At 34.3% G+C, this 57,671-nt stretch carries 48 protein-coding genes and 2 pseudogenes (2 of these 50 running past the window's edge); 24 read left to right on the forward strand and 26 right to left on the reverse strand.

The genetic code is table 11. The annotated features are described in order from the left end of the window. From NBT05_RS06410 to NBT05_RS06420, 3 genes are all read right to left on the reverse strand, one after another. Window positions 1-1,996: the beginning of an RHS repeat-associated core domain-containing protein gene (locus tag NBT05_RS06410; RefSeq protein WP_265772668.1), read on the reverse strand. Its footprint begins 4,469 nt before the window's first position; the window shows 1,996 of its 6,465 coding nt (coding positions 1-1,996); it begins with the start codon at window positions 1,994-1,996; its stop codon lies beyond the left edge, outside the window. Between the two features lie 29 nt (window positions 1,997-2,025). Further along, window positions 2,026-2,481, reverse strand: coding sequence for a T9SS type A sorting domain-containing protein (locus NBT05_RS06415; RefSeq protein ID WP_265772669.1), 456 nt, complete (start codon window positions 2,479-2,481; stop codon window positions 2,026-2,028). A gap of 278 nt (window positions 2,482-2,759) precedes the next feature. Further along, window positions 2,760-2,993 carry a hypothetical protein gene (locus NBT05_RS06420; RefSeq protein WP_265772670.1) on the reverse strand — a complete coding sequence of 78 codons (234 nt, stop codon included), beginning with the start codon at window positions 2,991-2,993 and terminating at the stop codon, window positions 2,760-2,762. Window positions 2,994-3,286: 293 nt separating this feature from the next. On the opposite strand from NBT05_RS06420, the gene NBT05_RS06425 reads away from it, so the two are divergent. The 15 genes and pseudogenes from NBT05_RS06425 (at window position 3,287) to NBT05_RS06495 (ending at window position 17,915) form a co-directional block, all read left to right on the forward strand. Continuing rightward, the gene (locus NBT05_RS06425; RefSeq protein WP_265772671.1) at window positions 3,287-5,053 is read left to right on the forward strand and encodes a helix-turn-helix domain-containing protein; all 1,767 of its coding nucleotides are present in this window, start codon (window positions 3,287-3,289) and stop codon (window positions 5,051-5,053) included. Between the two features lie 110 nt (window positions 5,054-5,163). Then, the gene (locus NBT05_RS06430; protein WP_265772672.1) at window positions 5,164-5,319 is read left to right on the forward strand and encodes a hypothetical protein; all 156 of its coding nucleotides are present in this window, start codon (window positions 5,164-5,166) and stop codon (window positions 5,317-5,319) included. A gap of 50 nt (window positions 5,320-5,369) precedes the next feature. Beyond that, window positions 5,370-7,478, forward strand: coding sequence for a prolyl oligopeptidase family serine peptidase (locus tag NBT05_RS06435; RefSeq protein WP_265772673.1), 2,109 nt, complete (start codon window positions 5,370-5,372; stop codon window positions 7,476-7,478). A gap of 292 nt (window positions 7,479-7,770) precedes the next feature. Next, a complete protein-coding gene (locus tag NBT05_RS06440; protein WP_265772674.1) occupies window positions 7,771-9,900 on the forward strand; it encodes a prolyl oligopeptidase family serine peptidase in 2,130 nt (709 codons plus the stop codon). Window positions 9,901-10,027: 127 nt separating this feature from the next. Continuing rightward, window positions 10,028-11,008, forward strand: a complete 981-nt coding sequence (locus NBT05_RS06445) for an IS30 family transposase (RefSeq protein ID WP_265772675.1) — start codon at window positions 10,028-10,030, stop codon at window positions 11,006-11,008. 55 nt (window positions 11,009-11,063) lie between these two features. Continuing rightward, window positions 11,064-11,582, forward strand: coding sequence for a DinB family protein (locus NBT05_RS06450; RefSeq protein ID WP_265772676.1), 519 nt, complete (start codon window positions 11,064-11,066; stop codon window positions 11,580-11,582). A 21-nt stretch (window positions 11,583-11,603) separates the two neighbouring features. Next, window positions 11,604-12,140 (forward strand): hypothetical protein, encoded by a 537-nt coding sequence (locus NBT05_RS06455; RefSeq protein ID WP_265772677.1) that lies wholly within the window; start codon window positions 11,604-11,606, stop codon window positions 12,138-12,140. 277 nt (window positions 12,141-12,417) lie between these two features. Beyond that, window positions 12,418-13,098: pseudogene (locus NBT05_RS06460) on the forward strand (recombinase family protein). A 287-nt stretch (window positions 13,099-13,385) separates the two neighbouring features. Next, window positions 13,386-14,384, forward strand: a complete 999-nt coding sequence (locus NBT05_RS06465) for a toll/interleukin-1 receptor domain-containing protein (protein ID WP_265772678.1) — start codon at window positions 13,386-13,388, stop codon at window positions 14,382-14,384. After that, complete coding sequence (locus NBT05_RS06470) at window positions 14,366-14,962, forward strand: hypothetical protein (RefSeq protein ID WP_265772679.1); 597 nt, start codon at window positions 14,366-14,368, stop codon at window positions 14,960-14,962. Before NBT05_RS06465 ends, NBT05_RS06470 begins: the two co-directional genes overlap by 19 nt. Before the next feature lie 4 nt (window positions 14,963-14,966). After that, on the forward strand, window positions 14,967-15,653 hold the full coding sequence (locus tag NBT05_RS06475) for a TIR domain-containing protein (RefSeq protein ID WP_265772680.1): 687 nt from the start codon (window positions 14,967-14,969) through the stop codon (window positions 15,651-15,653). 63 nt (window positions 15,654-15,716) lie between these two features. Beyond that, the gene (locus tag NBT05_RS06480; RefSeq protein WP_265772681.1) at window positions 15,717-16,238 is read left to right on the forward strand and encodes a toll/interleukin-1 receptor domain-containing protein; all 522 of its coding nucleotides are present in this window, start codon (window positions 15,717-15,719) and stop codon (window positions 16,236-16,238) included. Beyond that, a complete protein-coding gene (locus tag NBT05_RS06485) occupies window positions 16,239-16,493 on the forward strand; it encodes a hypothetical protein (protein WP_265772682.1) in 255 nt (84 codons plus the stop codon). A gap of 4 nt (window positions 16,494-16,497) precedes the next feature. Further along, complete coding sequence (locus tag NBT05_RS06490; RefSeq protein WP_265772683.1) at window positions 16,498-16,902, forward strand: hypothetical protein; 405 nt, start codon at window positions 16,498-16,500, stop codon at window positions 16,900-16,902. Window positions 16,903-16,916: 14 nt separating this feature from the next. After that, on the forward strand, window positions 16,917-17,915 hold the full coding sequence (locus NBT05_RS06495; RefSeq protein ID WP_265772684.1) for a DnaB-like helicase C-terminal domain-containing protein: 999 nt from the start codon (window positions 16,917-16,919) through the stop codon (window positions 17,913-17,915). Between the two features lie 142 nt (window positions 17,916-18,057). Here the strand turns inward: NBT05_RS06495 and NBT05_RS06500 are convergent. From NBT05_RS06500 to NBT05_RS06575, 16 genes and pseudogenes are all read right to left on the reverse strand, one after another. Further along, a pseudogene (locus NBT05_RS06500) lies at window positions 18,058-19,257 on the reverse strand (IS256 family transposase); the annotation flags it as partial. 214 nt (window positions 19,258-19,471) lie between these two features. Beyond that, on the reverse strand, window positions 19,472-19,741 hold the full coding sequence (locus NBT05_RS06505; RefSeq protein ID WP_265772685.1) for a hypothetical protein: 270 nt from the start codon (window positions 19,739-19,741) through the stop codon (window positions 19,472-19,474). Further along, the gene (locus NBT05_RS06510) at window positions 19,738-20,037 is read right to left on the reverse strand and encodes a hypothetical protein (protein WP_265772686.1); all 300 of its coding nucleotides are present in this window, start codon (window positions 20,035-20,037) and stop codon (window positions 19,738-19,740) included. The genes NBT05_RS06505 and NBT05_RS06510 overlap by 4 nt, the downstream gene beginning before the upstream one ends. Before the next feature lie 230 nt (window positions 20,038-20,267). After that, window positions 20,268-21,482 (reverse strand): site-specific integrase, encoded by a 1,215-nt coding sequence (locus tag NBT05_RS06515; RefSeq protein ID WP_265772249.1) that lies wholly within the window; start codon window positions 21,480-21,482, stop codon window positions 20,268-20,270. Between the two features lie 168 nt (window positions 21,483-21,650). Then, window positions 21,651-25,949, reverse strand: coding sequence for a hypothetical protein (locus NBT05_RS06520; RefSeq protein WP_265772687.1), 4,299 nt, complete (start codon window positions 25,947-25,949; stop codon window positions 21,651-21,653). 398 nt (window positions 25,950-26,347) lie between these two features. Beyond that, a complete protein-coding gene (locus NBT05_RS06525) occupies window positions 26,348-27,406 on the reverse strand; it encodes a hypothetical protein (protein ID WP_265772688.1) in 1,059 nt (352 codons plus the stop codon). A gap of 111 nt (window positions 27,407-27,517) precedes the next feature. Beyond that, the gene (locus NBT05_RS06530; RefSeq protein WP_265772689.1) at window positions 27,518-28,339 is read right to left on the reverse strand and encodes a hypothetical protein; all 822 of its coding nucleotides are present in this window, start codon (window positions 28,337-28,339) and stop codon (window positions 27,518-27,520) included. A gap of 30 nt (window positions 28,340-28,369) precedes the next feature. After that, on the reverse strand, window positions 28,370-28,765 hold the full coding sequence (locus NBT05_RS06535) for a hypothetical protein (protein WP_265772690.1): 396 nt from the start codon (window positions 28,763-28,765) through the stop codon (window positions 28,370-28,372). 177 nt (window positions 28,766-28,942) lie between these two features. Continuing rightward, window positions 28,943-32,209 carry a TonB-dependent receptor gene (locus NBT05_RS06540; protein WP_265772691.1) on the reverse strand — a complete coding sequence of 1,089 codons (3,267 nt, stop codon included), beginning with the start codon at window positions 32,207-32,209 and terminating at the stop codon, window positions 28,943-28,945. Between the two features lie 170 nt (window positions 32,210-32,379). Next, a complete protein-coding gene (pgi, locus tag NBT05_RS06545; RefSeq protein WP_265772692.1) occupies window positions 32,380-34,017 on the reverse strand; it encodes a glucose-6-phosphate isomerase in 1,638 nt (545 codons plus the stop codon). 5 nt (window positions 34,018-34,022) lie between these two features. Next, window positions 34,023-35,276, reverse strand: a complete 1,254-nt coding sequence (locus NBT05_RS06550; protein WP_265772693.1) for a peptidoglycan DD-metalloendopeptidase family protein — start codon at window positions 35,274-35,276, stop codon at window positions 34,023-34,025. Between the two features lie 4 nt (window positions 35,277-35,280). Continuing rightward, on the reverse strand, window positions 35,281-36,246 hold the full coding sequence (locus tag NBT05_RS06555) for a tryptophan 2,3-dioxygenase family protein (protein WP_265772694.1): 966 nt from the start codon (window positions 36,244-36,246) through the stop codon (window positions 35,281-35,283). Next, window positions 36,247-37,026 carry a DUF3108 domain-containing protein gene (locus NBT05_RS06560; protein WP_322874200.1) on the reverse strand — a complete coding sequence of 260 codons (780 nt, stop codon included), beginning with the start codon at window positions 37,024-37,026 and terminating at the stop codon, window positions 36,247-36,249. A gap of 408 nt (window positions 37,027-37,434) precedes the next feature. Continuing rightward, the gene (hppD, locus tag NBT05_RS06565) at window positions 37,435-38,568 is read right to left on the reverse strand and encodes a 4-hydroxyphenylpyruvate dioxygenase (protein WP_265772695.1); all 1,134 of its coding nucleotides are present in this window, start codon (window positions 38,566-38,568) and stop codon (window positions 37,435-37,437) included. A 291-nt stretch (window positions 38,569-38,859) separates the two neighbouring features. Beyond that, a complete protein-coding gene (locus NBT05_RS06570) occupies window positions 38,860-40,017 on the reverse strand; it encodes a homogentisate 1,2-dioxygenase (RefSeq protein WP_265772696.1) in 1,158 nt (385 codons plus the stop codon). Window positions 40,018-40,307: 290 nt separating this feature from the next. Beyond that, complete coding sequence (locus NBT05_RS06575; protein WP_265770084.1) at window positions 40,308-41,075, reverse strand: IS5 family transposase; 768 nt, start codon at window positions 41,073-41,075, stop codon at window positions 40,308-40,310. 82 nt (window positions 41,076-41,157) lie between these two features. Between NBT05_RS06575 and NBT05_RS06580 the strand changes: the two genes are divergently transcribed. Continuing rightward, window positions 41,158-41,367, forward strand: coding sequence for a type II toxin-antitoxin system Phd/YefM family antitoxin (locus NBT05_RS06580; RefSeq protein WP_265772697.1), 210 nt, complete (start codon window positions 41,158-41,160; stop codon window positions 41,365-41,367). Window positions 41,368-41,369: 2 nt separating this feature from the next. Then, window positions 41,370-41,624, forward strand: a complete 255-nt coding sequence (locus NBT05_RS06585) for a Txe/YoeB family addiction module toxin (protein WP_265772698.1) — start codon at window positions 41,370-41,372, stop codon at window positions 41,622-41,624. A gap of 81 nt (window positions 41,625-41,705) precedes the next feature. Here NBT05_RS06585 and NBT05_RS06590 read toward each other — a convergent pair whose 3' ends face one another. The 3 genes from NBT05_RS06590 to uvrC all read right to left on the reverse strand — a co-directional run bounded on the left by NBT05_RS06590 (window position 41,706) and on the right by uvrC (window position 47,711). Continuing rightward, window positions 41,706-43,226, reverse strand: coding sequence for a carboxypeptidase-like regulatory domain-containing protein (locus tag NBT05_RS06590; RefSeq protein ID WP_265772699.1), 1,521 nt, complete (start codon window positions 43,224-43,226; stop codon window positions 41,706-41,708). Window positions 43,227-43,637: 411 nt separating this feature from the next. Continuing rightward, the gene (locus tag NBT05_RS06595; RefSeq protein WP_265772700.1) at window positions 43,638-45,905 is read right to left on the reverse strand and encodes a patatin-like phospholipase family protein; all 2,268 of its coding nucleotides are present in this window, start codon (window positions 45,903-45,905) and stop codon (window positions 43,638-43,640) included. Window positions 45,906-45,911: 6 nt separating this feature from the next. Next, a complete protein-coding gene (gene uvrC, locus NBT05_RS06600) occupies window positions 45,912-47,711 on the reverse strand; it encodes an excinuclease ABC subunit UvrC (RefSeq protein WP_265772701.1) in 1,800 nt (599 codons plus the stop codon). Between the two features lie 159 nt (window positions 47,712-47,870). Here uvrC and NBT05_RS06605 point away from each other — a divergent pair, with 159 nt between their 5' ends. From NBT05_RS06605 to NBT05_RS06625, 5 genes are all read left to right on the forward strand, one after another. Then, on the forward strand, window positions 47,871-48,305 hold the full coding sequence (locus tag NBT05_RS06605; protein WP_265772702.1) for an ATP-dependent zinc protease: 435 nt from the start codon (window positions 47,871-47,873) through the stop codon (window positions 48,303-48,305). Next, a complete protein-coding gene (rimK, locus tag NBT05_RS06610) occupies window positions 48,302-49,174 on the forward strand; it encodes a 30S ribosomal protein S6--L-glutamate ligase (protein WP_265772703.1) in 873 nt (290 codons plus the stop codon). The genes NBT05_RS06605 and rimK overlap by 4 nt, the downstream gene beginning before the upstream one ends. Window position 49,175: 1 nt before the next feature. Continuing rightward, the gene (locus NBT05_RS06615; RefSeq protein WP_265772704.1) at window positions 49,176-50,162 is read left to right on the forward strand and encodes a succinylglutamate desuccinylase/aspartoacylase family protein; all 987 of its coding nucleotides are present in this window, start codon (window positions 49,176-49,178) and stop codon (window positions 50,160-50,162) included. After that, entirely contained in the window at window positions 50,152-50,721 is a 570-nt protein-coding gene (locus NBT05_RS06620) for a 5-formyltetrahydrofolate cyclo-ligase (protein ID WP_265772705.1), read from the forward strand. Before NBT05_RS06615 ends, NBT05_RS06620 begins: the two co-directional genes overlap by 11 nt. A gap of 63 nt (window positions 50,722-50,784) precedes the next feature. Beyond that, complete coding sequence (locus tag NBT05_RS06625; protein WP_265772706.1) at window positions 50,785-51,189, forward strand: response regulator; 405 nt, start codon at window positions 50,785-50,787, stop codon at window positions 51,187-51,189. Window positions 51,190-51,203: 14 nt separating this feature from the next. Here the strand turns inward: NBT05_RS06625 and NBT05_RS06630 are convergent, their stop codons facing one another. The 3 genes from NBT05_RS06630 to ileS form a co-directional block, all read right to left on the reverse strand. Continuing rightward, the gene (locus NBT05_RS06630) at window positions 51,204-51,806 is read right to left on the reverse strand and encodes a lipoprotein signal peptidase (protein WP_265772707.1); all 603 of its coding nucleotides are present in this window, start codon (window positions 51,804-51,806) and stop codon (window positions 51,204-51,206) included. A 235-nt stretch (window positions 51,807-52,041) separates the two neighbouring features. Then, window positions 52,042-52,425, reverse strand: a complete 384-nt coding sequence (locus NBT05_RS06635; protein WP_265772708.1) for a TraR/DksA family transcriptional regulator — start codon at window positions 52,423-52,425, stop codon at window positions 52,042-52,044. Window positions 52,426-52,428: 3 nt separating this feature from the next. After that, the gene (ileS, locus tag NBT05_RS06640) at window positions 52,429-55,923 is read right to left on the reverse strand and encodes an isoleucine--tRNA ligase (RefSeq protein WP_265772709.1); all 3,495 of its coding nucleotides are present in this window, start codon (window positions 55,921-55,923) and stop codon (window positions 52,429-52,431) included. Between the two features lie 145 nt (window positions 55,924-56,068). Between ileS and NBT05_RS06645 the strand changes: the two genes are divergently transcribed. Both NBT05_RS06645 and NBT05_RS06650 read left to right on the forward strand, forming a co-directional pair. Further along, window positions 56,069-56,602, forward strand: coding sequence for an ORF6N domain-containing protein (locus tag NBT05_RS06645; protein WP_265772710.1), 534 nt, complete (start codon window positions 56,069-56,071; stop codon window positions 56,600-56,602). Beyond that, window positions 56,599-57,381, forward strand: a complete 783-nt coding sequence (locus NBT05_RS06650) for a nitrilase family protein (RefSeq protein WP_265772711.1) — start codon at window positions 56,599-56,601, stop codon at window positions 57,379-57,381. Before NBT05_RS06645 ends, NBT05_RS06650 begins: the two co-directional genes overlap by 4 nt. Here NBT05_RS06650 and NBT05_RS06655 read toward each other — a convergent pair. After that, window positions 57,373-57,671: the final stretch of an Ig-like domain-containing protein gene (locus tag NBT05_RS06655; protein WP_265772712.1), read on the reverse strand. It continues 1,330 nt past the right edge of the window; the window shows 299 of its 1,629 coding nt (coding positions 1,331-1,629); its start codon lies beyond the right edge, outside the window; the stop codon is at window positions 57,373-57,375. The two genes, NBT05_RS06650 and NBT05_RS06655, sit on opposite strands and share 9 nt — an antisense overlap.

Genomic DNA, 57,671 nt, shown 5'->3' on the forward strand with positions numbered 1-57,671 from the left:
TGTCTTCATCTTCTCGTGGGGCAATAAAATCAGTCTTACCGTCACCATTGTAATCCCCTACCAGAATGGGAAGAGCAGGGTTTACATCAAATACACCTTCAAATTCTAAAAGGGTGACCAAACGTCCTTCACGGATAGTATACACATATTGATTGTCTTTTGTGATATGTAAAAGATCTGTAATCCCATCCCCGTTAAATTCTATAGGGATAAGTCGATCCGTAGGCTTTAAGGGATTGGGTAAAGATCCTACGCTCTTAGTAAAACCGCTAGTTTTACGGCGATCCAGGTCAATAAGGGTTACTCTGGATTGATTGTAGGTAAAATTTTCACACTGGCAACATTGTCCTGCCGGAATACTACTATTCACTGTATTTCCTTCGGTATCTTGTAGAATGCAATCGTTCCTACCAATAATGTCCACATATCTACAAGAAGTTGAGGTATAGTTCTTACTTATTGCTACCACATCAGTAAGCCCGTCACCGTTAAAGTCACCGGAAATAAAATTTTGCGGTACTGCTAATAAACGATTGGTATCAAAATCACAAAAGGTATCAACCCTATATTTAGGGGTTGTCCAGGTCTTTTCATATTGTGAACTTATGGATCCGGTGGTACTATTACCGTATACTTTAAAAGTATAGTTTTGGTTACTGGCTTTCTGTATAATAGCCAATCCGTGGCCTGCCATTAACTTATTTTGATAGTTGAGCCAGGTTACCGGCAATATTTCTTCAAATTTACCGGTGTTAACTGTATACGGGATAGAAAAATTACGGTTTTTAAATAACCAGAATTTATCCTTTTCCTGTTTTGGGTAAGCTAAAAAATCTAGTTTTCCATTTCCGGTAAGATCCATAGTAAGTACCTCAGCATTACGTTGTTCCAGGTTACGAACCCCCAATGTAGTGGTCACTGTTGTTCTTTGTACATCACTGACCGGATCAGGACCATAAGTAAATTTGACCGGTGAAAAAGATTCTGATCCATCTGCATTAATCTCGTAAACACTTGTCAAATATTCGTACCCTAGTTGGTTGGAGCGATGTAACAGGTCATAAGTCCGGTAAGATTTTCCACTTGCCAGGACTTCGATCTTTGTAAGTAAACTTTTTTTCGAAATTGGGAAACTTGACCCATACCCGTATATTTTCCGTTTTCTTTCCTGGTAAATAAATTTAACTTCGTTTATTGAGGCTGCCCTATTATTACTACCGTATTTAATACTGGTAAGTGCCAGTGAACTTTCTGAGTGGGCTCCTGTAGTACCCGTCTTGCTTTTATATTCGTAACTGATACGAATACCCCGTTCATTCTCCCAATAGCTAATACCATATTCAAAAACACCTCTGGAATCCAGAGAACTCCCAAAATTTGCATGGGAGCCATCCGGATAAAATACTTCAAAATAACTAGGGTGGTATACGACTTTAATATTAGAATGAGCTTCGGTAGTATATACTGCTCCGTCTACTTTATGAGTTCCGGATACCAGAATAAGCCGTTGTCCATTTAAAGCAAACCTGTCTAACGAGTTAAAGTTTACCGGGTCTAAAACCCCATCGTGGTACATGGTAGAAGGTATACGGGTAATTGCAGATAAGCCCCCAATATTCCAGCCCCATCCGGCACTACCATTACCGGACTGACTGTTATATGATAAGGCAATCTTGGGGGCTACCCCAGTAATACCCTCCGGTACCATGATAGGGATATTATAATCTACAGCACCCGAAAGGGAAATGGAAATCTGGTCATTAGTACGGTCTGAACCTTTGCCATTATAGGAAATCGGACTAGATTTAATTAAGCTTTGTACGGCTAAGGTATTGTTAGTAAGATTTACTTCTTCGGTTTCTTTAACTCTTGAAGTATGCCTTTGATACGTAAATCCATCAGTTGGGCTAAGATTGGTATAATCTTCTTGTGCTAGAAGTGTTTGCCATATGGTGAGTAGCATGACAAGCACGCTAAGGAATTTTGTAGTTTTCATATTTGTAAGGTGTAGATTATAGTGAAGATTTACATTTTAATTATTTTTTTCTTTATAATAGTTTGAGCCTGGTCTTGCAGATAGAATTTAATAAAGTACAGTCCTGTGGGTTTTGTAGATAAGTCTATAGAGATCGAACCAACCTGTGTAATTGTAATAGGGGTATCTACAGTTCCTAGTACGCTCACTAATTGAACTTTAGTTACCAAATTTGAAATTTGCGAAGTCCAATTTATATGAAGGGTATGGGCAACAGGGTTAGGGTATAGCGTTATTTGATCTTCTAGAGAACCATCAGTTAACAGAGCATCTTGATTTATATCCTGAACAATTAAGGAATCTGTTGGTTTTTTAAGAAAGCCAGTTACTTTTTTCCAAGATGCAACATTACCTGCTGCATCATGAGTGAACCCTATGAGTATGCTTTGAGCTTTGGCATGTAATAATGGTAGTAAGAGTAAAATGAATAGAATTTTTGGTTTCATACGAAGTTTTTTAAATTTTAAAAATTGGTGTAGAGCGACCCGTTGGGCTAAAAACCTGGTTTTTGCCCTAGATCATTTTTATTATAAAGTAGTGGTACGTATTGTTAATTTATAGGCAGGTTATTTATAAGGTTGTACATTATTTACGGTTTGTTTTTAAGAAGTTATATTTATTAGAGTCGTTTAAAGTATGATTGAAAAACAGTTATATTCTATCTATTACAATACTGTAATTTTTCTATACATAAGTAGGTGTCCATGGACTTGATAGGGGGTAATCAACTCCTAAAGTTTTTTTGACAGTAATACTGATATCTTCGTTTTTGAAGGATCAGTTTAGCTTCTTTAATTGATTTCTGTTGCTGGTATAACTCTTCCATCCATTGATAGATTAACCCTTCGTAAGCATCTTTCTCTTTTAGCTTGTTTAAAAAGCTAACGGCATCCAGGTGTATATGGGATAACAGGGCTTTGTAATATTTAATCCGGGTATAAGAACAGGTGGCTAACATATGATAGAGTATTTGTTATAAATTGTATTTTAAGCAGTTAGTGCAAAGAGTATTTAGAAATTCTATTATATATTTACAAAATTACACTATGCAAAAAATTATCTAAATATCTATTTTATCTACAATCCGTTTTTTGATTGAGACAAAGATGAAGGGGAATGTGTAGTTTTGCAAGAAGAAGGAAAGACGATTTATAAATCGTACAAGACAATTTATAAAAGAAACATTTATAGATCACATTTACTTCAAATAATTTATTATTTATTTAATTCGGATTATTCATTTAAACTTTTATGTATTTTATAAGATTTATGTTTGGTTTGTTCGTATTACTTTTAACAACAAGTAATTTTTATAATGTAAAACTAGAGATTACCGACTTTACAAATTTGAGAAGGAATAAAGCAAAATTGGAAAGTATACATCTAAGAACCAATGATACGCTGAAAAAATACTCATTTGATGAACTAAGTGATAAGTATAGCTCATGCGAAGACTCCTTATGTAAGAGTATATATGCGAATTACTATCTTATTAAAGCAAAAAAGGTTAAGAAATCAAATTATATTGCTGAAGGTTATATTCTACAGTCTTATGTAAATAAAAAAGACAGGTTGTTAGCTATTAAGTATACTGATAGTGCAATTGATATCACAAAAGATTTAAAAAACAATTTATATCCCGCAAAAGCTTACCTTCAAAAAGGTAGTTACTACTATTTTATAAATAGATTTGATGAAGCACTTGATAATTATCTTTTAGCAAATAAAAGAATTCATGAATCAGGTAATAATCTATACCTAGAAATAAGAATTAGGAACAGCCTAGGAAATTTGAAGAATATTATAAATCAAAGTGAAGAAGGGATTAAATACTTTGAACAAAATATTAGAGTAATTGATTCTCTAGATTCAAATAAAAAAATTGAATATTTTTTTTATTATAAAAATGCTCTTGCAGGTATTGCTGATGCTTACAATAGACTTAGAAAATTGAATCAAGGTTTACCCTTCATAAAAGAAGGATTGAATTTAGCTCATAAAGATAAATCCGAGTCATTTATAGTTTTATTCCGAATGTCATATGGTATTAATAGATATTTTGCTAAAGAGTACAAAACTGCTAAAGATACGCTGGAAAAAGTAGTGAATTACTACTATAAAAATTCCTATGACCTAAATAAAGCCGTAGCTGACTTATATTATGCTAAAACCCTAATCAATTTAAAACAAAAGGATTCTGCTATTACTATACTTAAGGATATTGATTCTTTCATAACTGATAAAACCTACTTTATAGAAATCAGAGATACTTATCAAATACTTTTGGAAGATAGTAAAAAGAAAGAAAATTTTCATGAACAACTTTACTATCTTAATAAGTTGATTAGGTATGATAGTATATCAAGCGGTAGACAATTTGAAGTAAGCAATAAGTTTAATAAGCAAATTGAGCAAAGTAAACTTAAAGAACAGCGAATAGCTCTTCTTAAAGAAGTAGATCAAAAGAAAGAAACGTCGAACTTATTATTGCTATTTCTATCTGTATTGTTGTTTATAACACCCGTATTGATTTACCATTATTACAAAAAACAGAAACGTTATAAAATAAAGTTTGAAGAAGTTCTTAAACGTAACCAACAAGTATCTTCATCTAAAAAGAAAGTGAAAAGTATCGGTGATAATAATATACCAGAGAAGTTGATTAAAGAGATTGAGGATAAATTAAATGATTTTGTAAAAAATAAAAAATTCACTGATTCGAATATAACATTATCTAGTCTTGCAAAGGAGTTTAATACAAATTCAGCCTATCTTTCTAAAATTGTTAATATCTCAGAAGGGAAAAATTTTTCTAATTTTTTAAGTACTTTAAGAATAGAATATATAATGCTTAGATTGCTAAAAGACAAAAAATACCGTGCTTATAATCTAATTCATATTGCAAAGGAAGCAGGTTTTAACAATGAAAGGTCTTTTTCTCGAGCATTTACTAAAATTAATTCAATTTCTCCATCATATTATATAAAACGATTAAATAGTTTAGAATCAATTGATTGATTTTTAATAAAAAGGACAATTTATAAATTATCTTGTATTACTTAATCTTTCTTTAAGATAAAATTTTCAAACAAACTATATTTACTATTCTAAAATTTAAAACTCATTTTATGGAAACAAGTAAAAACAAAACTGAACTTTTAAAATTAAAAAAAATTAAAGTTGCAAAATTAGACGCTTCTCAAAAAGCATCATTAAATGGAGGAAACTGTAGCAATGGATTGGAAGATGTTTCTAGAGCAGGAGATTGTCCATATAATTCCTAATTTAATTGTAATATAGTATGTTCTGTTCTTTTAAGAATCTCTTTCTTTTAATGTTATTATCTTTTGGCTTAACGGGATATAGTCAAAGAGAATTGGTTACATGTAATTCAGATAGTACGGATGCCTATATATCCTTTGAGGATTTAAAAGATGATTCAAATATTGAATGGTTAAAAGAGCAGAACACCTTATCCAATAATTATTTCGAAAAGTTAAAAGTATTTACAGATCATTTAAAGGAAAAGAAGAAAAACAATAATGATAGATATATAACAAACATATCACGAGAAACAATTACTAGGGAAGGACATATTTTTTATCTGAAAAGCACAAAGGAAAATCAAAAGGTATTATATTATATAGAAAATAAAGGAGAAAAACATATAAAACTAGTTGATCTCAATGACCTTCCATTTAAAAACAAAATAAGTGAAGGTTCATACCTTACTTACTATAAACCTTCATGGAATGGAAAATACGTAGCCATCGCAATAGCTTTCAAAGGGAAAGAAACTACAACTTTATTTGTAGTTGACGTAAAAAATAAAAAATTTATAAATACTCCAATTGATTATGTACTTACCGGAGTTGGTGGTATTCACTGGGCACCCGATAATTCCGGAATATTTTATAGCAAAATAAATCCTACAAGCATAGGCACATCAGAAAATAACTTAGATACTAAAATTTTTAATTACAATATAAGGGAAAAGAAAGAAACCGAATTCTTTTCCAGGACTAATAATCCAGTTGTAAAAATGCAACCGGAAAATTTTCCTATTGTTACCGTTGGTCATCCACAAGATACCTATCTGGTTGGACAGGTAGATAATTCCACCCCTAATTTTGATGCTTATCTATTACCAGTACATGAATTTATAAAAAAGGATAAAAATGCGTGGATTCCTTTTTTTACAAAAGAAGAACAGATTAAAAAATACTATCAAAAAGGAGATAGTCTGCTTTATTTAACATCTAATGAAACTCCGAACTTCGAAATCCGTGGGGTAAGTTTAAAAAGTCCAAACTTTAAAGAGCCAACAATAATCATTAAAGAAAATAGTAAAGAGGTTATTCAAGATTTTGCCCTTACCAAAGAAGGATTATTTTATGTAGCAAAAATTAACGGAGTTATTTCAAAATTATACCGAAAATATAAAGGTAAGATTACTGAAATAAAACTACCCAAATCAGCTGGAACTATACGTATCAATGGCTTAGGACACGACCAATCTTATTTATCAGTACGTTTATACGGATGGACTTCTAAAAAGGAAAGTTACATCTTTGATTTTAAAAACAATAATTTGATCAAGGAGAAGTCAATCGATGAACAAAAACCAGTATCAACCCCTAGTTTTTTAGAAGACTTGATTATTGAAGAAATAGAAATACCATCATATGATGGTGCCATGGTGCCTTTATCCTTAGTTTATCATAAAGATTTAAAGAAGGACGGTACTGCCCCTGTAGTATTGGAAGCCTATGGAGCTTATGGAGTTACATGGGTACCTTCTTACTTTTATCATTTATTAATGCCAGTTTTGGAAGGTGGTGTTTATGCACTAGCTCACGTAAGAGGTGGTGGATCCAAAGGTAGAAAGTGGTATGAACAAGGATTCAAAAAAACAAAATCAAATACCTGGAAAGATGTTATTGCCTGTAGTGAATATCTTATTAAAGAAAAATATACGTCAAAACAAAAGATTGCTTTATGGGGGGGTAGCGCCGGAGGAATTGCAACTGGAATGGCTATGGTAGAAAGGCCAGAGCTTTATGGAGCTGCTATTTTTGATTTTGCGGTATTAAATCCATCGAGATTTGAATTTGGAATTAACGGGCCTGATTTTGCTAAAGAATTTGGATCCGTTAAGAATCCGGAAGAAAAAAAATATTTATGTGCTATGGATCCTTTTAACAATCTTAAGAAAGGAACTACATACCCACCTACCCTAATACATGTAGGTATGAATGATAACAGAGTATCACCATGGCAATCTATAAAATTCGCAGCTAAGCTGAAAGACTATAATTCAGCAGATAATCCTGTACTACTGCATACAGATTTTGAATCCGGTCATGGGTATAACGAAGCTCAAAGTAAAAGAGATCAACGCTATCTTAATGCTATTGTATTTGCTTTAGAGAATACCAAATAGAAAATATATGATCCTTTATAAAATTTACTAAATTTGAGAAGTTAGTTTAAAATTTTTTATTTAACTATAGTCATGCTTATTGAGAAAACTATTGGAATGCTTATAACTATAACCGCCTTATGACCATTCCTACATTAACCAGTTCCCAAATGTCACGATTAAATGCAGGAAGAGGAAACGGAGACGATTTGGATTAGGGGGTAAGTACATAGCTACCAAAGTTTTTCTTTAATTTCCACCTACAGAACTATCCTTTATGTTTTCTAAAATACCAATAATTCTAATTTTTTATATGAACTTGGTTATATTGCCTGGTTCTAATATTAAAGCTCAAAATGATAGCATACAGGTTTATCATGGAAAAAAGATTATTGATAAATACAGTTACCTTCAAAATTTAAAGGATAGTTCTGTTATAAAATGGTTTGAACAACAAAATAAGGAAGCTTCTACGTTTTTAGATTTAATAGATAACCGAGAACGTTTAGATAGTTTGCAAAGATATTTCCTAAACCAGGATTCGGAACTTATTACAAATATCAAATCAACCTTTACCGATGATTTTTATTATCTAAAGCAAGAAAAGAATGGAGATCATATCAAATTATTTAGAAAAGATGCTAAAAGTAATATAGAAGAGTTAATTTTTGATCTTCAGGAATATAATGGTGTTCATAATTCAAACTATACCATTACCTATTACAAGCCCAGTTGGAACTCAGAAAAAGTAGTTATTGGTATGGCAGAAAAAGGAAAAGAAATTTCAAAACTACGTTTTCTTGATACAAAAACTAAAGAATTTTTTCCTGACGAAATAGAGAATACACTACCCACTTTTGGTGGGGTATACTGGTTACCAAAAAACAACGGTGTTACATTTTTACAATTAGGTAGTGAGAAAGAAAAGATAAAAGATTATTTACAAAATACGCAAGTAGTCGTTCACAAACTGGGTAAAGGTACCCTACCCTTATTTTCTAAAGAGAACAATCCAAATGTAAATTTTAAAACAGAAGATATTCCCGTAGTTTTTAGGGATCGCCCTTTGGATAAATACCTTGTAGCTGCGGTAGCAGGTGCAACAAAATATTATGAATATTACTATACAATTGTAAAAGACAATTATATAAAAGATAAAGCCTGGCATCCCCTTTTTAGAAAAGAGGATAAAGTCTTGTCTTATTTGCAACAAAATGATTCAATAATCTACCTAACTTCAAAAGATGCTTCAAACTTTAAGTTGTGTAAAACTTCACTTTCTCCTGCTCCTGATGTTAAATCCCCAAAAATCTTAGTTAAGGAATTTAAAGATAAAGTGATTACTAAATTTGCAATTGTAAAAGATAATATCTTCTTTACTACTTTAAAGAACGGTGTAGATGCAAAACTTTATAAGTTGAGAAGTAATGGTGAAATTGAACAGATGGAATTACCACTTAATGCGGGCAATATTACTTTAGAAACAAAAGGATTAGATGACAGCTTTTTTGCTATAAAGCTTACAGGTTGGACTTTTCAAGAGAGACGGTTTATTTATAATTTTGAAAATAACTTTTTCAAGGAATCAAATATAAAAGATATTAAAAATTTTAAAATTTCTAATACTATTAAAGTCGAAGAAATTGAGGTTAAGGCGCAGGATGGAGAATTAATACCTCTCTCCTTAATCTATAGAAATGATCTGAAAAAAGATGGTCAGAATTCAACTTTTCTAACAGGTTATGGGTCTTACGGGTATTCGATAAAACCGAGTTTTTCTAAAAAAATCATGACCTGGGTGCATGAAGGTGGGGTTTATGCAATTGCTCACGTGAGAGGTGGTGGTGAAAAGGGGGACTATTGGTACAAAGGTGGATTAAAAGCTACAAAAGCTAACACCTGGAAAGATTTTATTGCTACCGCAGAATACCTGATAAAGGAAAAATACACCTCAAAAAGTAAACTGGCTATCAGTGGAGGAAGCGCCGGTGGCATCACCGTAGGTAGAGCAATGACTGAAAAACCAGATTTATTTGCAGGTGTTATTGCCCATGTTCCATTTATGAATACCATACTCATGGAAACTGATATTAACGGGGCAAACAGTACAAAAGAGTTTGGTACTATAAAAAGTAAAGAAGAATTTAACTATTTGTATGAAATGGATTCTTTTCATCATGTTGAAAAAGGTACAAGTTATCCTGCAACCTTGGTGACCACAGGTTTTAATGATATAAGAGTACCTTCCTGGGATCCTGCTAAGTTTTACGCTAAATTGAAAGACTATAATTCTTCTAATAACCCTCTTCTCTTTAGTGTTGACTTTGATTCAGGACATGATGGTGGTAATTCTATTTCCAAAAGTATAAAGAATACAACGGATGCCCTTGCTTTTGCTTTTTGGAGTACTGAGCATCCTACTTACACTTTAAAGAATACTTAGATTCAACACATAAATGCAACAGCTTAGCTGTTGATAAAAGCCCCCACCATAGTTTTAGCCCTAGGGCTAAAACTATGGTGGGGGCGGCGAAAAATCTCATACCTTTGGGTTGGAAAACTTAAAGAATATGGAACATTTAACGCTGGAGGAAAGGTACAAAATATCAGCACTTTTAGAACTTAAAACCCCTAAAAAGGAAATAGCAGAACAGTTGGGTCGGGATCGCTCTACTATATATAGGGAAGTAAGACGCAATGCTGACAACCGAAGTGGGAAGTACAATGCTGAGCTAGCCCAAAGAAAAGCCCAAAAACGCCATAAGGATAAAGCAAAGCACAAGGTTTTTACCCCTTCTATGGAGAAGTTGGTTTGTGATGGGCTTCAAGACCACCTTAGCCCGGAACAGATCAAAGGAAGGGCTATGCTAGAGGGGACCCCTTGTGTATCGCATGAACGTATTTACCAGTTTATATGGCAGGATAAGAAAGCAGGCGGGAGAACATACCTTTGTTTGCGTAATAAGGGAAGGAAGTACCAGAAAAGAGGCGGTAAGCAAGCAGGTAGGGGGTGCATCCCTAATAGAAGGGACATAACAGAACGCCCCCGGGTAGTAGACAAAAAAGAAAGGATAGGTGACCTTGAGATTGACCTGGTGATAGGTAAAGACCATAGAGGTGCCCTTGTCACTATAAACGATAGGGCTACAGGGATGCTAAGGATGGGACATATAGAAAACAAATCAGCCCGGGAAGTCCAGGTGAAAACGGAAGAACTACTGGAAGATTGGAAGCCCTTTATTAAAACTATTACCAGTGACAACGGGAAGGAGTTTGCAAACCATCAGGAAATAGCAGAGGAGCTTGACATTGATTTCTACTTTGCAAAACCCTACCATAGCTGGCAAAGGGGTGCCAATGAAAACCTCAACGGGCTGATAAGGCAGTATTTCCCAAAAGGTAGTAGCTTTGCAGAGATAACTAAGGAAGCGGTAGAGAAAGTAGAAAACATTTTAAACAATAGGCCTAGGAAAAGGTTCGGGTATAAAACACCCAATGAGGTATACGCAACTTTTATCAACAAAACCCAAACTGTTGCATTTATAACTTGAATGTAGGATAACAAATAAAACAGATTGTATAGTATATTAAAGATAGTATTCTACTTTGAAAAAACTTTATGATAAGAAATATTCAAATAAAATTTTTGAAGTTTTGTTTATGTTAGAAGATGTTGGTCAACGAATGATGAATTCTGTAAAAGATCTAAGCATCCGAGAGCTTGATTATGCACCTAACCCTTCCATAAACAGCATTGGCGTTGTACTTGTCCATATTTCTTCATTAGAATATTATTATCAACTCTATACATTTTCAAATAAAGGTTTTCACCCTAAAAAGCATAAATTATGGACTATAGCTTTAGAGATGGACAAAACTGCGAGACAAGAATTCAAGGAAGAATCGATTGAGTTCTATTTAGAGATATATAATAATGTTAGGTCAAATACCCTAAACCTTTTTAGCGAAGTGGATGACGAATGGTTAGAAAACTTTTCTATAAATTCGCATAAAAATAACTATTTCGAATGGTTACATGTAATGGAGCACCAGTCTCAACATCTTGGTCAGATTTACCTGCTAAAAAGATTGTATAACTATCAATGTAAAACAGATAGCATTTAAAATAGTGACCTAAATACAGTTATGAACTACAGCACAAAAAATTTTAGAGTTCTTATAATCATAATTACTTCGCTATTATTTATCACCTGTTCTTCAAACGATGACGAAGAAGATTGTATGAAAATCATAACGTTTCCCGGATATCAGGTAGGCGGAACCATCCAACCTGAACGAAAATTAGAAGTACCTTGCGATTTTGAAGAGCCGGAAGAAAATGATATTATTACCATCCCATCTATCGAAAACTTTTCTTATAACGTAATTCAATTTGAGTTTACACAAGATACCGTTACCAAAACCGATAGGTTACAATTTCAAATTGAATTAAATAATAATAATAATTTTAAAGCAATCGGTTTTCCTTACTTAACCTTGCTATATGACGATGGTATAGAAGTTTCTACTAGTTATGCAAATGATGCTATCAATGCTTGTTTAGAGATTGAAGCTAATGGAAGTTGTTTGCATACTTATGATAAAACCTTTGATGGTAGTTCTAACCAAATAGTTTTAGACACTTTCCAACTTAAGAAAGTTGAATACTTATTGACTGAATAACGAGAAGAACTATTATTGAATCCATTTTAATACATTCATAGTTTGCTTTGAGTTAGTTAAGCTATTCGATTTGTTTGTGGTTTGAAGATACATAGTGGTGGGTTAGGTAGTGTTTTTGTACGGGAAAGAGTTAAAGAGAGAGCATTTACTATATACTTGTCTCATTATTTTGGTCATCAAACTGAACTATTGAATAAAAACCGGAGAATAAAACCTATCAAGTTCAATAAATCGGTTCATTTTATAAGTTTACGAATTAACACTTAAATGAACCGATATGTTATTTGGATATGCACGTATTAGTACACCATCTCAGAAATTTGATTTACAAATCGATGCTTTGTTGAAAGCAGGTGTAAAAGAAAAAAATATATACAAAGATGTTTCCTCTGGAGCAAAAGCAAATCGAAAAAAATTAGATTTGCTATTAAGTAAATTGCGTGAAGAGGATGTAGTTATTGTTTGAAAGATGGATCGAATCGCAAGAAGTGTAACCCATATGCTAAAACTTGTTGATGAATTTGAAAAAATGGAAGTCGGCTTTAGAAGTTTACAGGAACCATTTATTGACACGACTTCCGCACATGGAAAATTTGTTCTGACCATTTTTAGTGCAGTTGCCGAAATGGAACGTAATATAATCGTGGAAAGAACATTGGCTGGACAGGAAAGCGCAAGGCGAAGAGGTGCTAAGATTGGTAGAAGAAAAGGTTTAAGTAAGATCGCTGAATCAAAGGCTATTCTAGCAGAAAATTATTACCGAGATGAAAAAAATCAACTTTCCATTTCAGAAATTATGAAACTAGTTGACATAAATTCAAAAGCTACTTTATACAAATATCTAACACATCGAGGACGTAGAAACTGTGTCGTTCGCAAAGCTACTTTTTGGGATAAGAATCAAGATGTAAATAAAGCATATTGCAAAAAACATAAAAATCAAAGAGGGAAAAAGTAGACTTAAAGATTTATTTTTATAATTTAGAACCAGTGTAATATTATTAACCATCAGGTGTCTGAAGTTTTTCGGGTATGGGGTTGTTAGTTAAGTCGACAAAAGCAAATCAACTTATGAAATATAAATATCAGCTCATAACCTTAGGATCAAAAGTTCCGGAAACGCAAATAATAATTGACCAGATAAGAGCAGAGTTAAAGAATCTTAAATTGCCTAAAGAGTTTAATTAAGTTATTCCGGCATCTTCTATTAAAGATGAATATAAAGGTAACCAACCTGCATTTGCCTTGTACTTCGGAGATAACAATGGCGATTTTAAGGATTTAGATGTTACTCAGAAGCTTCTGAAAGATGGTACAATGATACTTCCAATATTCTATGACAGATTTGAAAATGATATTCCGTCCGTTTTAGAAAATCAAAATGCCATTAAATTTTCAGAAGATGAATTAAATAGAATTACTAATGTTGTTCTAGAAGCTTTTGAATTGTTACGAAGTACAAGAAAAGTGTTTATTAGTTACAGAAGAGCTGAATCTACCGCTGTGGCTATTCAATTATATGAGGCTTTAGAAGCTTATAATTTTGATGTATTTCTCGATACGCATTCAATTCAAAAGGGAGAACCTTTTCAAGATGAATTGTGGCATCGTATGACAGATTGCGATGTTATTATATTACTGAATACTCCTGGTTTTTTAGAAAGTCATTGGTGTAAAGAAGAATTTGCAGAAGCAAGTGCAAAGCAAATAGGAATTGTCCAGTTGGTGTGGCCAAATCATCAAATAAAGAATATTGACAAATCTTCTTATATCAGTTATCCAATTCAATTAACAGAAGATGACTTTATCAATAAAGAGTCAGATAGTACTGGTCGATTTATTGAAACGATGGTAGAACGTGTGCTTACTGAAGTGGAATCTGTTCGAGCAAGAAATTTAGCAGCTAGACAGGATAATTTAATTACTGAATTTAGAAATATAGCAGAAAAGAATAAACGAAAGGTAACTGTTCAGCCTGAAAAGATTTTAACAGAGGATTTACCGAATGGAGAACATATAATCTACATCCCTACTATTGGTATACCTCAATCAACAAGCTGTCAATCAGCTGAAATAAAAAAAGAGTTGATGGGGTACGATGAGGTTTCTATACGATTGATATATGATGATTTGCGAATACGTGATAAATGGTTGAAACATTTAGAATGGTTAAATGACAATTTCAGAAAGGATATAAAAACATTAAAAAAACAAGATTTTGAATTATGGCTACAGAAGGCGTAAAGAATATATTTCTATCTGCTAGTATTCCCCTGCCTAATAGAGATGCAAAGTATGTAGAAACAGCAGACATTATTGCAATTCGTGATGCAGTTATTGCTTTGACAACAGTAGTATTACCATACCATAGAATAATATGGGGTGGTCATCCCTCAATAACACCATTAATTTATTACGTAATGGAAAAATTGGATATGAATATCCAAGAACACGTAAAGCTTTACCAATCTTTATGGTTTAAAGATATTTTCCCTCCGGATAATAATAAGTTTGAAAATATCGTATTCACGAAAAAAGAAGATAGTATTCCTGCTAGTATAAAACTACTCAGGGAACAAATGTTCTTAGAGAATGAATTTTCAGCAGCAGTCTTTATTGGCGGAATGGATGGTATTGAAGATGAATATAGAATGTTTAAAGAATATCATCCAGAAGCAGTATTGCTTCCTATAGCTAGCACAGGTGCGGCAACTAAATTAGTATATGACAATTTATTCCCTCATAACCTAAAAAATACAAGACTCGAAAAGGATTATGGGTATATGTCTTTGTTTCAAAAATTTCTAATGGATAAAATTTAAAAGTATGGCAAGAAAAGTATTCGTTTCATATAAATATTCGGATTCATTAGTACAAGATTTAGGCATATATCAAGAGTCTTTTTTCGGCAAAATAAAAATAGCTACTACTGCAAGACATTATGTAGATGAAATTTCAGAGCATTTGACAGGTGATGACCATATTTATAAAGGTGAGAATGATGATGAAAGTATGGAGAACTTGGCAGACTCTTCTATCAGTTCAAAATTAGGAGACAAGATTTTTGATAGCAGTGTTACTATTGTTTTGATTTCTAAAGGAATGAAGGAACCGTTTAAATCGGAAAAAGACCAATGGATACCATGGGAAGTTTCATACTCTTTAAAAAAGCAGACAAGATTAGGTAAGTCAAGTAGTACAAATGGTGTTATAGCCGTTGTACTTCCAGATGAAAATGGAAGTTACGAATATTATCTAACTCATAATAACGGGTGCAACTGTAGGACACTAAATACACGTTTTCTATTTCAAATAATTAGTGACAATATGTTTAATGTAAAAGTGCCTACAAGAAGTGATTGCAATGGTAGTTGGGTTTATTATGGCGATAGCTCCTATATTGAATCTGTAAAATGGTTTGATTTTATGGCAAATCCTACAAAATATATTGACAAAGCTATAGAGTTACGAGATAAGAAGGATGATTATAACATTGTAAAAACTATTAAATAGTATATGAGCTTTATAACCGAATCAGAACTTATAAACCAAAGAAGGTCATTAAATTCCTACTATATGACCTTAAATGAAAGCCTAAAAAGTTTTAAAGAAGAAAGTAATCGTTTTAAAACTAAAATTTTCCTTTCTCACAAACACGATGAAAGAGAGTATCTAGAAGGGGCTATTTCATTTTTAAAATCTTATAGTGTAGACGTTTATGTTGATTGGTTAGATGACGGGATGCCTAAAACAACATCAGGAAGGACCGCGGATAGAATAAAACAAAAAATTAAGGATAATCATAAATTTATCCTTTTAGCAACAGAGGGGGCAATAAGCTCTAAATGGTGTAATTGGGAGTTAGGTTTAGGAGATGCAGCGAAGTATATTGACCACATTGCAATTTTACCAATAAAAAGAGAATATTCAGATTTTTCGGGTAGTGAGTACTTAGAAATATACCCTTACATTTTTAACGTTGATTATTATCAATATTACAAAGGGCATTATAGGGCGAAAGGTACATACGTTGTATTTCCATCAATTAATGGTAATGATAAAGTTGTGTCAATAACTGAGTGGTTAAAGTCTAAATAAATGATGACAAAGATAGATTTAATTAAAGAGTTCGAAATCGAAGTAAGCAAAATCAAAGAAGAATGTTTGAAAAGATTAAAATCAGAAACGGTTATAAAAGTAATTGATAAATTTCAAAAAGAGGTAGCCGAAAGTTTTACACAGAAAATTAATTATTCAATCTTCAATAACATTGAACATAGAGAAAACTTGTTAAAAGAGCTTAATGATATTATGATTAAACATGCTACAGATTTTAAATTAAAAGTTCAATAAAGAGATGGAAAATCCTAGAGCAAATTCTTTTAACACAGGAATCGCAAGTGAATATCTTGTATTGTCCAAACTATATAGGTTGGAGTTAGAAGCATATGTTTCTCAAGGTAATAAAAAAAGCATTGATATTAGAGTAATTACAAGTGACGGTGAATCGATTTCAATTGATGTAAAATCTGTAAGAGGATATAGTTCTCTTGTTGTCAATAATATTGTCGAAACAAAAAATCACTTTATAGTTTTTGTAATCTACAACAATAAATTTTCTGAAGTAGATATTGCACCAGATATTTATGTTGTACCTAGTTCCAAAATAAAAGATATAAAATCTTCATTTGGAAAACAAGATAGAGTTATGAAAGGAGTTCTCGAAGATTATAAAAATAAATGGGATTACTTTAAAAATTAAAGTTCAGATAAACCATGGATAAAATAATTTCAACTTATAATTCTTCAATTCAATTAATTGAAGATTCAAGTAATGGAGTGGTAAACGGTGTTTTAAGTGGTTTTAACAAGTTAGATCAGATAACAAATGGGTTTCAAAATTCAGAACTTACAGTTATAGGCGGCAGACCTTCAATGGACAAAACATCATTAGCTATTTCATTAGCTATAAAAATAGGAGCTAAAAATAAGAATACACTCGGAATTTTTTCTTTACAAATGCCGGTTTATCAGTTTGTATCTAGAATGATTTCTCAAGAAACAGGTTTCAGTGCTTTAAAATTGAAAAAAGGCGAATTAGAGAAGCATGAATGGGAAATATTACATACTTACACAAAAAATATTAAGGAAGCACCTATTTATCTACAACACTCGCACTGTATGAATATTAACGAAATTATAATGACCTGTAATGAGTTAGTAGAAAAAAAGCAAGTGAAATGCATTTTAATAGACAAATTGCAACTAATCGAGCCGTTACCTTCAGATTATAAATTTAATAATAGAGAGCAAGAAATAAATAAGCTAGTAATTAAATTAAAGCAAACAACATTGAGGTTAAATATCCCCATCATATTATTTTCAGATTTAAATAGATTAGTAGAGGGACGTGGTGGTTATAAAAGACCTCTATTATCAGATCTTAGAGATTCTGGTCAAATTGAAAATGAAGCAGATATTGTAGCTTTTATATATAGGCCCGAACAGTATGGAATAGCAGAATGGGAGGATGAAGAGTCTAGTTCAACATCTGGTGAAGCAGAATTCTGTATAAAAAAACACAATGTTGGTGAATTCCATAATATAAAATTATCATTTAATTCAATGACAGGGAAATTTAATAATCTTAGTAAAAAGATATCTTCTCAATTTGATAATAGGAGCGATGATCCTTTTTCCGATATAGGAACCAAACAAGAATCAATATTTGGTAGCAGATTTAATAATCTTGAAAACGATGACATACCTTTTTGATTTAATAGGTAGTGTAAATTAAACTCTGTCTGAGTTATTTTTTCTTATCCATTTCAAAATTAGTCGAAACTTGTTTTCGACTGATTTTGGAATGCGACCTAGCGTCAGCGACACGTTTTGATTGGTTTTTACCAATATCCAGGTCTATCCTATCCTCAAAGATAATATAAAGTTGCTGTATGGTAGAGCTCCAGTTGTGGAGAGGGCTTGTCCACTTTTTCTGGATGTTCATCGTAGCAAGGTAAACGAGCTTGAGCAGTGCCATATCATTTGTAAAGGCACCCTTGGTCTTGGTTACTTTGCGTACCTGGCGATGGTACCCCTCTACAGCGTTGGTGGTATAGATGATTTTTCTAATAGGTGCTGTATACTTAAAGTACTGTGATAGATGCTCCCAGTTGTTTTGCCAACTTTGAATGACTACCGGATATTTTTCTTCCCACTTGCCCGATAGCTTTTCCAGTTCATCCTCTGCCACTTGTTTATTTGTTGCCCGATAGACTTTTTTAAGGTCCCTCATAAATTCCTTTTGATCCTTTGAAGCTATATACTTTAAGGAGTTACGTATTTGGTGAACGATACAAAGTTGAACCTCAGCTTTGGGGAAAACACCGAGTATCGCATTAGTAAATCCTTTTAGGTTATCGGTACAGGCTATCAAAATATCTTCAAGCCCCCTATTGTTAAGGTCGGTGAGTACCTGCAACCAGAAGTTAGCACCTTCGCTCTCAGATAAGTATATCCCTAGTATTTCTTTTTGCCCCTCTTTGTTAATTCCCAAGATGTTGTAAAGTGCCTTGTGAACGATCTTCCCTTCTACTTTAACCTTGTAGTGCATAGCATCTAACCAGACGATGCAGTATAAAGGTTCTAGAGGACGGTTCTGCCATGCTTTTACATCCGGAATGATCTTATCTGTAATCTGGCTTAGCACGGTATGGGAGATCTCTGTGTCGTACATCTCTTTGATGTGTGAAGAGATATCACGGTAGCTCATCCCTAGGCCATAGAGACCGATTATTTTATCTGAAAGGTTGTCTGCCAGGATACTTTGCCGCTTTTTGACCAGCTCTGGTTCAAAGCTACTGAGACGATCTTGAGGGGTTTCAATATCAAAAGTCCCAAAACCGCTCTTGATGGTCTTCTTGCCCTTGCCATTACGTTTGTTTCCTTTGGAACGTTCAACATCGTCCAGGTGACCTTCCATCTCAGACGCTAAAGCCTTCTCAATAAAACTTTTAAGCATTGGTGCAAAAGCACCATCTTTACTAAAAAGACTCTTACCAGACATAAATTGCTCTAGTGCCTTCTTCTCTAATTCTTGTTGTTCTTGTGTTGTCATAATATCTCATTAAAATTAAACTAAAATTTTAATCAGACAGAGTACAGTTTACACTCTCATTTAATAAAAGAAATAATTCACTAAGACGATTAAAATTCAGTTCAATATAGTTTTCATTCATTTCAAAATCAAAAAAAAACCGACACGTTACTGTATCGGTTTATAAATTATGTCACTATCAAATGAGCATGATTAGTATCATAAATTTCTAATTCTAAAAATTCCCATACATTTTTCTACCTTGTACTATACTTTTACGGTGGTATTTGAAGTTTCTACCTATGCGAGTATATTTAATAATATGATTATCCCGTAGTTGTTGCATTTTGGTTCGGCTGGTAAAGCCTAACAATTGTTTTGCTTCTTGGGTGCCAATCCATTCGGGTTCGTTCTTAGTAGTATTGCCTAATTTTTCTTCAGCATAATCTAATACTTCATCAATTAATTGATAAAGTGCTTGGGTTTCTATTGTAATTGTACTCATGCTTTTATTATTTTTGTAGTAGCATACCTGTTAGAGTTTTGATTTAGAAATTTTAAAATACTATTTTTTGAGTACTGATAGGTTTTACCGATTTTAGCAAATTGAATAGCATAGACATCCCGTAGCTGCTGCATTTTAACCCGGCTTTTAATTCCTAATAATTTTTTGGCTTTATTGGTGTCAATCCAATCAGTTGCACCTCCCTTTTCGGTTATTATAAATCGCTCATAAATCTTATGAGTTAATTCGTCAATTAATTTGTAGAACGTAGCTTTTTCAAAAACAATCACTTCCATAACAATACATTTTAATGGTTACAGAAACAAAGAAACTAAATGCTCTCATACTTAAAACCTAAATATACACGTAGGTGTTTCTATCTGCAAATCTTTGCAGTAAGATCTAGGTAGTTGCTAGCAAAAGGTCTAAATGCTATTTTGGATTTTAACCAATGAAAAGAGATTCAAGTCTAAGATCAAATAAACTACAGTAAGTTCCGGAAAAATGAAATAACTTAACATGGATGCTAAAAATTCAGAACGTCATTTAAAGCTTTATCTGTTAGGGTATGGTCAAAATTACTTTGATATCTTACTGTAGTAGCTATATCAGAATGACGATATAATTTTTGCAACATTTGTACAGGTATTTTAGAACCTGAAATATTACCAAAACTATGACGTGCGATATGGAAGGTAAGCTTTTTCTCAATTTTAGCTAGCTTTGCAATCTTTTTAAGGTTTTTATTAACGTATGTATTGTGATTATGTAAAGCCCTATGAATAGCTTCGTCGTTATCAAAATCACATTTTCTTAAAAATGGAAAAATTAAACCCTTATTATCTTCTTTGTATAGCTCATATTTTTCTAGAATAGCAATCACCTTGATAGGAAGTTCTAATGAATCTAATTTTTGATTTTTACGCATGGCATAATATAACCTTCCATCTCGTATCGCATCCCATCGCATAGTCAATACATCGCTAAAGCGAATTCCCGCCAAATAAAATGAAAATAAAAAAGCATTACGGGTATGATTTAAAGAAGAATCTTCTGGTAGTTCTAATTCTTCCAGGTCTTTTATTTCTTCTATGTTTAGACCTATTTTTTCAGCGTTAGGCGTTTTTAAGGTAAACTTACCCCTGCCAAATGGATAGTGCTTCTGTTCTACTTCATTTAATCGTATGGCTTTATTATACATTACGCGTATAAAGGAAAACATATTGTAGAGAGAATCCTGACCCAAGTTTTTTGCAACCAGATAAATTTCCAATTTCTTTAGAAGGGCTAGCGTAATTTGTTCAAAATATAAATCCTCATTTTTATTGAATTTTTTAAAGGAATTAAAGCTTCTAACATAATTACGATAGCTGGCATATTTTTTAAGTTGCTTTAACTCTTTTAAATGGGTTTCAGTTAATTCATAAAAGGTTTGCTGACCTACCCTATCCAGTTTAATCTTTCGGATGATCTGTTTTATATCAATATGCTCATTTTTTCTCCTACTTTCTAAGATCAAATTTTCGGCTAATGCTAGCTTATTAATAATTAAATTATTGATACTTTGATTTTGCGGATGCGAATTTTTTACCCTCAAAGTTTTAAAATTCCAATCTTTTTCTTTAATATAGGCGAGAAATATATACTTAGGTTTTCGATCATAAGTAATACGAAGTACAATAGGAAAAGTATCATCAGCTTTCTTCTTACTTTTATAAAGTAGTATTTTCGTCGTAATCATTATATATAGCTATACCAATTCTCTCCACAAATATAATACAAAAAGGTTAAACATAGGTTAAACAAATACGTGTACAAAACGATTGTAAATGAATTTTAATGAACTTTTACATAACATAAATCATTTAAAAACAATACTATACGTAATTTAGTGTATTTACAAGTTCGATTATGGGACAATGGTTAAATACCCCGTATAGTTAAAGGCCTGTACCTTATCTTTAAATTTGGCGAATTGACTGGTATGAAAGGCATAATCCAGGATTAACTTTGGAGCAGCATTATTTACCTTGGTACTACCAGCTTTTTTAGTTATGATCTTGGTAGTTCCCTGGGTATTATTTTTTTCAGTAGTATCGGACGCCGGATCGTACCAATTGGTATCTCCTTTCCCGTAGTTTACTTCTTCGGATGCCAGTACAACTTCAGAGGGTATGTCTTTTCCAGCAGGAAAAACCAGCAAATTCAATTTGTAATCCGCATTTAAGTCTAAAGAAGCTATATCAAATGATAGCATGGCATCTTTAGAACTATAAGCTACCTCAGTTCTTTTTAAGGTATTGGTTGCAGATTGAAATTCGGCTACTACTTTATATTTTCTGATATCAAATAAATAATCCTGGGTCTGAACTAATTTTACATATCCGGTTTTGTATTCTTCCGGGTGAAAGTTTTTATGTTTTGGGATAGGATATAGATATGCCACATTACTCCATTGAATATGATCCGGTGCTTTATAAGTGGTAAAACTAATTTCCCTTTTTTCAGTAACTAATTTTCCATCTTCGGTCATGACAACAAAACTGCCGTTTATTTTTTCTTCAAAACTAACTTCTACGATCAGGTCTATTCTTTTTTGAGATGGAAGGGAAGCTATTGGGTTAAAGGTAACCCCGTCATTGCTATCATTCCACTCTAAATTTCCTTCAATATTTTTCCCCTGACTGCTCAGTTTGAATTCTTTTAATTGCAATCGAAAGGTTCTCCTGCCTTCCGGAGTTTCTACTACAAATTCTTTATTTGCCTGATAATTAAAAATAGCTTGTGGAGCTGTAAATACATCAATTTTATTAGCTTTATCTGCCGGGCTTACATCCGAAATAATCGGAACTCCTACTGCATCGCCAACGCCAACCAACTCACATTCTTCCCCAAACTCTACTTTCATACGCATGTTACCTGAAACCAGACCTCCTAAAATGCTATAATACATACCTACGTATCCTTCAAAATAGGCAGGGTTCGGAAACTGGCCTCTCAATAAAGCGGCAATACCTGCTTCGGCAATTTTGTATTTTCCTTTGATAAAAGCCAGGTCTACTTCGACCCCAAATTCTCCGTATAAATAAGCATATACCTGTCCGGTAGAATACCAGCCGTCGTTCCCTAGAGGGCCGTTTCTTCCTTTACACTGGGCGTTCGGATAATAAGCATGCATAACATCAAACCCGGCTCCAACTTCTAAAAAGGCATAGAATATCGCAAATTCAAAACTTCTTCGGTAGGCAAAGTTTAACCCGAAAGCAAAACCTTTAGCCGCTTTTAATTGATTGCTTTTCCTGTTTTTATCTAAAATATCGTCTCCCAAAATTTGGGTAACCCTGGGGTGAGGTGGGAGTTGGCTAGGTAACTTGGTTCCGGTCATAAAATACCCGCCGATTTCAAAAGATTCCGAACCTACTTCAAATACTAATGAAATCCGCTGTTGAGGTGTTCCTACGTAGATATACCAATCACTGGGACTGGTATGTAATTTTACCATTCCAGCCAGGTTATTTTCTCCACCGCCCCGAACACCTTTGGTATTTAGGTATAATTCAAAAGTTCCATCAAAGGTATCCCGATCTAAATCTCGTTGGATCCCTATAAACACGCCTACTTTACCTTGTGATGCAATATCCCTTTGCGGAATGGCTTCTTTAGAAAGACCCAGGTAATCTCCGGCAGCAAGTAGTTTGGCTATTTTCTTCTGGTTTTTTTCAACAAAACCATTTATTTTCTTTTCAAATTTTGTCAGAACAGTTTTACTAATCGGATTACTACTTTTATCTTTCGACATCATGGTGCCCTCTCCGGTAAACCCAATCCGGCTTAACCCCCCGGTCACGTTAAATTGCATTTCCAGAAAAGCCTTACCGCTAAAAGCATCTTTATTTTTAGCACTGATTTGTACCCCGGCCCTTAGGTTTAATCCTGTTTTATCATCCGGTACATATACCGCAGAAGAAGGAGTCCATCCGTTTTCATTACCACTTACTTTTTTCATCCGGTTAGAAAGCCCACCTACAAAGGCATCAATATTAAGTTTCTTACGACTAGCATCTTTATTTCGATCCGCCCAGATATCAACAAACCAATACCTAAAATCCTTGGCGCCAAACATAGCCTTAGCATTCGCCTTAAATTTTAACTTTTCAAACGTGGCTTCTAATTCACCGGAAAAACCATCCCCGTAGGTCGGATCGTCTTCCATGATCTTTAACTTACCAGCTAACTTACAACCACTTTTTTCGTACTTGACATCAATATCGCCTACTTTTATTTTATGAAATTTCCAGGTATGCACCGGGGTGTCCGACGGTAACTTCCCTAACACTTGTAGATTAGTAGAGGCATACGACCCTTCTTTATCCAGGTTAATGGTCAAATCAAAGGATAGGCCTGCCTGATCTTTAGTAGGGGTTATAAAATTCAAGTTTTTGATCGTAGCTGGGAACGCCATTAAATTCATTTCTCCTTCGTACCCAAACTTCTTTACCTGGATAAAGGCTTGACCTGGTTCTGTTTGTAATTCCAGTTCCTGAAAAGTGATCCCTTTTATATTAAAGGCTTTTCCTTTTACCTCAGAATTAGATAAGTCATCGGGAGCGACGGGAGCATCTCCTTCTTTCTGCCCAATCTTACCCAAAAGCGATAGTTCTCCGGTAAGATTGGCATATGGATATACCTTGTCTTCTTTTACTTTTACAGATACGCTGGAATTTTTTTCTAAGGTCATAGATCCTAAAAAAGCAGGGCTTTCTACCTGTTCCTTTAGTTTTACTTTTAATCCGTATTCTCTGGGAGCAATCCACCCTTCATAATCCATTGGTTTCTTGATAATAGGAACCGATATTCCGCCTTTAATCCCACCGGATTTTAACTTATTTACGGCAAGGGTAATCCCAACCGTATCAATGGAGAACCCCCATTGACCGGCAGCTCCTTCTCCCACATTCAGTACGTTCCGGCCGTAAAAACTTCCGGACACCCCGTAGCTATCAATCACTAAGTCTTTAGCCCCAAAACTTACCCGTTCTTTACCTTTTTGTATTCTTTTAATACCTCTAGGAAGTGCTACTTCTACCTGTTTCGCATAGATTCCGCGCCATAAACTTTGATCTTCTTCAGAAAATATGTTTTTATATTCCTCCGGAAAATTAATATTATCTGCATTTCTAGAATCACTAAGGTCTATCACGGCTTTTTTCATATAGAATGACCAACCTTTAAGTCCAACTACTTCAAATCGTGGTAAAGAAACAGTGGCTAACAAATCATTCCAACCATCTGCTTTAATAGTAAAATCCGTACTTACATAACATTTTGCATCTAATGAATTTTCTTTGTTATCAATATTGGTATTACCACAGATGTAATTTCCACTTTTATCCAGGGGTAATAAGATGTTCCGTGAAATTCGTAAGTCCCCCTCCAGGCCAATGGCTTTTAACCCGGAACAGTCAAATTCTATATAGGATTTATCTTGAAAAGCACCGTTTTTTAGATTAATATCCCCTTTAAGGTTTAGTAACCAGTTATCTCCGTTTATTGGGATGGCTTGTTCTCCCAAGAGGACTAATTTCATATCTCCGATAAGTGCCCCTTCTTTGGATAATTTAATTCCTTCTGCCCCAAAGTATAATTCGCGGTCTTGTGAGGTTTCGTTATCTTTCTTTACTGGGATTTTTAATCGTGCCCAGGCTTTAAATTCAGCGTATTTTGGTAGAAATTTTACTTCGGTGATCGCTAATTCGACTTTATTCCCTGAAGTTTTGTCTTTTTTACTTAACCCCACGGGTAGTTCTAATAATTCTTTACCACTGATAACTTCCGCAAAGTTTTGTAATTCTTTAATTTGATCAAAGGCTGCTTTAGCTTGAGCAATCAACTTATCTACCGCAGGGTTTTTAGGAAAGTTAGCAGCTAAAAAATCCGAATTAAATTCCGCTTGTTTTTGAACCGTTTTTAGGGTAAAGGACTTATTTTCTAATAGTTGTTTGTCTAAAGATGGAAAAGTCCTGAATTGAGCTACAGGTGTAGTGGTTACTACATTTTTTTTAGTATTTAATGTCAGGGAATCTCTTTCTTTACCAGGGAAATGATTCTTTAGACTGCTGGTAGCCCAGGAAGAAGCTACTACCATAAAAGAAAAAACCGAAAGAATACATAAACATGATTTTCTTTTTAATGGATGTATCAAAGTCATTTGAAGTTCTTTGGGGTGTTATCAAATACTTGTTTCATAGTTCTATAACTTACAAATTAACGTTTATTTAACGGGAAATAAAAATTTTAGAGTTAAAATAATTGTTAGGTTAATATCTATTTTTTAAAAGTATCTTTTTTAGCTCCCTTCCTTTGAAGGAAGGGTTGGGGATGGATGTTATTTTTTACTATAATACATAACAAATTTCAAATGTGTCAATTTTAGTGTTGTTTCAAAGCTCTAGTTTTTAGTACCATTTATGACAACCTTTTACTGGAACATCCCTCTCGATCTCCCTTCAAAGGGAGACTTTTCAGCTTCCTTCTATTAAATTTTTACTATAAAGCTTAATTTTAATGAAATACATCAAAACTTAATTATAAGTTATATTGTTACACTCATTTCTTTAAAATATAGCGGAATTCTACTTCTTTTTGGTTGATGTTTTCTTTTGCATAGCTATGATAAAATTGTATTATATTATTTTCTAAATACTTACTTAAATCGTTTTCCGTTTGATTTGTATGATAATACATAAAAGCAGCGTCTTTATTTTTGTTTTTAAGTTCCATAAATAAGTCTGTAGGATTTTCAATAATAGCCGTACCTTTTAATTTTTGAATTTCAGTTTGCATCCATCGGTGTACTTTTAATCGTTCCCCGGCTATTTTTTCTTGATTTTTGGCTTCGGTTAAGTTTATTTGTTGTTTGATAGCTATATCCAAAGCAGTCTTTTTAGTGATGTACTGTTTTTCAAGGTCTTCATCAATAGCAACCATATCACCTTGCAATTTAGTAATGACATCAAATAAAGTTTTCTCATAGAGATCCTGAAAATCTTCAAAAGCATATAATTCTTTTAAGAAGTTTAAAGAACTTTCTTTAAAAAAGGTCGTATTTTTTTGTTTAAGTAGTAAGCTAAGTTGTTCCGAAAGTCTTTCCTTAGGTACTATGGGAATATTTTTAAACTGAGAACTTTTAAATACATTAGTTAATTGTTGAAAAACCTGGGTAGTGGTACCACTGTAGGTTACATTTCTATATCTAAAACTTACATAGTTTTTAGGTGGTTTAGCTTCTTCCTCTTCAACTAACCTTCTTTTTAATTTTAGTTTTAAACGGTCAAAATTGTAGCTATAACCGAAAGTTGCGGTAAAATCATTCACATTTTCCGCTATTGTCTCTCGAAATAAAGCTAACAGGTTTAGGTTAAAATTATGGCGTTGTAACCATACATAGTTTGCGCCTAACCGAAGGTTAAATATACTGTTTTGTGTAAGGCCGTCCGTTCTGTTCGTATTATATGAACCGGACCATGTAGTTCGTAATTTTTTATCAAATAATTGTTTGCCTACAGAAAGTGTAGGACCTAAAGTAAGGCTTTCCGAATCCGCAGTACGTACGTACGAGGTATTGGCAGATACCGTAATATTTAATGCTTTTTTTGGGTATTCCAAAGCATAAGAAGCAGTTCCGTTATAGAAATCATTGGCACCCCCTTCAATAAGTTCTTCATTCTGAAGGTTTTTTGAATTTTGGTAAACCAGGTTTAAGGAGGAAGATTGGTTCTAAATTTCGGATGTGCTAATCATATAATTAATTCCAAGATTTGCGTTTTGTGTAATTTGCCGGTAATTCAGCGTATCTACATTATCAAATTGCCCCACCTGATTGATATAATCAAATTGATCCCTAATATTCGTGTACGATTGAAAATTAGAATACGAACTGTTGAACGTTAATTTTTCAGAAGCGTTGACCGATGCCGTAAAAGCACTTACAATTCGTTGTAGTTCACTGGACTTAGTTTTATCCAGGTTGTCCCGTTGCAACCCGGCATTAACCGTAAGGTTTACTTTACTTTGAAAAAGGCTTTGACTGGCATCCACCGTCATATTTTCAAGGTCGTTATTAAAAAAATACGCTCCGAAGGTTCGATATTCTGGATCAATCCGTTCATAAGTGGCACCTACGGAACCGGTACCTGCCGGATAGGTGAGGGATATATTGGCAGCGTTATAGTATTGTGTAGTAATATTTTCATCCAGTAAAAATGAAAATGCACCCGGATGTTCTCTGTCCCCGGTAGTCAATACATTTTCCGTAATTCCTGAACTTGCTATCTCCACACCTAATTGCGCCCGGTCTAATACCGTAACTCCCCCGGCAAGACTTATTACTACATTATCTTTAGGAGTTAATTCCAAATCCGAAGGAATAGGGTTCGCTAACGAATTTTCTAGATCGTTAGCTCTAAAAAAAATGAGCTGGGTATTCCATTTATCGGATTGATACCCGAATTTAAATCCAAATCCATAGCGATCGTAAGCGGGAATTGCATTGGGTTCCTCGGCATTATTTTCGGTTGCTTTTAACAACCGTCCGTACATGGCGCTAAATGAAAAAGGTTTTTCGGGATTTTATTCAAAACCAAAACCGGTAAATTGGTGTCCGCTTAGGGTATAGGGCGAAAAAGTCATATTTACATCTCCGATATGCGTGGTAATCCATTTATAAGAGGGGTGGATACTTAATCGATTAAATGTAAAAGGGTTGCTATAACCAAGCTCTTGATTAGAATATGAAAAAGAAAAAGGAATGTTATACACTCCGCTAATATTTAAATTGACGTTCCCAGTTAAATAGTATGTAAAAGGATCCCTGGGAGAACTTCCATTATAATAAACAGCATTGGCGGCAACACCTCCGGTTAGCGAAAACAGTTTAGCTTTTCCTACTTGTCCCAGGTCTTGCCCGGAACTATAGAAAATACCGGAAAGAAGGGAAAAAAGAAGAATACGTAGATTGGGGATCAAACGTTAATATTTTCTTAATTAAATACAAATATAATTTTTCCCATTTGATTTACAAAGATTTAAGGGATTATTTCTTTATGTTAGAATTGAAGTAGTATTACTTGTCAAATAAAGAAGGTATAAAACAAAACCCCACACTTTAAAAGTATGGGGTTTTTAAAGTTTTGATAGTAAATATTAGTTAAATAAATAACGTAATCCAATCTGCATTTGCCAACGAGAGGATTGATTACCAAAATCATCTATTTGTTCAACATCATCTATAACATTTTGATTTATGGAAAAGATAGGCGTATCACTGTCAAAAGCCACAACATCTAATAATTGAACTTCACCAGATACAAATTTTCTAACTCCCCAATTCTTATTTAAAAAGTTTCCAAAGTTTAAAATATCCGCAGTAAATTGTAATCCTTGCTTTTGGCCTCCAATAGAAATGGAAAAATCCTGTATGAATCTAAAATCGAAAATATGATTCCATGGCCCTCTACTACCATTTCTTTCTGCATATTGTCCTCTTCTGCCACTCAAGTAGTCATCATTTTCAATATAATCATTAAATATTTCCCATTGTTCTGCCTGTTCTGAGGTATTTCCGTTAAATCTGATTTCGCTATCATTGTTAGGTATATAAATTAATGCATTATCACTAAAAGCATCATTTAAAATTCGTTGATTATCTTCATTTCCATATATATAAGAAAACGGTCTAGTTTGCGATCCTTCATAGACAAGACCAACGGTTGTTTTAATATTTTTATTCCATTTAAATTCATAAGAAATATTACTTATAATTCTATGACCTGCTGCAAAATTAGATCTAGCAATAGGTAGGTTAGAATTTTTACCATTTACTGTTACTTGATTTCTCCATTGCGAACTATTCTGTGACGAAGTAGCATCAAATATATTTTTTGATTCGCCATACGAATATGAAATACTTCCTTGAAAACCATTACTAAAAGGCTTAGCTAATGTGAAAGCAGCATTATAAGAATATCCTTCACCTGTATTTGATGCTAAAAAGATACCCGAATTATATCTTGAATCAATAGTATTGAATAGATTATATCGTGGTCGATTGTCAGGACCATTATCTAAATTTTGTTCCCGACCACGAATATTTAGATTTTCGTATTGTAGTTGTGTAATATTATCCTGATATAAAAGATCAGCTGATATAATTAACCCCCAAAGAGGTAGTTTTTGATCAATAGCAAGATTATATTTCATAATTTGTGGTAATCTTGTGTTAGGAGCAAATAAATCAACTTGACCTCCTAATTCGTCAGCACCTGGTTCTAAATGTCGAGGTTGACTGTTAACATCTGGTTCAAAGAAAATAGGATCATCAAAATCTCTATTATCACTTACTCCCTGAGTTACCCCATTATTGTTGTAAGTTCCACCTGCCCAAACTAAAGGAACTCTAGAAGTAAAAATTCCTAGACCACCTCTTAATTGTGTGGTATTATTACCATTTACATCCCAGTTAAAACCAATTCTTGGAGCCACATGCGCTCTTGGTTTTATTGATTTACCTACCTGAGCTCCTTTTAAATTTTTACCCACTGCTTCTAATAAAGGAATGGTTGTGTTATTAAAATCATCATTTACAATACCTTCTTCCCAATAAGGTATATCTATTCGTAGACCTGCTGTTAGTTTAAAGTTATCCGACATTTGTACTTCATCTTGAACATATAATCCCAACATGAAGCGTGAAAATTCCGCAGCACCAGTAGATTCGTCACCAATTCCTCCTCCTGGAATTAAAGAATAATTATAGTCATACCTGCTAGTAGCTTCATTATTTAAGAAACTAGTAACTCCGCTCTGAATAAATTCTTCAGTATCGTCATCAAACACATCAAAATATCGATATCTACCAAAATTGTTTCTAAAAAACAAATTTTTAGTACTAGCATATTCGTTTTGAGTACCAATTGTAACTGTATGGCGTCCAGAAAATATACTAAAGTTATTTGCAAAGGTAAAAACATCTTGATCTAATAAATTAGCGGTGCTAAATCGTTCTGCACCTAAATTTATGCCACCATCACCATCGTCAAGGAATACAGTAGGGAAGGGATTCCCTGAAGGATCTCTATCATCTCTTACTCTAGAATAACCAATAATCATATTATTAGAAAATTTATTGCCTATAGTTGAATTCCATTCTAAAGTCGTAGTATTTGCAGTACTTTCGAACAACTCGGATCCATTGCTAAAGTTGATAGTTCCGTTAGTAGATCTCCTACCTTCCAAATTTTCTGATTTAACGTAATTATTTTTAAGAAAAATTTGATTGTTATCATTAATATTCCAATCTAATCTTACGGTAAAAGTATTACCCAATAGTGTAGAAGCATTATTTTCGAATCCACCAATATCATATTGATACCTGTCTAAAATAGTTTGCCTTAAACCTATTAAATCTTCTCTAGTAGAATTACCTCTGTAGTTGGATATATTAAAGGGAGCAGGTGTTTCATTATCTACTCTTTCGTAATTTGCAAAAAAGAATAGTTTATCTTTGACGATAGGACCACCAACTCGCAATCCAATTGTGGAAGCTGTGAATTCATTTATATTTTCCCTTTCCTCATCTTCGCCTACCAAATCTATTGGTGTTTTTCCTACCAGATTTTCATTTTTAAAAAAAGTATATGCTGATCCTTCCCATTCATTAGATCCAGATCGGGTGATCGCATTAATAGCACCACCAGCAAATCCGGATTGCCTTACATCAAAAGGAGCTAAATTTATTTGAAAAGTCTCAATAGCATCTATGGAAAACGGGTTGATACCAGTTTGTCCTCCATTGGTACCGGACCCGGCTAAACCAAATACATCATTATTTACAGCACCATCTATATAAATTCCATTAAATCGATTATTTTGACCCGCTATAGATATGGAGAAGCCATCATCACCTTCAGATAATTGGGCTTGTGGAGTGATTCTTACAAATTCTGCAACTGATCTACTAGTATTAGGAATTGTATTAATTTCTCTTTGAGTAACGGTAGTTTCGCTTCCTGTTTTACCAGAATCAAATACCCCGTTTCTTTGAGCGGTTACTATTACTTCGTCCAAGTCATTAGTAGATTCTCTCATTTGTACGTTGATCTTTTCAGATTCACCTAGTTGTAGAAAGAGATTTTCCTCTAAAAATTCATTAAATCCTACATAAGTAATTACAACCTTATACGGTCCTCCAACTCTCATATTGTTTATTCGGTAGAACCCATCAAAATCTGTAACCACTCCATAATTAGTTCCAGTAGGTTGGTGCGTAGCAATTACATTTGCTCCTGGTAAAGGTTCACCAGTATTGTCAGTTACCTTTCCATTTAACGAAGACGTGGTAACCCCCTGCGCAAATAGTTCCCCAACAACTGCTAATAAGAGTATTGTTAATACAATAGTAACTTTTTTCATGTCAAAAGTGTGTTATTAATTTTTTGCAAAAGAACGAATCTTTGACATGGATAAGTTTAACTAAATGTTAAGCTTTATCATTAAATATTAACAGAAAATAGAAGTTATTAACTTTATAAGGTATTGACAGTAAATAAGTTAAAAAATTATCAGATTAAATATAGAACCAGCTAACTTTTATATATTCGTAAAAGGTTTTGTGTAGATTCATCGTGATCGGTACCTTTTGAACCTTGAATTTCGCTTAGAATCGTATCTGCCAACTGTTTTCCTAGTTCCACACCCCACTGATCGTAACTAAAAATGTTCCAGATAATTCCCTGTACAAAGATTCGCTGTTCGTACATGGCGATTAAGGAACCTAAACTTTTAGGAGTTAGTTGATCAATTAGTATGGTAGTGGTAGGTTTGTCGCCTTTAAAAACCTTAAACGGAGCTAATTTTTTGATTTCTTTGGCGGATATATCTTTTGCTTCTAATTCGGTTTTTACTTGTTTTAGGTCTTTTCCGTTCATTAAGGCTTCTGTTTGTGCAAAGAAATTGGCCATTAATTTGTTTTGATGTTCTTCATCTCCGAATAGTGATTTTTTAAATCCAATAAATTCAGTTGGAATTAACTTGGTACCCTGGTGAATTAATTGGAAAAAGGCATGTTGTGCATTGGTACCAGGTTCTCCCCAAACGATATTTCCGGTTTGATAGGTAACCGATTTTCCGTTTCGATCGGTACTTTTACCATTACTCTCCATAATAGCTTGTTGCAGGTAAGCGGGTAAGCGGTGTAAATACTGAGAATAAGGGATAATCGCTTCGGTTTCGGTTTTATAAAAATTGTTGTACCAAATAGTAAGCAGTCCTAATAACACCGGAATGTTCTGATCAAAGTCCGCAGTTTTAAAATGTTCGTCCATTTCATGTGCCCCGGACAGTAGTTCTTCAAATTGATCGTATCCTACAGAGAGTGCAATAGACATTCCCACGGCACTCCATAGTGAAAAACGGCCACCTACCCAATCCCACAAAGGGAAAATATTATCTTCGGCAATCCCAAAATTCACCGCTTTATCCACATTACTGGATACAGCTACAAAATGTTTATTTACATCTTTCTGAGAGGCTTTGTCTACAAACCATTTTCTTGCTGTAATGGCGTTAGACAAAGTTTCCTGAGTTCCAAAGCTTTTAGATACCACCACAAATAAGGTAGTTTCTGGGTCTAATTTTTGTAAAGTCTGGTGTACATGATCTCCGTCTACATTTGAAATAAAATGTAAAGCCAGGTGATTTCTATAATACTCCAATGCTTCGGTTACCATAACCGGGCCCAAATCAGAACCTCCGATACCAATATTAACGATTGTCGTAAAAGCTTTATCAGTATATCCTTTTAATTCTCCCGAGATTACCTTTTCGCAGAAAGATTGCACTTGTTTTTTTACTTGTGTTATTTCATCTCCAACTTCTTTACCGCCAATTAATACTTTTTTAGAAACAGGTGCACGTAGGGCGGTATGCATTACTGCCCGGCCTTCGGTTTGATTAATTTCTTCGCCTTCAAAATAAGTTTTTATTGCTTTAGGGAGTTCGACTTCTTTGGCAAGTTCAATTAGCAAATTTTTAGTAGTAGTATCTATTCGGTTTTTAGAATAATCTACTAAAAAATCATTCCATTGAACGGATAAATCCGAAAACCGGGAAGGATTCGCTTCAAACAGTTTTGCCAATGGTTCATTTTGAATTACGGCAAAGTGCTTATTTAGTTTTTTCCAGGCTTCGGTTGTAGTTGGGTTAATAGAAGGTAATGTCATGTGTCTTATAAAATTTCCGGTTCGGGTTTAAATGGAATTGAATCTAATTTTTTAATAAGGGGGAGGGTATATTTGTCAAATTTCGGTCGTAAAAATTCAGGTAAGGCTTTAGAAGAAGGTAATTCTTGTTTAAATGGATCTACTTCTTTTCCGTTTTTCCAAAAACGGTAACATACGTGCGGGCCACTGGTATTACCGGTCATCCCGATATAACCGATAACATCTCCCTGCCGTACGTAATCCCCTTTTTTTACCGCTTGCCTGCTCATGTGAAGGTACTGGGTTTCATACGTGCTATTATGCCTGATCTTTACATATTTACCATTACCACCCCTACGTTCGGAACGGGTAACAGTACCGTCTGCGGTAGCTAAAATAGGAGTGCCTTGTGGTGCAGCGAAATCCGTACCACGGTGTGGTCTTATTTTATTACCGTAAAATTTGATCCTTCGTTTTAAGTTAAATTTGGAGGATATACGGCTAAATTTTACCGGAGACTTTAAAAAAGCTTTCCGTAAATTTTTTGCTTCCTGGTCGTAATAATTGAAGCTATGGTTTAGTGTATCATCTTCAAATTTAAATGCATAAATAGGTTTCTCTTTATGTTCAAAATAGGAAGCTTTAATTTCGTCAATACCAGCGGGTATACTATCTTCAATAAATTTTTCAGTATAAATCACTTTAAAACGATCTCCCGCCTGTAAGCGGGTAAAGTCAATCGTCCAAGCATAAATATCGGATAGGGCATAGGCAACGTTAAAACTTAGGTTCTCATCGCTAAAGGTTTGTAAAAGACTACTGTTAATAACACCACTAGCTGATTTTTCCACTATGGTAACGGGTTTCTTTTTTTTCTGTACCGTAATACTGTCCCGTAAGTCTACAATGGTGTAATCAATCGGATTGTTTTGATAAATAAATACCTGTGCTTGCGCCAAAGAATCTTTGGATGCTAGAATTGTATAAGGTTTACCGGAAGTAATCCGGGCTACATTAAAACTGTCTTTAATTGCTGTAGTAATTTTGTGTACTTGTGAAGTGCCTACGCCATGTGCATCCATAATAGCCCCAAAACTATCTCCGGATTTGACTGTATCCCGTACTACCGTAAAATCATCTTCAAAGAATCCGTAGACTTTCTTTTTAGGAACTTCTTTTACTACTAGTTTTTCCTCCGGAATTACTTCGTCTTTGTTGGACTCGTTTTTACAGGAAGTAAAACAAATAATAAAAATACTTATAAATTGTAATAATTTCAAAATATTAGGTTACCTGATTAAACTGATGATGCACCCATTGTTTACCCCAATTTTCTTTTTCTTCGGGAGACCATAAATTGGGAAAGAAGGATATCTGCTGAAAACTAGGGGGTAAAAACTTTTTCCAGTTAGTGCCCCCGGTAGCGGCTATATCCGTACCTTCTTTATGTAAGTACCTATAAGCTGCGCCCATATGCATTAATAACCAGTTTACATTTACCTGAAGGTCAAAGGTACGTAAGGCTTCTATAACATCCGGATTATTTTGACCAGATGCTGGTAATTGTAAATATTTATGGTAAATCGTATTGTTCTCCACTTGTTTTGCAATTCTGAGCATCCGGGGGGTGTATCGATATTCAAATTGCTTTAAAGTAAGGGTTTTTTCACCGGTATCCGAATTAGTTGCTCCAAATTTCCAGTATAAATGTTCAAAAATTTCAGTTTGCGAACTTTGCGAAGTGTATTGTTCTCGAAGATCAGCATGTACCAAATGGTGTAATGGGGTTGCATATATTTCTATAATCCGAAATTGTACGGATTGAAACCCACTGGCAGGTAACAAAGACATCCGGTATTTTAAAAACTGTTCTTTATCCATGCCCTTAATCATCACATCAAAAGAATCAATTAATACTTTAAAATAACGATTGATTCGATGTAAACGCTCTGTAAAAAAAGTTACATCCTTAGTAGTATCGTCTACCAGTTGTTTTAATTCATGGATAACCAGCTTAAAATAGAGTTCGGTTATCTGATGGTACGTAATAAATATTTCTTCATCAGGAAAATGAGTTTTCGGAACCTGAAGGCTTAACAAGGTGTCAAGATGAATATAATCCCAATAGGTAAGGTATCTATCATGAAGAAGACCATCCAGGTAAGAACCCAGGTCTTGTCCGGAATTTTTAAATTTGGCTTCAAGTTGCGCTATTTTTTCTGTAATTTCCGGTTGTATGGATTTGTTCATTTAGTCAACAACTATTTTAAATGGATGCTTTAACCCTTTAAAAGCTTCCAGGTCTGCAGTTATAGAACCTACTAATATATCGGCTTTGATCTTAACCGGCATTCGATTGTCATCGTCACTAATCCAGACCGTCATACTTTCTTCTTCTTTAAACACATCTTTTGCAATTACATAAGGGCGAAATTTTAAACATCTAATCTTACCCATATCTGTTTTTACCGTTTCTTTCCCTAAAAATTTCAACTTAAACACATAGTTTTCTTTATCAAAAAACATGTTTACGTACTCTACATCTCCTTTTTTTAGAGTTTCCGGTTTGATTACGTTGCGAAGATAATAAAATGAGGAAACCATATCTTGTACATCACGTTCTACTGTTACGGTTCTTTCCGTTTTATGTTTATAATCCGTAATTAATGCTTCACTCTTGCCATGGTCAAAGTCTATTTGTATGTCTTTAATATGTCCCCCTTCATTAATTTTTCGAATAAAACGATATGGCATCATTTTTACGGGGTCGATATAGGATTCATAATAATCTTCTACTTTAAAAAAAGCATTTAACAAGCCCGAAGATTTACCTTCTCCCATGATATGAAGTACCGGTTTGCCTTCTAGATTTTCTTCTTTAATTTGTAAAGTGGCATAACTTGCCGTAAACCATCCGTAATGAATCCGAAATTTAAACCATTCTCCTGCTTTAAAAGAACTATGCTGCTCCTGAGCTACCGAAGTAAAAGTATATAAAAACGCTAAAAAGAAAATAATGTTTTTCATCATGTTTGCAATTTTGAATGAACTCAAAAAAATATAATAATAGGAGAAGCCAACTACTACAAATTCAATAGGTCATTAAGAAATTTGCAATTTCTATTCCAAAAATACTATATAATATAGACAGATAAAAGAAGAAAGTGTTACTAAACTTTTTTCAAAATTAAAAAGAGAGCCTTTTACAGCTCTCTTTTACTTTTATTAACCAACTAAAAACTTAAATTATGAGAATAATTATTGTTTTTAATGTAAATGGTAACCACTCCATTTACTTTTATAAATTTCAGCATTTTTTATATAATTGTCAAGCGAAAACGTTTTTTTAATACGATATTTAACAAATAATTATACAATAAACGCGAATTTGTCAATTATTAGCTAAATAGTATTAATGTAAATCTAATAAAAAGTGCTTTATAGAGTGCCTCTTTCCTGTTGTTCTCTCTCAATAGCTTCAAATAATGCTTTAAAATTTCCTTTACCAAAGGATTGTGCTCCCTTTCGCTGGATGATTTCAAAAAATAAGGTGGGTCGGTCTGAAACAGGCTTAGTAAAGATTTGCAATAAATATCCCTCATCATCCCGGTCAATTAAAATACCAAGGTCTTTAAGCGGCGCTAAGTCTTCATCAATTTTACCAACTCTGTCAAGAACGGTTTCGTAATAGGTTGCGGGTATGGTTAAAAATTCAATGCCTCTTTTTTGCAGTTCGCTTACAGTTTCTATAATATTATCTGTTGCCAAAGCAATGTGTTGTACTCCGGCACCTTGATAAAATTCGATGTATTCTTCGATTTGTGATTTTTTTCTACCTTCTGCCGGTTCGTTAATCGGAAATTTAATCCGTCCGTTTCCGTTGCTCATTACCTTACTCATCAATGCGGTATATTCTGTCGATATATCTTTGTCATCAAAAGAGACTAGTTGTGCAAACCCCATAACTTTAGCGTAAAAATCGCACCATTTATTCATTTCTTGCCACCCTACATTTCCTACCATATGGTCAATAAACTTGAGTCCGGTACTTTCCGTTTGATACGGTTTATTCCACGCCTTATAACCTGGTAAAAAAGCACCTTGATAGGATTTACGTTCGATAAACAAATGCACGGTTTCTCCATAAGTATGAATTCCCGACCGAACTACTTTTCCATTCGTATCTTCTAAGGTCTCCGGTTGTAAGTATGATTGGGCACCTCTTTTTGTAGTTTCTTCATAACTCTTGGTAGCATCGTCTACCCAAAGGGCTACTACTTTAACCCCATCTCCATGTTTGTTAATATGTTTATTGATTTCTCCGTCCGGTTGCAGAGGTGATGTTAGTACCAGTCGTATTTTATCCTGTTGTAATACATAAGATACCTTGTCTTTTATCCCAGTTTCCAATCCGGCATAAGCGATTGGTTGAAACCCCCAGGCTGTTTGATAATAATACGCGGCTTGTTTTGCATTACCTACATATAATTCAATATAATCAGTACCTAATAAAGGCAAAAAATCCTCTGCTCCAGGAACTATTTTTTCCGAGTTATTTATTTCTGTATTCATTTTGTTTAATTAGAAAATTAGATGATGTGATAATTAGGTAATGTAAATTTCCATTACTTATATCGCTTATTAATTCTTCTTTTATCGGAATTCGAAAGCCTCAGTCCTCGGACTGTAAGAGTCTTGTTTTCGTACTTCGAGGACTGAGGTCTCGAAGTCCGGGAGTCTCAGTCTTCGAATTCTATTCTTTAATTTAAACATATTTATGTATTTAGTAGCGTAGCGGTCTAAAATCTCACTTCTAGCAGCGTAGCAATCTATAATCTCACTTCTAGCAGCGTAGCAATCTATTTACTCAAGCCACGATTTATAATATCCTTCATCAGCAATGCGTATCGCTTCTTTAGTCACCATTAAGGGCTTAAAGGTGTCTACCATAACGGCTAACTCATCCGTTTTTGTTTTTCCGATACTTCGTTCTACCGCTCCGGGATGTGGTCCGTGTGGGATACCTGCGGGATGTAAAGAGATATGCCCGGCAGCAATATCGTTACGACTCATAAAATCCCCATCCACATAATACAGCACTTCATCACTGTCAATGTTACTATGGTTATAGGGTGCTGGGATGCTGTCCGGATGATAATCATATAACCTGGGCACAAAAGAACAAACTACAAATGCATCTGTTTCAAAAGTCTGGTGTACCGGCGGGGGTTGATGAATCCGTCCAGTAATCGGTTCAAAATCATGAATGGAAAAAGCATACGGAAAGTTATACCCATCATATCCTATTACATCAAAAGGATGCGTAGCGTAGATCATATCAAAAATTTCGTTCTGTTTTTTTACTTTAATCAAAAACTCTCCCTTTTTATTATTAGTTTCCAACTCTGTAGGTGGTCGTAAATCCCGTTCGCAAAATGGGGAATGTTCTAATAATTGCCCAAACCAGTTTCGATAACGTTTTGGGGTATAAATTGGTCTTTTAGATTCCACAATAAAAAGTCGGTTATCCGTAGATTCAAAATCCATTTTATAAATAGTTCCCCTGGGAATCAACAAATAGTCTCCGTACTTAAATGGTATATTGCCTAAATGAGTGCGTAGCTTCCCGTTACCTTTATGAATAAAAATCAATTCATCCGCATCTGTGTTTTTATAAAAATAGTCCGAAGTTGCTTGTTGTGGCGCAGCCAGAGTAATACTTACATCAGCATTGGTTAGAACAATTTTTCTACTTTGTAAATAATCTTTTTTAGGGGTTATTTTAAAGCCATGTAATCGGTACGATTGGATGTTATTATAGATAGCAATTTCCGGTGCTACGTTGTAACTCCCTTTAATTTCTTTTACTTGCGTTGGACGATGTTCATGGTATGAATTCGTCGCCATACCATCAAACCCGATCGTACCAAATAATTGCTCGTAATACAGGCTTCCGTCCGGTTTTTTAAATACCGTATGTCGTTTAGGGGGTATTTTACCTAAAGTATGATAAAAAGGCATATATCAATGATTAAATAGTAAATACTTATTAAATCTCTTCCGGAAGAGGAAGTTATTCCGGATTACGTTTCATTAAATGATGAAGCAGTAGTGGCAGGTATATCCAAAATTTTGTCATTACTACAAATATCCAATATTATCTATAGAAATTACGTTAAAAATTTGCTATAAAATGAAGTACCTTTTTAAGTACTTTTACTATCTTTACAAGATGGAAATAGTAAATTATACGGATTTTAGAACTAATTTAAAATATTGGTTAGAGCATGTTTAAATAAGATTCTTATAAATTACCTTATTCTATTGAGAATGATTTGACAATTCTGCCATAATACCCAAGATTCTTGACTTTCCTTCGTTTTTTCATAGTCTTTATCGAGTCTTCTGAAGAAGTTGAAGATACCGAAAGTCCTTTCAGTTACCCATCTCCACTTCAAGGGAACAAAACCTTTTGTGGATGGGGGAGTTGATGATATCTTTACCTCAAGTCCAATTACATTTTCTTCAGCCCACCTCTTAAATATTGTTTTGTAGGCATGATCAGCTACTATTTTTTCCATCCTATCCAGGTACCCTAATAAAGGTTCCACAACTTTGTTGGCTACTACCCCATCAGCTTCATTGGCAGCCCCTACAACAACCCCCCAAACTAAACCTAACGTATCAGTAATTACGTGACGTTTACGGCCATTTACCTTTTTATTACCGTCAACCCCTTTTGACATACTTGTAAAAGGACCGGACTTTATGGATTGACTATCAATGGATAACAAGCTAGGTGTTGGTTCTTTCCCTTGTCGGTTCCGCTCCATTTTGTTAAGCTCAATATTTAATCTCTCTTGTGTCCCATCTTTTTGCCATTTGCGAAAGTAATAGTATACACTTTGCCATTTTGGAAAACTATCCGGGAGGTTACGCCACTGAGTACCTGTACGGAGTTGCCATAAAATAGCGTCTACAATATCCCGTAGTTTATAATGCCCCCGGGTTTTCTTAGGTAAAAATAATTCCATATATTCCCATTGCTGGGTAGTTAATCTGTTATATTTAGATTGCATAAACATTGTTGTTTTAGTCAACTACAAAGTTTAGACTATCCAGCTTTTTAACAAAAAAATTATCCGAAAATTTAGTTTAAACATGCTCTTAGATAAAGTGGTTGATGACGTAAGTGACATCGTTATTAAAAGAAAAGGAGGAAAAGACCTGGTCTTGATTTCTTTAGAAGAATATAATTCATTAAAAGAGACCAATTATTTACTTACCGGAAAGAACAGGGACGTTTTGTTAGATTCAATTAAAGAATTAGAAAATGGTAATGGGATTACAAAGAATATAAGTGATTTTTAAAAATGAAGTTAGTCTGGTCTACTTCTTCATGGGAAGATTATTTATACTGTCAGAAAACAAATAAAAGTACCATTAAAAGAATCAATCAACTCATTAAAAGTGCTTTAAGAACTCCTTTTGAAGGGATAGGGAAACCTGAAGCCTTAAAAGGTGATCTACAGGGGTACTGGTCAAGACGTATAACTTCTGAACATAGATTGGTGTATAAATTCGAAGAGAATTCGTTGTTTATAGCATCTTGTTGTTATCATTGTTGAAGATAAGTGAAAGTTTAATTTTTAATTAGTTAGTGAACTCTCATACCAGAGGTAATATTTACGTTTTTAATTTAAAATTAGTTATCCATTTTTAATTTGAAAAAGTTTGTAATTACCTACTTTACAGTCATCATTAAAATCAAATAATTGAATTTGTTTTTGTTTAGGATATTTAGCACTACTCCAATTTTTCTGTATTATTGATTTTAGAAATAACGAATTATTGGTATTACAAAATGGTTTAGCAATAAAAGTCCAGGTTCCTTTAACTGAATTGTCAATAAGAAATACTTCGTTTGTTTTTTGTTTACTAAAATTTTCACTTCCAATATTGACTGTGTAAGACTGTCCTTTAGGGTTAACAACTTGTAAATCAAATTTTAAAACCGGATCTATCCATGAAAAAACAATTCGAGTTACTCCATTTTCTTCTTCTTTAAAAGTGGTAAGATTAAAAATATCTTTAATCTTTTCTTTTAAATTGGCGGAAGTATATAAATTTTTCATTTCATCATATAAAAATTCTTTCCAATTTTCAGGAAGTTTGTAATCCATTTGTTCTAATAATGTAAGATAAGTTTTCCAGGCAACTACTGGCTTATTCATAGACCAAAGGACTTGCGCTACATCATGATAAGCTTGAGGGTCTTTGGGGGTTAGGGACATCACCTTTCTAAAAAGTTGTAGTGCAAAAAACTGGTACCCAACAGCTTGATACTTATATGCCAATTCACGTAGCTTTGAAATATTATCTTCCAACTCTGAAGCTAGTTTATTGAATTGAGTTTTATCTATTATTAAATCATTTTCAGTAATAATTACTTTATTTTTCGCAAATATATTTGCCAAATTGTTTTTTTTGGAAATATTTCTGCTATCAATAATCCTATTTTCATTAGAAGAAGTTTTTACCACAATAACTCCACCTGCTCCCAAAGTTCCGTAGCTATTAGTCGCTGCAAGACCTTTTAAAACAAAAAGATCTTTAATATCCGTTAAATTGATTGGAGGCGGAAATCCGGTATAAATCATATCATCCACATCCCAAATAGCGTTTTGCGACAAATTAATGGAACCTGTAGACCGTAATACTACTCCTGAACCATCGGGTGCTAACTGATAGTTTGTTGTTTTTGCAAAAAGAGCTGACACCAGTTCCGGAATTGTTCCTATCGTAGGGGCAGCTAAATTTAATTCTTCACCTTTTACATAATCTACGGCAACCCCGGTACTTCTTAAATCCATAATACCGCGAGAAGTTCTTATTTTTTGTGGTTTATTAAAAGGTAGCTTCTCTTTTTTATAACTTTTAGCATTAATGACTACTTCCTCATTTAAAATATTTAGAGAGGGGATCATCTTTATATTCCAAAATGCATTTTTTTCAATGACAATTCGATTTTGTGGAGTCATGCTTACATGAGAAAAGTGTATAGTGTCTCCTAAATTAGCGATTAAAGAAAATTTCCCCTTTTTATTAGAGGTTGTACCTGATTTTTTTGATTTGACTTTAATATGTACATCTGGTAAAGGCTTACTATTGGAACTCACTATTCCCTTTACCAGAACAACGTCTTGTGCATTTGATTTTAAAGTCAACAAAACTAAAATGTAAAAAATAAAAAAAGCAGTATTTATTTTACTTAAGTTAAAAGCATTCATTTTAAATATTCTTTCATATTTATTCCCTTAAAGCTATTAAATAATTTTTTTGTAATATGCTAATTGTAAAAAATTTAACGTGCATATGAACATAGTAAAACTTTTTCTACCGTGTATTCCCTATAAAGAGATTTTAGCTTTATCATCTACAAATTTGTAGTATATAATTATTAATTTTAAGTGGTTTACGACAAATTTCCATAAATAGAAATTTTTATGATTTTTCAATGTCCAAAATCGCTTGATTTTAGTGAGTTTTTGATTCTGGAAAAAATCAAGTTATCATTAAAACAGTAAATTTGTCGTACACCCACTTTAAGAATGCTGTTTATAGTGCAAAAGCGTTTCTTATTAAAACCAAAACCCCAAACTAAAAAACCATTCACTTTGCTTTACTTCCGGGCTATAGGAATATTTGATTTGGATAGGGCCAGCAAAGGTTTCCAGTCCGTAGCCTAAAGCATATCCTGAAAAGTCGGGAGAAGTTAACCAATTACCATTTCGAAATAACTGTCGTCCCACATTGGCATAATTTGCGGAAATATTTACATGGTTTTTCCTAAAGAAGTTGTAATCAAAAGATACAGCTAAAGTAGCAAAACTGTCTCCATTCAGTTCCAAAAAATCATATCCGTAAAAAGGTGAAGTATTCCAACTGTTTTTAGCCCCAAAACCCCCCAGAAAATAATTAAAACTGGTGTTGTCAGAGTTTCCAAATCGAGCCCCCATTCGAAAAGCGGTGGTAAAAGCAAAATTGTCAAAGGGTGAAATAGTATATTCAAAATTATTGGTTAACATGGCAAAGGGTTCGGTAATTAGTTCTTCTTCAGAAGTTATGACAAAATAATCCAGGTTGCCATGGTATGAAATTCCGCTTGACGGAAAATATTTATTGTCTACATTGTCAAAAGTAACATAAGAAAATAGCGCTCCGTAGTTATCGTTATTAAAAATTCTCCGAGGCAGTTGATTTTCATCTCTTCCTATAGTTTCGGATTGTAGCCGAAAATACCGGTGTTTTGCCCCAATTCCAAACGAAAAATCCTGACGCCAAAGCGTTTCTATATAAAATTGGGATTCCAAATTTAAAAAGTCCATATTTATAGAATTTACGTCGACATCCGGAAGTTCTTCAAAACTATTTTTTAAATTTTCGAAACTAAGGTTTCGTTCAAAACGATCGAACGTATGTCGTAAACCAATACTCCAATAGTATCCTTTATCAATATAATAAGCAAGGTCATATCGAATATTATCCCCTAATATAACATCTGCCGAGATCACATCATTATTAAAGAATACCCGTTTTTTGGTATAATTAGCCAGACCAGCAGTTTGATAAAGGTCATCATAGTGCAGGGCAAACCGTAAAAACATTGTATTTACAGTTTCTTTTACATTAATAACTAATTCGTTTCCCCAAGCATTTTGGATAATACGATGACTGACCCGATCAAAATTACCTGTTGCGGATAAATTATTAACTCCTTCATATAGCTGATCGTACGTAATTACTTTAGGATCTCGTAATTTTAATTTTCCTTTGATATACGCCCGGGTATAGGTGTCGTTTCCTTCAATTCTAATACTATTGATCCTAATAGAATCTTTAAACGGGGGGATAACTGTTTCTTTCCTATTTACCTTTTGTTTGGCTGCTATTTCTTGAAGATTTGCAAAAACTTCCTTTGCTGCTTTTTCTCCACATTCTATAATTTTTTTAGTTTTATCAAAAGATAATAAGGAGAACTCTTCAATAGAAGGATTGATATAAACATCGGTTAACGGACGTTTATTCCGCATTGCTTTAATGGTCTTAAAATTACTGATTTGTAACATAATATCCGTAACGGATGTAAGTTGTTTTGTGTTTAACAAACTATCCTGTACATCAACTCCAATAATTACCTCAGCTCCTTTCGCAATGGTTTCTACTACCGGAAAATTATTAGTTACCCCACCATCTGTTAATAATTGTCCATCTACCACCACCGGATTAAAGATAGAAGGTAAAGCGGCACTTGCAGCAACCGCTTCCGGAAGGTATCCTTTGTCTAAAAGAACAGCCTGACCATTGGTAATATTAGTAGCCATACAGAAAAAAGGGATGGGTAACTTATTAAAATCATTGATATTTTTTACATGCGAAGTATATTTTGAAAATTCATTAAAAAAATTTTGTCCTTTAGATAAGCCTTGAGGTAATCCAACTTTAAACCCGTTGAAGGGCAGGGTTAAGGCGTATTTTTCAGCATCTTCCTTTTCGTATAAAGTCTTTACACTGCGTGGTAATTCGTCTTGTATCAAACGATTAAAATCCACCCTGGTAAAAATAGAGTCTAACTGAGATGCTGTATACCCAGATGCGTACAAAGCGCCTATGATAGCCCCCATACTGGTACCCCCGATAAAATCAATACGTACCCCGGCTTCTTCAATTGCTTTTAAAGCGCCAATATGAGCAAAACCTTTAGCACCGCCTCCACTTAAGACCAATCCTACTTTTACATCTGTGTTCTTTGCCTTATGTACATTCGTACTTTTCTGAGCGACACTGAAAATACTAAAAAAGACTGTTGTTACTAAAAATACGAACAAATGTCTTTTTTGTAAACTCATAAGTATTTATGCTTTACTAGTATGATAAAAATTATGAATTTTGGTTGCGCGAGCATTCCCAACAACTTCGGCTAATTCTTTTTTTGAAGCTTCTTTAACCCTTTTGACCGACCTAAAATGTTTTAATAGTTCGACTACTGTTTTTTCACCAATACCAGGAATATTATCAAGTTCGGTTTCCAGGGCTGCTTTACTTCTTTTTTGGCGATGAAAGGTAATTCCAAATCTATGAGCTTCGTTACGTAATTGTTGTATGACTTTTAGCGTTTCTGATTTTTTATCTAGATATAAAGGTATGGAATCACCCGGATAAAATAGTTCTTCTAAGCGTTTGGCAATTCCAATAATTGTAATTTTTCCACGTAAGCCTAAAGCTTCCAGGGCTTTTAAACCAGAAGAAAGCTGACCTTTACCTCCATCTACAATTACAAGTTGGGGTAGGGGTTCTTCTTCTTCTAGCAATCGTTTATACCTTCGGTAAACAACTTCTTCCATAGAAGCAAAGTCATTAGGTCCGGTTACAGTTTTAATATTAAATTTTCGATAATCTTTTTTACTAGGCTTTCCGTTTTTAAAAACCACACAAGCGGCTACCGGATTAGTTCCCTGAATATTAGAATTATCAAAACATTCGATATGTGTAGGTGCTTCGGGTAAGCGCAAATCAGTCTTCATTTGTTCCATTAACCTTTTAACATGCCGGTCAGGATCAATGATTTTAATTTGTTTAAAGCGTTCCATACGGTAGTACTTCGCATTTCTAATAGATAAATCTAGAATTTTTCGTTTATCCCCTAGTTTAGGAACGGTTACTTTTATATCTTCTCCTACTTCCACCGAAAAAGGCACATAAATTTCTTTAGAATTAGAATGGTATCGCTGTCGTAGTTCAACAATGGACAATTCTAACAATTCCCGGTCACTTTCTTCCAATTTCTTTTTTATCTCAGTAGTATGCGACCGGATGATGGACCCGTAGGATAATTGTAAAAAATTTACATAACCAAAAGACTCATCGGAAATTATAGAAAACACATCTACATTACTGATTTTTGGGTTAACAATAGTAGATTTTGCCTGGTATTTTTGTAATACCTGCATTTTATCTTTAATGCGTTGCGCTTCTTCAAATTCCATAGCTTCCGCATGTTCTGCCATTTTTACTTTAAAGTGTTGTAGCGAATCCTTAAAATTTCCTTTAATAATTTGTCGAATGGCTTCCACGTTTTCATGGTATTCCTTTTCGGACTGTTTGGCTTCACAAGGGCCTTTGCAATTTTGTAAATGATATTCTAAACATATTTTGTACCGTCCTGCCTGTATTTTTTCTTCAGAAAGGTCGTAGTTACAGGTTCTTAACTGGTATAAGCCTTTGATTAAATCTAATAATGTATTGACCGTTTTAAAACTGGTATACGGACCAAAGTATTCAGAACCATCCTGAATTACCCGACGCGTAGGGAATACTCTCGGAAAACGTTCGTTTTTAATACATATCCAGGGATAGGTTTTATCATCGCGTAACATTACATTAAAGCCAGGTTGATGCTTTTTAATCAGGTTGTTTTCTAATAACAAAGCATCCGTTTCCGTTTCTACATTAATATGTTTAATGGTTTTGATTTTTTTAACCATTACACTAATTCTACGGCTATCGTGTTTTTTAGTAAAATACGAGGTTACTCTCTTTTTAATATTTTTAGCCTTTCCTACATAGAGCAGCCGGTCGTCTTTATCATAATATTGATATACTCCCGGACCGGAGGGCAAGGTTTTTATTTGAATGTCAAGTGAGGGTGTTTTCATAGTACTATATGGTAAATTTAGGGCTTTACAACAACTCTTGTGAACTCTTTAAAAGTTTAATTTTTGTTAAATAACAAAAGATATCCGGAGTTCGTCACCCATTGCATTTAGCCTTTATACATTTTTACTACATTCGCATATACTGAAGCAGAAAGTCCTTTGGAACTAAAAAAAAAGAAAATAATAGGTAGAACCGACCGGATTGATTTTCCGGTACTGGAGTTACATGGTATTGATGCTAAAATAGATACTGGTGCGTATACCTCTTCCATTCATTGTAAAGATATTGTTGAAGTAGATCAGCAACTTAATTGTAGTTTCTTAGACCCGACCCACCCAGAATATAATGGTAAAAAATTTACTTTTTACAACTATGATATTACAGCAGTAAAGAGTAGTAACGGTACGGTAGAAATTCGTTATGCCGTACGGACTAAAGTTTCTCTATTTAATAAAACTTACAATATCACCATGACCTTATCGTCAAGAGATGATATGCGATTTCCAGTACTGATCGGAAGAAAATTTTTGAATGGTAAATTTCTGGTTGATCCTCAATTACAGAATCTTTCTTTTAATGGCGAAGGATCATGAATCTTAAGATCCTTTCTAGAAACCCGCATTTATATTCTACGGATGCTTTGGTCAAAGCCGCACTAAAAAGAAAACACACCGTACAGGTAATAGATCCGCTCAATTGTGATATTATTATTGAAAAGAAAAAACCATGTATTCACTACCGTGGCAATAAATTGGATCATGTAGATGCTGTTATTCCCAGGATCGGAGCCTCCGTTACCTATTACGGTACCGCGGTTGTCCGTCAATTTGAGATGATGAATGTGTTTACTACCGTCAGATCTCAGTCGTTAATAGAGTCCAGGGATAAATTAAGAAGCCTTCAAAAATTATCCAAAGCTGGGATCGGATTGCCTAAAACGGTTTTTACCAATTATTCAAAAGATGTTTCTGATGTGATTGCTCACGTGGGGGGCGCTCCGCTAGTCATAAAACTACTGGAAGGTACTCAGGGGTTGGGTGTTGTTCTGGCTGAAACCAATACGGCGGCAGAATCCGTGTTGGAAGCATTTAACGGATTACAGGCTCGGGTCATTGTACAGGAATTTATAAAAGAAGCAAAAGGAGCCGATATACGAGTGTTAGTAGTAGACGGTCAGGTGGTAGGAGCCATGAAAAGACAAGGTAAAAAAGGAGATTTTCGGTCAAATCTACATAGAGGAGGCACTGCTTCTATCATTACACTCACAGACGATGAAGAAACAGCAGCCATAAAAGCAGTAAAAGCTTTAAAACTGGGAGTAGCAGGAGTAGATATGTTGCAAAGCGATCGAGGACCTTTAATCCTAGAGGTGAACTGTTCCCCGGGATTAGAAGGTATTGAAAAAGCTACAGGAAAGGATATCGCTAAAACAATCATTAGGTATATTGAAAGAAGTGTATAATATGGTAAATTCAGAAAAATCATCAGATATTTTAGAAATTTTAGGAGAGCAAGTACCTCTGGGAGTCAGTAAAACCATCAATTTTAATATTGCTAATTTATATACTTCAACTAAAGTTGAAATACCTATAATTATTGAGCGTTCAAAAGAACCTGGTCCTGTTGTATTAATAACTGCGGGTATACATGGCGATGAAGTAAATGGGGTTGAGGTCGTACGTCAGGTTATTTCTAAAAAGGTGAATAAACCTTATAAAGGGACTATTATCTGTATCCCCGTATTAAACGTATTTGGATTTTTAACCATGAACCGGTATTTTCCGGACGGGCGTGATCTTAACCGGGTATTTCCCGGGAGTAAGAACGGATCTCTTGCCAGTCGGTTTGCCTATCAGTTTACTAATGAAATTTTACCTCATGCAGATTACTGCCTGGATTTTCATACTGGTGGCGGAAGCCGTTTTAACGCCCCTCAAATAAGAGTTGCCTCTGATAATAAAACAGGTTTGGAATTGGCAACTGTTTTCAAAGCACCCTTTACGTTACTTTCAAAAAATTTGGAAGGTTCCTACCGAGCCACCTGTGCCAAGAAGAATATTCCGATTTTACTATTTGAAGGAGGAAAATCTCAAAATAATAACAAAGAAGTAGCTATAGAAGGGTTGCATGGAGTTATACGTATACTTGATTATTTGGGAATGTTACAACCTGAATTTTCTCTTCACATTTCAGAAAATATAAATATACTAATTACAAAAAGTACCTGGATTAGGGCAAAATTTAGTGGGTTATTACATATCAAAGTAGCATCAGGAGCCAAAGTTTTAAAAGGCGATAGATTAGCTACTATCACCGACCCTTATGGTAAAATGCGCCATGTTATGAAAGCACAAAATGAAGGGTATATCATTAATGTAAACGAAGCGCCTATTGTGTATAAAGGGGATGCTATCTTTCATATATCAACTGCGCTCGGAGATGAAAACTAAACAGGAAATTCGAAAGTATTATAAGCAGAAAAGGGCTGCATTGTCTGAAGAAAACATAGCAGAGTTAAGTATAGCTATAGCTAATCAATTATTGAATCTACCGATCTGGGAATTTTCATATTTTCATACTTTCTTAACGATTGAAAAGCAAAATGAAGTGGATACGTCCTATTTACTTCATATTTTACAAGGAAAAGATAAGAATATCCTGGTTTCTTCTTCTAATTTTAGAGATATGAGCATGTCTCACTATTTATTGACGGATCATACGAAGTTAAAGGTAAATACCTACGGAATACCCGAACCTGTAGATGCTATTGAAGTAGCAGTCGAACGTATTGAAGTAGTTTTTGTTCCTTTACTAGCTTGTGACCTTCATGGTAACCGAATCGGATATGGAAAAGGCTTTTATGATCGATTTCTATCCACCTGTAAAACTGATGTTATTAAGGTAGGATTATCGTTCTTTGAACCCCTTGATAAAATAGCGGAGATTTCTACTCATGACCAAAAAATTAACTATCTGGTCACACCTTATAAGATATACCACTTACTTTAAATCTCTTGTATACATCAATTAATTCTCCTACTTTAGAGAATACTAACCTTAATTGAACATATCATGTCTCAACAATTCGAACATATTTGTATCATTGATGATGACAGTATCTATACCAATTTGGTGAGTAAGATCATCAAATTGAATAAAATCGCAAACCATATTTTAATCTTTAGAAATGGTAAAGAAGCCTTAGATTACCTAGTAGATTCAATAGAAACAAAGGCTGATACTATTGTAATTCCGCAAGTAATTTTGTTAGATTTAAATATGCCAATTATGGACGGATGGGAATTTCTAGATGAGTTTGAAAAGATAAAAAACCGGTTAAGTAAGAAAGTTAGCGTATACGTAGTCAGTTCTTCAATTAACAAATTAGATATCGACCGGGCAAAAGCTAATCATATAGTGCAAGACTATTTAAGTAAACCTTTACAATCTACTGATTTTAGAAAAATCCTAAATTAAATACCAAACTTAAATTAACTGGTACCGAATGCTTTTTTATTAAATATCAAAAGCAAAAAAACACCGATACTAATTGCTGAATCCGCAATATTAAAAACGGGGTCAAAAAAAGAAAAACGTTGTCCTCCCCAAATAGGAATCCAATCTGGTAACACATCGTTGTAAAGGGTAAATTGGATCATATCTACCACTTTTCCATAAAAAATACTTTCGTATCCTCCGCCTTCCGGTAGGAAAGTAGCCGTTTGTACCATGGTACTTTCACTGAATAATAGCCCATAAAAAATAGAGTCGAGAATATTCCCTAAGGCTCCTGCAAAAATAAGAGCAATACAAAAAGTAAGAATAGCAGCGCTATTTTTTCTAACCGAATCATATAACCAGTATCCAATTCCTGTAATAGCTAAAAGCCGAAATAAAGTAAGAATCAATTTCCCATAAGTGCCAGGTAATTCAAAACCCCAGGCCATCCCTTTATTTTCTACAAATACTAGTCGAAACCAGTCAAATACTTCTACCTGATCGTGTAGTTTAAAATTCAGTTTTATATAAATCTTTGAAATTTGATCTATGGCAAGAACAAGTATAATAACCAAAATAGATTTACGTAAAGACATGAATAGAGAGTAATCGTGAAATTTAAAAGACGGACAAAAATAGGGTTTTATTACAGAGAATTGCAATTAGTAAGTAATTTTTTCTGTAATGGAAAGGTGAAAAGCAGAAGCTATCTAAAAAGTAGTCAAATGTATGAGATTAGTTATATAAATGAACTACTACCTTAGGTAATAGTCATTCATAATTCCCTGTTATTTTTAGATAGCTCTACTGATATCAGAAACTAATAAATTCTTAGCTCTGCATATTTTTAGCTTCAATACTTAAGGTAGCATGTGGAACCAGTTTTAAACGCTCTGGGTTAATTAATTTTCCGGTTACTCTACATACTCCGTAAGTTTTATTTTCAATACGTAATAAAGCGTTTTTCAGGTCGCGTACAAATTTTTCCTGTCGGATCGCTAATTGTGTGTTCGCTTCTTTAGACATGGTTTCACTTCCTTCTTCAAAAGCTTTAAAAGTAGGCGAAGTATCATCCGTACCATTATTACCATCATTCTTATAAGCACTTTTTAAAAGTTCCAGGTCTTTTTGTGCTTTCTCCATTTTATCCGTAATTATTTTTCTGAATTTCTCCAGATCTGCGTCGCTATATCTAGCTTTTACATCTTGGGCCATAATTTATTGTTTTTTAATAATCAATTGAGTGGCAATGTCATCAAACGCAATTTCATTACCATTTATTACGTCATCAGAAAACTCAATGGATTCGGTTAAGGTTTCATTTTTTATAAAATATTCATTGTTCTCAATAGCTTCTCTGACCTTTTGATGTTCTTTAAAGGTAATATGAATTCGGTCCGTAACTTCAAACCCGCTGTCTTTTCGTATATTTTGAATACGATTGACCAGTTCTCTCGCGATTCCTTCTTGTTTTAAATCCGGTGTGATTGAAATATCTAAAGCAACCGTTAAAGAACCTGCATTTGCCACTAACCAGCCTTCAATATCCTGAGAGCTTATTTCAACATCTTCAATTTCTAAATTAACAATTTTATTGTTAATTTCAATATTTATATTGCGGTTTTGTTCTAATTTCTTTATGGTTTGTTGATCGAAACTTTGTATTTTATTAGCAATCAGTTTCATATCTTTTCCAAAGCGAGGGCCTAGACTCTTAAAATTAGGTTTTATTTTCTTCACTAGAATGTTAGAATCCTCAGTAATCAATCGAATTTCCTTCACATTTACCTCTCGTTTAATCAGATCAGAAACCCCCATAATCTCTTTTTTTTCTGTTTCTGACAATACCGGAATCATAATTTTTTGAAGCGGTTGCCTAACCTTTATTTTTTCTTTTTGGCGTAAAGAAAGCACCAGCGAACAGATATCCTGTGCTTTTTTCATTTTTCTCTCCAGGTCCTTATTGATTAATTCAGGGTTAGAAACCGGGAAAGCTGCCAGGTGTACACTTTCTACGTTGTCCTTATTATATGCAGTTAAGTCTTTATAAAGTCGATCCGAAAAGAAAGGGGCGATAGGTGCGGACAATTGAGCTACGGTTATTAAACAAGCATGCAAAGTTTGGTAAGCTGAAAGTTTATCCTGTCGCGCCTGTTTTTTATTTTCCGTTTGATTGGAGACTTGTTTCCAGAACCTTCTTCGGCTTAACCGGACAAACCAGTTACTTAAATGTTCCTGGACAAAATCCGAAATTGCCCGGGCAGCTTTAGTAGGCTCATAATCCGAATAGAAAGCATCCGTTTTTTCAATCAAGGTATTAAGTTCGCTTAATATCCAGCAATCCAGTTCCGATCGATCAGCTATATTTAACTGAGGGGTGGCAGGATCAAACTTGTCAATATTTGCGTACAGACTAAAGAAAGAATTGGTGTTATAAAGCGTACCGAAAAACTTACGACGTACCTCAGTAATTCCTTCATTGTCAAATTTAAGGTTGTCCCAGGGATTTGCGTTGCTAATCATATACCAGCGGGTAGCATCCGGACCGTGTTCTTTTAAGGTTGAAAATGGATCTACCGCGTTCCCTAATCGTTTGGACATTTTCTGGCCTTTTTTATCTAGAACTAATCCGTTTGACATCACATTTTTATAAGCAACATCGTCAAAAATCATAGTAGCAATAGCGTGTAAGGTATAAAACCAACCCCGGGTCTGATCAACGCCTTCGGCAATAAAATCAGCCTTAAAAGGGCTTTCTCCATGATCGGATTGAGGTGCTTTTTCAAAAGGATAATGCCATTGCGCATACGGCATAGAACCGGAATCAAACCATACGTCAATCAAATCACTTTCCCGGTGCATTGGTTTCCCTGAAGGAGATACTAGAGTAATTTCATCAACAATATTTTTATGAAGGTCTACCTTCTCATAATTAGCATCACTCATATCACCTACGACAAAGTCGGCAAAAACATCAGCTTCAAGTACTCCTGCTTCTACTGCTTTCCGCATTTCGGATTTTAATTCCTCGATAGAACCAATAATAATTTCTTCTTTGCCATCTTCTGTTCTCCAAATAGGTAAAGGAATTCCCCAGAATCGAGAACGAGAAAGGTTCCAATCATTCGCATTTGCCAACCAGTTTCCAAAACGTCCTTCACCGGTTGCTTTTGGTTTCCAATTAATCTGGCCATTAAGTTCATGCATTCGGTCTTTAAAGTCGGTTACCTTAATAAACCAGGAGTCTAAAGGATAATACAGTACGGGTTTATCCGTTCGCCAGCAATTAGGATAACTATGCACGTATTTTTCAACTTTAAAGGCTTTGTTTTCTTCCTTTAATTTAATAGCAATTTCTACATCAACAGATTTCTCCGGGGCTTCTCCATTATCATAGTATTCGTTTTTAACGTATTTACCTCCCAGTTCTCCTAACTGTTTAATAAATTTACCTTGTAAATCTACCGTAGGAACCAGGTTATCATTTTCGTCTTTTACTAACAATGCCGGAACTTCCGGAGTTGCCTGTTTTGCAACCAGGGCATCATCCGCACCAAAAGTAGGCGAAGTATGAACGATTCCGGTACCATCCTCAGTTGTCACAAAATCTCCTGCAATCACCCGAAAGGCGTTTTCAGGATTGTGGTAAGGTTGTACGTAATCCAATAATTGTTCGTATCGAATATCTACGAGATCAGCACCCTTACATTCCGCCAGAATTAAATACAGAATTTTATTTGCTTTACCTGCTTCATTTTTAGGAGTATATGTTTTAATTTCTTCGGAAGAAGCTACTTCAATAAATTTTCCGTCAAACTGTTTACTGACTAGGTTTTTAGCTAAAACAACCAAAGTCGGTTCAAAGGTATATTGGTTATAGGTTTGCACCAAAACATAATCAATCTTAGGACCAACGGTTAGGGCGGTATTAGAAGGTAAAGTCCAGGGTGTAGTCGTCCAGGCAAGAAAATAGGCAGCCCCCAACCCCTCCAAAGGATAAGAGATGTTAAAAGCTTTAGCGATCGAGTTAGAAGTTCCCCCTTGAGGGGCTAGGGGGCGTAGAGGGCTCTTAAACTGCGCCACCACTGTGGTATCCGTTACATCCTGATACGTTCCCGGTTGGTTTAATTCATGCGAACTTAAACCAGTTCCTGCTTTTGGAGAATATGGTTGGATGGTATATCCTTTGTATAACAATCCTTTCTTATAAATTTCCGAAAGCAGCCACCAGACCGTTTCCATATATTTAGATTTATAGGTGATATACGGATCTTCCATATCCACCCAATACCCAATTTTTCGGGTAAGGTCATTCCAGATATCCGTATACCGCATTACTGCTTTTTTACAAGCTTCATTATATTCGGATACGCTGATCTTTTGACCAATATCTTCTTTGGTAATTCCCAGTTCTTTTTCAACTCCTAGTTCAACGGGTAATCCATGAGTATCCCAGCCTGCTTTTCGGTTTACTTTATAGCCTTTTTGGGTTTTAAAGCGACAAAAAATATCTTTAATAGCGCGTGCCATTACATGATGGATACCGGGTAATCCGTTTGCGGAAGGAGGGCCTTCAAAAAAGATAAAAGGTTCCGCACCTTCTCGCTCAGAAATACTTTTTTCAAAAATCTGATTTTCTTCCCAAAACTGTAATACTTCTTCAGCTATTTGGGGTAAATCTAAACTTTTATATTCTGTAAATCGATTGCTCATAAACCACGCTTTCTATTAGGTCTGCGAAAATAAGGAAATTCTATAATTATTTTAGATGATTTAATCAATACATTTTGAAGGGTTTAAAGGTTTGTCTAAGTCAACTCAAAAAAGTATTTTTAGCGACTCTTTTAAAATAGTTGGTATGGCGGAAGAAAGTTTTTTACCGGATGAAATTATCACTACTAAAATTTACCTGGTCCGGGGTCAAAAAGTAAGGTTAGACAGGGATTTGGCTGAATTGTATCAGGTACAGACAAAACGGCTAAAAGAAGCTGTTAGAAGGAATTTAGAAAGGTTTCCGGAAGATTTCATGTTTGAGATGACTAAAGATGAGTTTGCAAATTGGAGGACGCAATTTGCGACCTCCAATTCCTCAGATAAAATGGGACTACGCTACCCGCCCTTTGTATTTACGGAACAAGGAGTTGCCATGCTGTCCAGTGTCCTTAACAGTCCTACGGCTATAAAAGTTAATATTCAAATCATTCGGGTATTTACAAAGATACGGGCTGCCCTCTCAGACAACCTGAATTTAAAACTGGAAATTGAAGAAATCAAAAAGAAAGTAGATCATCAAAGTAAAAATATCGAACTTGTATTTAGTTATCTGGATGAATTATTGGAAAAACAGGAAGAAATAAAGAAGCCTACACCACGAATTGGTTATAAAAAATGAACAAAGAACTTACTCTAGCCCTTATTCAAACTCACTTGGCCTGGGAAAATCCGGTAGAAAACCGGGCGATGCTATCTCGTAAAATAAAATCTATAGAAGTTCCTTCGGACCTTATCATCTTACCGGAAATGTTTACCACAGGTTTTAGTATGAATGCTCGGAGCCTGGCTGAAACCATGCATGGGGAAACCATAAAATGGTTACTAGAATTAGCAAAAGAGAAAAGCACAGCTATTTGCGGAAGTTTGATTATTAAGGAAAAAGAACATTTCTATAACCGCTTTGTCTTTATAACCCCGGAAGGAGAAACAACCCATTATGATAAGCATCAGTTATTTACTATGGCAGAAGAACGGGAAGTATATACGCCAGGAAACGAGATTGTAATTATTGACTACAAAGGCTGGAAAATAAAACCTCAGATTTGTTATGACTTACGTTTTCCGGTTTGGGCTCGTAATACTACTGGTTATGACCTACTGCTCTACGTTGCTAGTTGGCCTAAAACCCGAATTAATGCCTGGGACACTTTATTAAGAGCAAGGGCTATTGAAAATATGTCGTATTGTATTGGCGTAAACCGTATTGGTTTAGATGGAAATGGTTATGAATACAATGGACACTCCGGGGCATATAATGTCCTTGGGCATAAATTAAATGATTATATTCCTATAAAAAAAGATGAAATTCAGGTGATTACTTTATTAAAATCACATATTGAAAACACCCGAAAAAAACTGCCTTTTTTAGAAGATGCAGATACTTTTAAACTACTTTAAAATAAATGTTTCTTTACGTTCCCAATTACCTCTAAGATCAATTAATTCCGGAAAGTAGAATACTTCTTCGGGTTGTAGTTTATCCAGAAAACTTCCGGTATCCCAAACGCCATTGTTATTACGGTCTAAAATTACCCGAATATCGTATTTACCAGGTTCTATATTATTAAAAATGGTAGTTTCTTTAGAAGGAACGACCTTTTCTGCAATCACTTCTCCTTCCATAGTGATTTGTGCAATTACCGGGTATTGTTCCACTTCTTCCAGGGTTAAAAATATCGTTCCGTAGT

It is taken from the genome of Aquimarina sp. ERC-38 (genome assembly GCF_026222555.1).
Classification (GTDB): domain Bacteria; phylum Bacteroidota; class Bacteroidia; order Flavobacteriales; family Flavobacteriaceae; genus Aquimarina.

Coding starts and splice junctions, on each gene's coding strand:
- NBT05_RS06420 (WP_265772670.1), bottom strand. CDS start 2,993: ATGTTAGCCACCTGTTCTTATACCCGGATTAAATATTACAAAGCCCTG.
- NBT05_RS06510 (WP_265772686.1), bottom strand. CDS start 20,037: ATGGAAGTGATTGTTTTTGAAAAAGCTACGTTCTACAAATTAATTGAC.
- NBT05_RS06490 (WP_265772683.1), top strand. CDS start 16,498: ATGGAAAATCCTAGAGCAAATTCTTTTAACACAGGAATCGCAAGTGAA.
- NBT05_RS06575 (WP_265770084.1), bottom strand. CDS start 41,075: ATGCAATCTAAATATAACAGATTAACTACCCAGCAATGGGAATATATG.
- NBT05_RS06505 (WP_265772685.1), bottom strand. CDS start 19,741: ATGAGTACAATTACAATAGAAACCCAAGCACTTTATCAATTAATTGAT.
- NBT05_RS06485 (WP_265772682.1), top strand. CDS start 16,239: ATGATGACAAAGATAGATTTAATTAAAGAGTTCGAAATCGAAGTAAGC.
- NBT05_RS06560 (WP_322874200.1), bottom strand. CDS start 37,026: ATGATGAAAAACATTATTTTCTTTTTAGCGTTTTTATATACTTTTACT.
- NBT05_RS06625 (WP_265772706.1), top strand. CDS start 50,785: ATGTCTCAACAATTCGAACATATTTGTATCATTGATGATGACAGTATC.
- NBT05_RS06455 (WP_265772677.1), top strand. CDS start 11,604: ATGAACTACAGCACAAAAAATTTTAGAGTTCTTATAATCATAATTACT.
- NBT05_RS06635 (WP_265772708.1), bottom strand. CDS start 52,425: ATGGCCCAAGATGTAAAAGCTAGATATAGCGACGCAGATCTGGAGAAA.
- NBT05_RS06615 (WP_265772704.1), top strand. CDS start 49,176: ATGGTAAATTCAGAAAAATCATCAGATATTTTAGAAATTTTAGGAGAG.
- NBT05_RS06430 (WP_265772672.1), top strand. CDS start 5,164: ATGGAAACAAGTAAAAACAAAACTGAACTTTTAAAATTAAAAAAAATT.
- NBT05_RS06650 (WP_265772711.1), top strand. CDS start 56,599: ATGAACAAAGAACTTACTCTAGCCCTTATTCAAACTCACTTGGCCTGG.
- NBT05_RS06495 (WP_265772684.1), top strand. CDS start 16,917: ATGGATAAAATAATTTCAACTTATAATTCTTCAATTCAATTAATTGAA.
- rimK (WP_265772703.1), top strand. CDS start 48,302: ATGAATCTTAAGATCCTTTCTAGAAACCCGCATTTATATTCTACGGAT.
- NBT05_RS06585 (WP_265772698.1), top strand. CDS start 41,370: ATGAAGTTAGTCTGGTCTACTTCTTCATGGGAAGATTATTTATACTGT.
- NBT05_RS06540 (WP_265772691.1), bottom strand. CDS start 32,209: ATGAAAAAAGTTACTATTGTATTAACAATACTCTTATTAGCAGTTGTT.
- pgi (WP_265772692.1), bottom strand. CDS start 34,017: ATGACATTACCTTCTATTAACCCAACTACAACCGAAGCCTGGAAAAAA.
- NBT05_RS06515 (WP_265772249.1), bottom strand. CDS start 21,482: ATGATTACGACGAAAATACTACTTTATAAAAGTAAGAAGAAAGCTGAT.
- NBT05_RS06415 (WP_265772669.1), bottom strand. CDS start 2,481: ATGAAACCAAAAATTCTATTCATTTTACTCTTACTACCATTATTACAT.
- NBT05_RS06630 (WP_265772707.1), bottom strand. CDS start 51,806: ATGTCTTTACGTAAATCTATTTTGGTTATTATACTTGTTCTTGCCATA.
- NBT05_RS06480 (WP_265772681.1), top strand. CDS start 15,717: ATGACCTTAAATGAAAGCCTAAAAAGTTTTAAAGAAGAAAGTAATCGT.
- NBT05_RS06645 (WP_265772710.1), top strand. CDS start 56,069: ATGGCGGAAGAAAGTTTTTTACCGGATGAAATTATCACTACTAAAATT.
- NBT05_RS06620 (WP_265772705.1), top strand. CDS start 50,152: ATGAAAACTAAACAGGAAATTCGAAAGTATTATAAGCAGAAAAGGGCT.
- NBT05_RS06555 (WP_265772694.1), bottom strand. CDS start 36,246: ATGAACAAATCCATACAACCGGAAATTACAGAAAAAATAGCGCAACTT.
- NBT05_RS06425 (WP_265772671.1), top strand. CDS start 3,287: ATGTATTTTATAAGATTTATGTTTGGTTTGTTCGTATTACTTTTAACA.
- NBT05_RS06435 (WP_265772673.1), top strand. CDS start 5,370: ATGTTATTATCTTTTGGCTTAACGGGATATAGTCAAAGAGAATTGGTT.
- hppD (WP_265772695.1), bottom strand. CDS start 38,568: ATGAATACAGAAATAAATAACTCGGAAAAAATAGTTCCTGGAGCAGAG.
- uvrC (WP_265772701.1), bottom strand. CDS start 47,711: ATGAAAACACCCTCACTTGACATTCAAATAAAAACCTTGCCCTCCGGT.
- NBT05_RS06445 (WP_265772675.1), top strand. CDS start 10,028: ATGGAACATTTAACGCTGGAGGAAAGGTACAAAATATCAGCACTTTTA.
- NBT05_RS06530 (WP_265772689.1), bottom strand. CDS start 28,339: ATGTACGGACGGTTGTTAAAAGCAACCGAAAATAATGCCGAGGAACCC.
- NBT05_RS06520 (WP_265772687.1), bottom strand. CDS start 25,949: ATGACTTTGATACATCCATTAAAAAGAAAATCATGTTTATGTATTCTT.
- ileS (WP_265772709.1), bottom strand. CDS start 55,923: ATGAGCAATCGATTTACAGAATATAAAAGTTTAGATTTACCCCAAATA.
- NBT05_RS06595 (WP_265772700.1), bottom strand. CDS start 45,905: ATGAGTTTACAAAAAAGACATTTGTTCGTATTTTTAGTAACAACAGTC.
- NBT05_RS06440 (WP_265772674.1), top strand. CDS start 7,771: ATGAACTTGGTTATATTGCCTGGTTCTAATATTAAAGCTCAAAATGAT.
- NBT05_RS06570 (WP_265772696.1), bottom strand. CDS start 40,017: ATGCCTTTTTATCATACTTTAGGTAAAATACCCCCTAAACGACATACG.
- NBT05_RS06470 (WP_265772679.1), top strand. CDS start 14,366: ATGGCTACAGAAGGCGTAAAGAATATATTTCTATCTGCTAGTATTCCC.
- NBT05_RS06475 (WP_265772680.1), top strand. CDS start 14,967: ATGGCAAGAAAAGTATTCGTTTCATATAAATATTCGGATTCATTAGTA.
- NBT05_RS06580 (WP_265772697.1), top strand. CDS start 41,158: ATGCTCTTAGATAAAGTGGTTGATGACGTAAGTGACATCGTTATTAAA.